Consider the following 56,602-nt stretch of genomic DNA (forward strand, 5'->3'; position numbering starts at 1 on the left):
TTTCAGCGGATACGCCCGTTTTCGCGTTACCGGCCGGCGGTGCCCGTCCAGCCGTGCTCGCTGAGCCACGCGGCACACAGCGACGGCCACGCCGAAGCCGGGGTGTCGGGATCGCCGAGCCCGATGCCGTGCTCTCCGCGCTCGAAGACATGAAGGTCGAACGGGATGCCCCGGGCCGCGAGTGCGCTCGCATAGGCGAGCGAATTGCTCACCGGCACGGCCGCGTCCTCTGCCGTGTGCCAGACGAACGTCGGCGGCGTTGATGCGTCCACGAGCAGCTCGGCGCTGAGGCTCGTGCGCTGCTCGGGTGTCGTGCGCGGCCCGAGGAGGTTCTCGATCGAGCCCAGGTGCGGGTTCTCGATAAACGAGATGACCGGGTAGGCGAGGATCGCGAGGTCCGGCCGGGTATCGGGTCGGGCGTCGGGACCGCCGGTCGTGAGGCCGGACGACACGAGGGCGGCCAGGTGTCCACCGGCGGAGAAACCCAGGACGCCGACGCGGGTGCGGTCGACAGCGAGGTCGAGCTCGCCGGAGCGCGTGGCATCCATCACCTCACGCACCCTGTCGATGGCGGACGGGTAGCGCGCCGGGGCGATCGGGTAGCGCACGACGAGTGCGTTGATGCCGATCCCGTTCAGCCAGCGCGCGATGGGTTCGCCCTCGTGATCGGCGTGCATCATGTAGCCACCGCCGGGGAGCACGAGCACGAGGGGTCCCGATGCTCCGGCTGCCGCCGGGTAGAAGGTGAGGTCTGGCGCCAGATCGACCGGAGTCGGCGGGGTGGCGGGAGTTACGGCGGAGGCATCAACGGCGGTGTTCACGGCGCCAGCGTAGCCCGTCGTTAACGGCACAGGGCCGGTTCCCCGCGGTGTGCGGTGAACCGGCCCTGATGGAGCGCCTGCTGTGGAGCTTCTGCGAAATGTGTTTCTGTTGCCGCCGAACGGATTACCCGTTAGGAAGCGGAGTGAGGGGTGAGGCTCAGCGTCCGCCACCGCGACGACCGGCGCCGCCGGCCTGGCTCATGCGGACGAGGCCGCCGACCTGGATCTTGCCGCCACCGGAGTTGCCCTGGCCGCCCTGTGCGGGACGACCCGATCCACCCTGTGCAGCGCGGCCGGAGCCACCCTGGCGGGCGGGACGTCCACCCTCGGTTGCGGGGCGAGCCGAACGCTCCTGGCGCGGCTGGCCATCGCGGCCACCCTGGCCGGAACCGTCGCGGTTGGCACGCTTGCGCTGAGCGTTGGCGCCCTGCGAGCGTCCACCCTGCGACTGTCCGCGCACCGGCGTCTCGACGCGGGGAAGCGGCTTGACGTAGGCAGCGACGTCACCGACGAGTGCGGCGACGGCGGGCGAGTTGGCGTTGACCTGCTGCGGGGTCACGGTGATCGCGGCCTTGCGCAGGAGCTGCGCGGTGTCCTTGCGCTGCTCGGGGAGCACGAGGGTGACGACGTCACCGGCGGCACCGGCACGCGCGGTACGACCCGAGCGGTGCAGGTATGCCTTGTGCTCGGCCGGCGGGTCAACGTGGATCACGAGCTCGATGTCATCGACGTGAACGCCGCGCGCCGCGACATCCGTTGCCACAAGCACCTTGACGTCGCCGGCGGAGAACGCCGCGAGGTTGCGGTCACGCTGCACCTGCGAGAGGTTTCCGTGCAGGTCGACGGCGGGGATTCCGCTGTCGGTCAGCTGGCGGGCCAGCTTCTTGGCGTGGTGCTTCGTGCGCATGAAGAGGATGCGACGTCCACTGCCGGACGCGAGCTTCTCGATGAGAACGCGCTTCGTCTCGGCGCCATCGACCTCGAACACGTGGTGGGTCATGGCGGCGACGGGCGAGTTGGCCTCGTCGACCGAGTGCAGCACCTCGTTGTGGAGGTACCGGCGAACGAGCTTGTCCACGCCGTTGTCGAGGGTCGCGCTGAACAGCATGCGCTGTCCGTCCTGCGGGGTCTTGTCCATGATGCGGGTGACGACCGGAAGGAATCCGAGGTCGGCCATGTGGTCGGCCTCGTCGAGGATCGAGATCTCAACGGAGTCGAGGTTCACGAAGCCCTGCTTCATGAGGTCCTCGAGGCGACCGGGGCAGGCGACGACGATGTCGACACCGGCCTTGAGGGCCGCGACCTGGCGCTGCTGGCTGACGCCACCGAAAATGGTGGTCGACTTGAGGCCGTAGACGTCGGCGAGCGGGGTAAGCGCGACAGTGATCTGCGTGGCGAGCTCGCGGGTCGGTGCGAGGATCAGCGCGAGGGGGCGACCCGGGCGACGGGCGCCGCCAGCGAGCTTGCCACCGAGGCGGGCGACCATCGGGATGGAGAACGCGAGGGTCTTGCCGGAGCCGGTCTTTCCGCGTCCGAGAACGTCACGGCCGCCGAGGGTGTCGGGCAGCGTGTCGATCTGGATGGGGAACGGGCTGTCGATTCCCTGGGCGGCGAGAGCCGCAACCATGGGAGCCGGAACACCGAGCGCGCTAAAGGAGGTTTCTGTTTCAGACAAAGGTGTTGCCTTTCGGGCATGGATGGCCCGGGCGCAGAAGTGCGTCGAGACCAGTCACAATGGCGAAGGTGGCGTAGGCCACATCCGTTCGCCGGAGAAAGATCTCGAGCCGATTTTCTTGAGCAACAGTGGATGTCACAACAAGACTCAGCGAGAAGAGAAGAGTCCTTCGTTTCGAGGTTTGGCCCGGAGGTTAGTCCTGGCTTTACTCGACTGGGGACATGCGTTCAACGACGCAGGGAGTCCGTCATGGACTCGCAAGTACCTCCAGCATAGCCGCTGATTGCGAATTCCGCTCAGAACGGACGCGGACTCACCCTCAGGCAGCGGTTCCATAGCGTTCGCCGACCGGGATTTCCACGGCAACGGTGTTGCCGGGCTGCGCCAGCGGGCACGCCCACTCAGGGTCGTAGGCGCACGACGGGTTGTACGCGAAGTTGAAGTCGAGAACGAGGGTGTTCGGGGTGCCGTCCTCGTTGAGGTTTGCTCCCTTGATGCTGTCGACGAGGTAGCGACCTCCGCCGTACGTGCCTCCGGGAACCCGCGACAGCGCGTCCTTTACGGGAATGAAGATGCCTCCGCCGTAGGTGGTCAGCCGCCACACGTCGAGCGAGCCGACCCCGGGCACCTCGGCAATACCGATGCGCTCGAACGGAACGATCCCGTCGGTGCCGGTCTCGAAGTCGAAGTGCGCGGGCTCTGCGGGCGTCAGCTCGACCTCGAAGCGCCAGGCCGGGTCATACGGCCGCGTGGGAAGCCCGGTGAAGTCGGCGATGTCCTCGGGCAGCAATGGGGTCGATGGATGACTCGCAAACAGCTCATCCCGCGTGCGTCGCCAGAGATCGTGGGCCGCGTACAGGTCCTTCTCCGCGCGGACGGCTTCGTACATGGCAAAAACGCGGCGGCGCCAGTCGGCGACCTCAAAAGCAGTCATGCGCTAACGGTAGTCCGATTGACCGTGGTGGCGCCGGGTGGGGCGTGTGCCGGCTCTACTGGGCGGCCGCAACCCAGGACGAGGTCATTCCCACCACGGCGCTGCCGTCGAGATCCGAGTACTTGGTTCCGACGAAGGCGGTGGCGCCCGCGGACGTCTGGATGCGGGGTGCGGGGGATTCGGCTCCGAGCAGCGTCACGATGGTGGCCGCGGCATCCGCGGATGACTGCGCTGCCGAGAAGGACTGGCGGGAGCGCGCGAGGTAGGCGCTGAGGGCGGGGCCGTAGGGTCCCGACGCGGCGACCATGGCCGGGGCATCCATTCCGATGTTGGCGACAAAGTCGCTGCCAACGGCACCGGGCTCGACGACGCTCACCCGCACGCCGACGGTCGCGGCCACCGGGGCGAGCGACTCCATGAACCCCTCGACGGCAAACTTTGCCGCGCAGTAGGCCTCGCTGAAGGGTTGGCCGACGGCGCCACCGACGCTCGTGACGGTGACGAGACGTCCGCCCGAGGCACGCAGGTGCGGCAGGGCGGCCTCGGTCAGCGCGACGACTCCGAAGAAGTTGACCTCCATCACCTCGCGCACGGCCGCCGTGCCCTCGATCTCGATGGTGCCGACGTGGCCGGCGCCCGCGTTATTGACCAGGGCGTCGATGCGGCCGTGGTCGCGGATGGTTGCGTCGATGCGGGTGGCGATGGACGTGCCATCCGTCACGTCCAACTGCTGGATATCGAGCGTGACGCCCGCGGCGGTGGCGGCGGCGCGCAGGGCATCGGCCTTCGTGAGGTTGCGCATTGTCGCGACGACGGTGTGGCCGGCGGCGGCGGCCTGCACGGCGATCTCGAGTCCGATTCCGGAGGAGGTGCCGGTGATGAGGGTTACGGGGGAAGTCATGTCCGTCAGGCTAGACCGGCCGCTGGGGTGCGTGCCTGCGAGGGCGTTCAGGAAGCCGTTACTTCGCGCGCCAGCCCGGCGCGAGGCGACGGATACCGAAGGCGCGCCACTGCCAGAAGCTCCAATAGAGGGGGAACAGCAGCAGGGTCATCCGCCCCGCCTCAAAAACGAGCTGATCGCGGTACAGCGTGCGTCCGCCGGGTGCGGGAGCGATGGCCATCGTGTGCTGCCAGCGGGTGATGAGCGCGAGCGGTCCGGTGAGTCCGCGCCCGGAGTCGCGCATCATGCGCACGTCGTCGGAGCGCTCGGGGTAGGCGATGTCGATGGTCTGCACGCCGATGGTGACGAGGCCGGCCGCCTGCACACGCACAGGGTGCACGCCCGCGGGCCACAGCTCGGGGAACCCGCCTGGCTCGAGGGAGGTGAAGACCGTGAGCGGTGCAGACACGGCCGTGAGAACAGCGGGACTGCGGATGGCTCGCCAGGCGTCATCCGGATCGCAGTCCAGCACCATCTTCAGCAGCACTCGCATGTGCCCAGTGTGGCACCGGCGGAAGCTCGGATACGGTGGTTGGGTGAGTTCTCCCAGCAACCAGCCCCAGTATCAGATCCGATTCGACTGGGGCCCGGCGGGTGCGGCGGCGATTGTGCCCGGCGCACACGTGCTCGTCTGGGTCGACGCCCTCACCACAGCGCTCGCCCCCGATCCGTTGCAGGTGCGGCACGACGGGGCTGTGCTCGCCGGGACCGTCGGCAATTGTCACGAGATCGCCGCGTGGGTGCTCGATCGCCAGGCCGAGCTGGGTGATCGGGTGACGGTCGCCGTGGTTGCGGCCGGCGCCGACGGCGGTGGGTTCGCGGTGGAAGACCTGCTGGCGGCCGGGGCCGTCATCGACGCGCTCGCCGAGGTCGGCATCGACTACATCTCGCCGGAAGCCGCGGCCGCGGTTGGTGCCTTCGTCGGGCTGCGCAACGCGACGAGCCACGTGTTGTCGGCATCGGTCACCGGACAGAAGATCATCGCGTTGCACGGCCGGGAGTTCGTGGACGAGGCTCGCGAGGCAAACTCCCAGCCGTCGTTGCACGTGCTGCGGGAATTCACCCCTCGCGCCTAACGTTTGACTGAAGAGAATGGTCGGCTCGTGCCGACCACCGCACCACCCGAAGCACGACCGCGTACGTATCCGTAGGAGGAACACATGAAGGCAGTACTCGGCGATGTTGTCATCGCAGAAGCACCCAAGGAAGATCTCATCTCCATCGAGGGCAACTGGTACTTCCCGCCGGCCAGCGTGAAGTCGGAGTTCCTCGTCGACAGCGCGACCCCCTACACCTGCCCGTGGAAGGGCGAGTGCCAGTACTTCAGCGTCAAGGATGGCGACGACGTGCTGCAGGACCGCGCCTGGAGCTACCCCACCCCGTATCCGACGGCCTTTGACCGCGTCGGCAAGGACTTCTCGAACTACGTGGCCTTCTGGAAAGAAGTAAAGGTCACCGACTAACCAGCGGCGCGGCTGCGGTGGGCGCGCACTTTTGCGCGGTTACCGCAGCGCTGCATGGAGCACCACCGCCGGTTGTTCGACCGGGACTCGTCGTAGAAGACAAGCCCACAGGTCGGATCGGCGCAGAGACGGATGCGCTCCGAGGCATCCGCACTGAAAATCTCGACCCAGTCGCGCGTCATCGCCGACATGGCCTGGCCCGTGCGTGCCGTCGAGCGGCCGGCCTGTCGGGATCCTCCGGGCAGGGCCGGCGGAATGTCCGGCGTCGCCGCGAACAGGTTGATCACGTCGACGTCGCCCGGCGCGGGATCCTCACCGCGGCTTGCCGCCAGCGCCATGCGCGCAAACGTGAGTCGCAGCGACTTGGCATCCGTGAGATCGCGGTCGCTCGGCTCGCCGGCAACTTCGGAAAAGCGTCCCGTCAACCAGGCACCCAGATCACCCGGGGTGTTGAGAGATTCCCATCGCGCATCGAATCCGCCGGTGTAGGCGAAGTCGAGGGCGACGGAGCCGGAGTCAAACCACCAGCGTCCTCCGTCCCGGGAGGCAAACCACTGGCCGGTTGGTATCGAAGGGCGCACGTAACCAATATAGTCGGTTACATGAACAACACGACAGGACCCACGAAGGACGCCGGCTGGGAAGTCGGAGTTCGTCGCACCGTAGGCGTTTCGCCCAACGTGATCTGGGCATTTCTCCTCGGTGACGGGCTGCCGATCTGGCTGGGCAACACGAAACTCCGCCTGGACAAGGGTGCCCGCTACGAGACCGACGACGACATCGCCGGCCACGTCATCAGCTACAGCCCCAACGCCCGTCTGCGCATGACCTGGCAGCCCGGCGAGTGGGAGCACGACTCTGTACTGCACGTCTACACGAAGGCGACTCCGGAGGGCACCGTCATCGGTTTCCAGCAGGAGCGTCTCAAAGGCCGCGAGGAGCGCAAGATCATGCTCGGCCACTGGAAAGACATTCTCGAGCAGCTCGACGCGGGCCTGCTGGCGCAGTCGGGGAAGTAGCACCGGCCCACGCCGCCGCGCGGTCGGACGAGAGTCTGGCTACGCGGCCTCGTCGACCCCGACCTCGTCGTCGTCGGTCGAGTCGCCGCTGACCATGCGCGTCCAGCGCTCGAGGAACGCGGCCCCGGCGTCATCGTGGATGAGATCCCCCGCGGTCAGCACCGCATACGGCTTCTCGGGAATTCCGTCGCGCGGGCGCACGTCGACGTGCGACACCGTGTGCCCGTGCTCGTGCAGCCAGTCGGCCATGGCGTAGTCGCTGCGCGAATCACCCACCGTGCGCCACTCGAGCGGCAGCGGTCGGGTTCCCTCCAGCAGGGCGAAGGCGCGCTCGGCTCCGAGGTCCTTGCCGAGCTTCACCGACTCGATGTCGGTGGAGATGATCGTGGGATCGATCCGCCACTGCACGCCGTCGTTTGCGTCCGGGAAGCGTGCGCCCTCGCGACTCACGCCCAGCCCCCGCGCAACAAAGGCGCGGATGGCGTCGGCATCAAAGTCCGGCTGGATCGCCAGGTAGTCGGCGGATGCCACGTCCGTGCGCTGCTCGACGGAGACCATCGCCCTCTTGGTGTGGTCGAAGAACACGAACCGCTCATACTTCGTCGCGACCAGCTGTTCGATCTCGCGGGCGTAGTCCTCGGGAACAGCCAGCGACGCGTCCACCGACACCTCACTGGCGCCATCACGGGTGATGGTGAACCACGACGCGCCCTTCTCGCAGACCGCGTAGAGGGTCACGCCCTCGTCGATGCCCGCGGCCAGCAGCGGCGGAACAACCTCACGCTGGATGAAGTCGTCGGACCTGCCGGTGTTGAACACGATCGGGATGCCCGCGTTTGCGAGTCGCGCGAGATCGGTCGCGATGCTGGGGATCGCGATGGACCGGCTGACCGGGCTCGCGATCGGGCCGTCGACGTCGAGCAACAGCCCGAGAATCGGCGCGCGGACGGGGGATGCTGCGGGTGCGGATGAAGTCACCGTCCCCATTATCCGTGAGCGATCGCCGGCTCCGGCACTCGCGCCCGAGGGTCCGGTAGTACCTATCCGGCGTTCAGTGCCCTGCGCCGGGCCGCCGCCGTGACCTCACGCTGCTGCCACGAGATGGCGTTGGCGATATCGAACCGGCGCGAACAGCGCCCACAGGCGAGCATGCGAGCCGGGCGTTTGTAGCGGTAGTGCACGTGGCCCGCCGGGCAGCGCCCGACCCACGGCGCCAGGTCGTCGGCAATCGGGCCGGAATGGAGGCGCTTGCCCTCGTACCCCAGCTCGGTCGCGACGGCCTTCCACTTCGGACCGTGACCGGCCTGATTGCCCGCCATCGCGTGCGCCACCTCGTGCAACAGCACCTGATGGATGTCGTCGTCGTCAAACAAGGCCGCGAGATACCGCGACACCGTGATGCGTTTGGCCGTGTAGTTGCACAGTCCGGCTCGCGTCTTCGCGTTGTCGAACCCGAAAGTCCAGCCCTCGGGAAGGTGCAACACGATGAGGGCCTGCGCCCAAAGTCTCACCCGTGTTAAATCTGCCACCAGATGAGGCTATCCGGCGCGTGCCTCCGGTAACGTCTGCGGCGTACGACGCGTGGAAAGTCACGCACGGGATCGCACTGTGGGGGAGTGGTCCTGTTCGACGGGGGAGAGGTTCTTGGGGGAGAAGACTCGGCGCGTTGCCGTTGCCGCTGCCGCGATCGCCGCGGCCGTGGTCGGCGCGATGGCGCTGGTGCCCGCGGGGAACCGGGAGGTCGCCCACGCGACATCGGTCGTGGTGGCGTCGACGCCTGCGGATGACCGCGCGGCCGTGGCATCCGCGTATCGAAGCCGCTACGAGCCCGCCCTGCGGGTGGATATCGGATGGACCGGGGCGACGAGCACCTGCACGGCGGGATCGATCGCTCCTACGGCCCAGCAGGCAACCCTCGACGCCATCAACTTCGTGCGCGCGCTGGCCGGGCTGCGGTCGGTCAGCTTCGACGCCGCACTGTCGGCGAAGGCGCAACAGGCGGCGCTCGTGTACTACGCCAACCGCAACCTCAGCCACGAGATCCCGGACGGATGGCTGTGCTCGACCGCGACCGCCCGGGAGGCGGGGGCCAATTCCAACGTTGCGTTCGGGGCCGGCGGTGCGAAAGCAATCGATATGTACATGGATGACCCGGGCACCAGCAATACGGTCGTGGGGCACAGGCGGTGGATCCTCAACCCGTCCGCGGTCACCATGGGCAGCGGGTCGACGTCCGCGTCCAACGCGCTGTGGGTAATCGGACAGCGGGCCAGGGTTGGCACCTTCGCCAATCCGGCGTGGGTCAGCTGGCCGACGGACGGATACTTCCCGTCGCAGCTGGAACCGGACGGCCGCTGGTCGCTCAGCGGAGACGCTGCCCGCACCTATGACTTCCGGTCGGCGAAGATCAGTGTGCGTGACTCCTCGGGCGCCGTGATGCCCGTCACCCGGTACGCCGCGGCCGACGGCTACGGCAACGACACGCTCGTATGGAAGGTGGACGGCATCGCTCCCGCCGCCGGCGGTCAGGTGCGCGCCTACTCGGTGTCGGTGACCGGGATCGTGAAGGCCGGCAAGACCCTGTCGCACAGCTATACGGTGTCGCTGTTCGACGCGATGGCGCTGCAGGTCACGCGGGTGGCCTCGCTCGCCGGCGCCGCACGGAGCCCCATCACCGCGGGGCGGGCGCTCGCCGCGGTGAACCCGGCGTTCTCGCCGTCGGCCGCGTCGTTCACCTACCGGTGGTACCGCGGCACCACGGCGATCCCCGGTGCCACCCGGGCGAACTACACGGTGACGGCGGCCGACCGGGGTTCGCGGATCCACGTCGCGGTCACCGCGTCCCGGGCCTCGTACACGCCGGTCGTGAGCGTGTCTGCTGCCACGGCGGTCGTGGTGCGTTAGCGGGCCAGGTGCAGCTGCAGCACCCTGTCGTCGCCGGGGCGGGGTGAGCGGCCCGTGTTGTTGGTGATGACCCAGATCGTGTCATCCGGCCCCTCAATCACGTCCCGGAGTCGCCCGAACTCTCCCGTGAGGGTCGCCGAGGTGGTGGCCGTTGTTGCTCCCGCGGACGGCACGATTCGCCAGAGGCGCTCGCCGCGGAGGGCAGCGAGAAAGAATGTGCCGCGCGTGTAGAGGAGTCCGCTCGGGCTCGCCTCATCGGTCGACCACTGGTGCACGGGGTTGCGGAACCTGCCGTCGTCGCTATGGCCCTCGACGATCGGCCAGCCGTAGTTGACGCCCTTGTCGATGCGGTTGAACTCGTCCCAGGTGTCCTGGCCGAATTCGGCCGCCCACAGCTGGCCGGTGTCGTCCCAGGCGATTCCCTGCGGGTTGCGGTGGCCGAGCGTATACACGGGGCTGTCGGCGACGGGGTTGTCCGCCGGGATCGTGCCGTCGGGGTTTACCCGCAGGATCTTGCCGCCGAGGTAGCCCATCTCCTGCGCCCGCTCGCGCTGGCCCGCGTCGCCGGCGGTGATGTAGAGGGCGCCGTCGGGACCGAACTTGATGCGCCCGCCGTTGTGGTTGCCGGCCTTGGGGATGCCCCGGATGATCACCTGCCGCGCCGCGGTGTCGATGCCGTACGAGCCGGGTGCGCCGGTGAGCGGCATCCGGATCACGCGGTTGTCGGTCGCCGTGGTCGTGTACGCGTAGAGGAAGGGAGTGGAGGTGCCGCCGGGCAGGCCGCCCTGTGCGCCCGGGTCGCCGAGAGCGAGCACGGCGAGGCCGAGCAGCCCGCCCTCGCCACCGGGCACGACGCCGGGGATCGTGCCGACCGTGCGCACCACGCCGGAGTCGGAGATCTCCTTCACCCTCGCTGTGTCACGCTCGCTCACGAGCGTGGATCTCGCGGCCACCCGCACGAGCGACCACGGCAGGTCGAGCCCCGTGGCGACCACCGTGGGTGTGCCGACGGCACGTACGGGACCGGCGGCATCCGTCGGAGCGGGGCCGGCCGTCGCCGTCGTCGGGGGGCGGGACGGTGGATGGCGCGGGCGCCGGTGACCCCGAGGCGGCGGGTGTCGTCGGCCGGGGCATCCGGTCATCCGTGGCGGTGCACCCCGCGAGAACCAGGCCGATCACGGCCGCCCCGGCCATCGCGGCGCGCACAGACTTCATGCTCCATGGTGCGGCCCGAAGCCAGGGCCCGGCAAGCTGTGGAGCCATTTCCCCCGCCACGGCATCGGGCGTCGTGAAGGCGAGGGCGCCTCCCGGGACCTAATCGCGGCCCGGGCGCACCTGAAAGATGTTCTTGGCCGGAGGCGGCGACTGGATGGCCGTCTGGTCGGTCACGATGGGTGCTCCCGCGATCCAGTCGCGCAGCTCCTGGCCGGCCACGACCTTGGAGGGGTGCGGGCCGCCGGCGAGCAGTCGCGGCATCCACTCGAGAGGCAGCGTCTGCTGCGACCCGATCATCACGACATTGCCGAAGCGGCGCCCCTTGAGAATCTGGGTCTCCGCGAGCGCAGCGACATCGCCGAGCACCGACAGCAGCGTGGCTGCCTGGCTGCGCGCGAACGTCAGCCCCGGGCCATCCGCCACATTGACGGCGATGATGCCGTTCGGCTTCAGCAGCGCGATCGCCTCGCGGTAAAACTCGATGCTCGTCACGTGCGCGGGCGTGCGGGCCCCGCTGAAGACATCGACGACAAGAAGGTCGACGGTTCCGTGCAGGCCGGATGGTAGCTTGCCGAGAACCTCGCGGGCGTCGCCGTGCCGCACCCGGATGGACGCCGACTTCGGCCACGGCAGCTCGGCGCGCACCAGGTCCACGAGGTCGGTCTCGAGCTCGATGACCTGCTGGCGGGAGCCGGGGCGGGTCGCCTCGATGTAGCGGGGGAGCGTGAGCGCGCCGGCACCGAGGTGCACGGCCGTCAGCGGCTCGCCGGGCATGCCGAGCTGGTCGATCACGTGCCCGATGCGCTGGATGTACTCGAAAAACAACTCGGACGGGTCATCGAGATTCACGTGCGACTGCGGCGTGCCGTCGACCACGAGCGTGTACGCGCCCGGAACCCAGCGATCCGGCTCGATTGTTGCCTGATATCCGCTGATTTTGAGAGTGATCGTGCGCTGGGTCATGCACTGACCATGCCATATCGAGGGCAATGAATGGTGATGGGCGGATGACCCGGGCGGCGGGTTTTGCGCAACTCCGGGTCATCCGAAATCCGCGGAATTCCGCCGAAGTGGGAGCCGATCATGAGCCAATACCGGTCTTATAGCCGAATTTCTGATTTCGGTCAAGAAATAAGTGGACACGGCGTGCCGCGTTGACATATAGTTGTTCTTTGCGCTCCCAGACAACCTTTGCCGTCATATTGTGGACAGCAGGCGCGCCCCGAGTATAGCGGCGGGGTAGATCTCATTCGAGACTCTGGTGGGCAAATCTCACAACACCGACAGTTATGGCCCGACGGGGCCCACGGAGGTTATTTCCTTGGCTGCTGCGCGCAACGCAACCACCAACACGTCCCCCAAGAATGGCCGCAACGCATCGCGGCTTTCTTTCGCAAAGATTACCGACACCCTGACGGTTCCCGATCTGCTCGCCTTGCAGACCGAGAGCTTTGACTGGCTCGTCGGTAACGACATCTGGAAACAGCGCGTTGAAGAAGGTACGGCCCAGGGCCGCACCGATCTGCCCACGCGGAGCGGACTCGACGAGATCTTTGAAGAGATCTCCCCGATCGAAGACCTCGGCGAAACGATGCAGCTGTCGTTCACGGGTCCGGAGCTCGAAGAGCCGAAGTACACGATCGACGAGTGCAAGGAGCGTGGCAAGACCTACGCCGCTCCCCTGTATGTGAACGCCGAGTTCATGAACCACCTCACGGGTGAGATCAAGACTCAGACGGTCTTCATGGGCGACTTCCCGCTGATGACCATCAAGGGAACGTTCATCATCAACGGCACCGAGCGTGTCGTTGTGTCTCAGCTCGTTCGTTCGCCCGGTGTCTACTTCGACCGCACGCCCGAGAAGCTGTCCGACAAGGACATCTACTCCGCTCGCATCATCCCGAGCCGTGGTGCATGGCTCGAGTTCGAGATCGACAAGCGCGACCAGGTCGGCGTTCGCATCGACCGCAAGCGCAAGCAGAGCGTCACCGTGTTCCTCAAGGCACTCGGACTGACCAGCGAGCAGATTCTCGAGGAGTTCGCCGGGTTCCCGTCGATCGCCCTCACCCTTGAGAAGGATTCCATCCTGACCAAGGAAGAGGCCCTCAAGGACATCTACCGCAAGCTCCGTCCGGGAGAGCAGGTTGCCGCCGAGGCTGCCCGCGCCCTGCTGGACAACTTCTACTTCAACTCCAAGCGTTACGACCTCGCGAAGGTTGGTCGTTACAAGATCAACCGCAAGCTCGGTATCGACGCCCCGTTGTCGAACTCCGTACTGACCCTCGAGGACATCCTCGCGACGATCAAGTACATGGTTGCCCTTCACGACACCTCGTCTGACTACGTGACCACGCTGGAAAGCGGAACCACGACCATCAAGGGTGTTCGCGATGGCAAGAAGGTTGACGTTCGTCTCGATGTCGACGACATCGACCACTTCGGCAACCGTCGTATCCGCGCCGTTGGTGAGCTCATCCAGAACCAGGTGCGCACCGGCCTGTCCCGCATGGAGCGCGTCGTTCGCGAGCGCATGACCACGCAGGACATCGAAGCGATCACCCCGCAGACCCTGATCAACGTGCGCCCCGTCGTTGCCGCGATCAAGGAGTTCTTCGGTACGTCGCAGCTCTCGCAGTTCATGGACCAGAACAACCCGCTCGCGGGTCTCACCCACAAGCGCCGCCTGTCGGCGCTTGGCCCCGGTGGTCTGTCCCGTGAGCGTGCAGGCGTCGAGGTTCGAGACGTTCACCCCTCGCACTACGGCCGCATGTGCCCGATCGAGACCCCGGAAGGCCCGAACATTGGTCTGATCGGTTCGCTCGCATCGTTCGCTCGCATCAACGCGTTCGGTTTCATCGAGACCCCGTACCGTCGCGTCGTCAACGGTGTTGTCACCAAGACGATCGACTACCTGACGGCAAGCGAAGAGGACGACTTCATCGTCGCCCAGGCAAACGCACCGCTCACGGCCGACCAGCGCTTCGCTGACCCTCGCGTGCTTGCACGTAAGAAGGGTGGCGAGGTTGACCTCATCCCCGTCGAGACCATCGGATACATGGATGTCTCGCCGCGCCAGATGGTGTCCGTTGCGACGTCGCTCATCCCGTTCCTCGAGCACGACGATGCAAACCGCGCCCTCATGGGTGCAAACATGCAGCGCCAGGCTGTCCCGCTGCTGCGCAGCGAGTCGCCTCTCGTGGGTACCGGTATGGAGGGCTACGCGGCTATCGACGCCGGCGACGTGCTCACCGCAGCGAAGGCTGGTGTTGTCGCGGAGGTTTCCGCCGACGTCATCACCATTCAGCTGGATGAGGGCGGCACGCAGGACTACTACCTGCGCAAGTTCGACCGCTCCAACCAGGGCACGAGCTACAACCACCGCGTCATCGTCTCCGCAGGCGAGCGCATCGAGGTTGGACAGGTCCTCGCGGACGGTCCGGCAACCGAGAACGGCGAGCTCGCGCTCGGCAAGAACCTGCTTATTGCGTTCATGCCGTGGGAGGGTTACAACTTCGAGGACGCCATGATCCTGAGCCAGAACCTGGTCAAGGACGACACTCTCTCGTCGATTCACATCGAGGAGTACGAGGTCGACGCGCGCGACACCAAGCTCGGCAAGGAAGAGATCACCCGCGACCTCCCGAACGTCAGCCCGGAACTTCTGGCTGACCTCGACGAGCGTGGAATCATCCGCATCGGTGCAGAGGTTCGCCCCGGCGACATCCTCGTCGGAAAGGTCACGCCGAAGGGCGAGACCGAGCTTTCCGCCGAAGAGCGCCTGCTGCGCGCCATCTTCAACGAGAAGAGCCGCGAGGTGCGCGACACCTCACTCAAGGTTCCTCACGGTGAGGCCGGCACGATCATTGCCGTCAAGGAGTTCAACACCGAGAACGACGACGAGCTTGGCTCGGGCGTCAACCAGCGTGTTGTTGTCTACATCGCCCAGAAGCGCAAGATCTCTGAGGGTGACAAGCTTGCTGGCCGTCACGGCAACAAGGGTGTTATCTCCAGGATCCTTCCGGTCGAGGACATGCCGTTCCTCGCGGACGGTACCCCCGTCGACGTCATCCTCAACCCGCTCGGTATCCCCGGTCGAATGAACTTCGGTCAGGTGCTGGAGACCCACCTCGGTTGGGTCGCCAAGCAGGGCTGGCAGGTTGAAGGCAAGCCGAAGTGGGCCGGTCGTCTTCCGGAGGCAGCGCACAGCGCCGCTCCCGGCACGAAGGTCGCCACCCCGGTGTTCGACGGTGCCCTCGAGGAGGAAATCGCCGGTCTTCTGGACTCTACGACAGTCACCCGCGATGGTGACCGCCTGATCGGTGCTTCCGGTAAGGCGCAGCTCTTCGACGGCCGCTCCGGCGAGCCGTTCCCCGAGCCGGTTTCGGTTGGTTACATGTACATCCTGAAGCTCCACCACCTTGTCGACGACAAGATCCACGCACGTTCCACTGGTCCGTACTCCATGATCACGCAGCAGCCGCTGGGTGGTAAGGCACAGTTCGGTGGCCAGCGCTTTGGTGAGATGGAGGTCTGGGCTCTCGAGGCCTACGGCGCCGCTTACGCACTGCAGGAGCTGCTCACGATCAAGTCCGACGACATCCTCGGTCGAGTCAAGGTTTATGAGGCGATCGTCAAGGGCGAGAACATCCAGGAGCCCGGTATTCCGGAAAGCTTCAAGGTTCTCATCAAGGAGATGCAGTCGCTGTGCCTGAACGTCGAGGTCCTCTCGGCCGACGGTTCAACGGTCAACCTGCGCGACACGGATGACGAGGTCTTCCGCGCTGCGGAGGAGCTGGGCATCAACATCTCCACTCGGTTCGAGTCCTCGTCAATTGACGAGATCTAACCCCACCTTCGACAAACTTTCGTTTCCAAAGAGAGAAGAAATCATTGCTCGACGTTCACGCGTTTGACGAAATTAAGATTGGTCTCGCAACCGCCGACGACATCCGTCGCTGGTCGCATGGTGAGGTCAAGAAGCCCGAAACGATCAACTACCGAACCCTGAAGCCCGAGAAGGACGGTCTGTTCGGCGAACAGATCTTCGGACCTTCCCGTGACTGGGAGTGCTCGTGTGGAAAGTACAAGCGAGTCCGCTTCAAGGGCATCGTGTGCGAGCGCTGCGGCGTGGAGGTCACCAAGTCCTCCGTCCGTCGTGAGCGCATGGGGCACATCGAGCTCGCGGCTCCCGTAACCCACATCTGGTACTTCAAGGGCGTACCGAGCCGTCTCGGCTACCTGCTGGACATGGCACCGAAGGACCTCGAAAAGGTCATCTACTTCGCTGCGTACATGATCATCTCGGTAGACGTTGATGCTCGTCACGAAGACATGCCCGGCCTTGAGAACGAGCTCCGTCTCGAAATCAAGACCCTTGAGGGACAGCGCGATTCCAAGATCGCCGACCGCCTCCAGAAGCTCGAGGAAGACCTTGCTGCCCTTGAGGCAGAGGGCGCCAAGAGCGACCAGAAGCGTCGTGCGAAGGATGGCGCGGAGAAGGAAATGGGCCAGGCCCGTAAGTCCTTCGACGAGCAGATCGCCCAGCTTGAGCGTGTGTGGGATGACTTCCGCAGCCTCAAGGTCGGCGACCTCAAGCCTGAGGATGCTGTCTTCCACGACCTCCAGGACCGCTTCGGCACCTACTTCGAGGCCTACATGGGCGCGGAGTCGATCCAGAAGCGCCTGCAGGCATTCGACCTGGCAGCGGAGAGCGAACTGCTGCACGACCAGATCGCGAACGGCAAGGGTCAGAAGAAGATCCGCGCCATCAAGCGTCTGCGTGTTGTGAACTCGTTCCTCCAGACCGGCAACTCGCCGGCCGCCATGGTGCTCGAGGTTGTTCCGGTTATCCCGCCCGAGCTGCGCCCGATGGTTCAGCTCGACGGTGGCCGCTTCGCGACCTCCGACCTCAACGACCTCTACCGTCGTGTGATCAACCGCAACAACCGCCTGCGTCGTCTGCTTGACCTCGGTGCTCCCGAGATCATCGTGAACAACGAGAAGCGCATGCTGCAGGAGGCCGTTGACGCACTGTTCGACAACGGTCGTCGTGGTCGCCCCGTCACGGGTACTGGCAACCGCGCCCTGAAGTCCCTGAGCGACATGCTCAAGGGAAAGCAGGGTCGTTTCCGCCAGAACCTGCTCGGAAAGCGCGTCGACTACTCCGGTCGTTCGGTCATCATTGTTGGTCCGCAGCTGAAGCTGCACCAGTGTGGTCTGCCCAAGCAGATGGCTCTGGAGCTCTTCAAGCCGTTCGTGATCAAGCGCCTCATCGACCTCAGCCACGCTCAGAACATCAAGAGCGCCAAGCGTATGGTCGAGCGTTCGCGTCCGCAGGTGTGGGACGTGCTCGAGGAGATCATCCGCGAGCGCCCCGTTCTGCTGAACCGTGCACCTACCCTTCACCGTCTGGGTATCCAGGCGTTCGAGCCTCAGCTCGTTGAAGGTAAGGCCATTCAGCTGCACCCGCTCGTGTGTGCTGCGTTCAACGCCGACTTCGACGGTGACCAGATGGCAGTCCACCTGCCGCTGTCCGTCGAGGCGCAGGCCGAGGCCCGCATCCTGATGCTCGCGTCGAACAACATCCTGAAGCCGTCGGACGGCCGTCCGGTCACCCTGCCTACGCAGGACATGATCATCGGTCTGCACCACCTGACGACGCTGAAGCCTGGCGCCACCGGCGAGGGCCGTGCGTTCTCCTCGATCGCGGAAGCAATTCTCGCGTTCGACCAGAAGTCGCTCGACCTCAACGCCAAGACGCGTATCCGTCTCGAGAACCTGCACTTCGCCGAGGGCGACGCACCCGAGGGCTTCGAACAGGGCAACAAGGTCCTGCTCGAAACCACCCTTGGTCGCGCGCTTTTCAACGAGGCGCTTCCCGTTGACTACCCGTACGTCGAGGAGCTTGCCGACAAGGGCCAGCTCTCCGCGATCGTCAACGACCTCGCTGAGCGGTACCCGAAGGTTGAGGTTGCTGCAACTCTCGACCGGATCAAGGACGCCGGTTTCCACTGGGCATCGCGTTCCGGTGTCACCGTTGCTCTCTCCGACATCCTGACCCCGCCGAACAAGCGCGAGATCATCATGGGTTACGAGAAGCAGGCCACCAAGGTTCAGGACCAGTTCGACAAGGGTCTGACCACCGAGGCCGAGCGTCGCCAGGAGCTCATCGAGATCTGGAACAAGGCGACAGCCGAAGTTGCCAAGGCAATGGAAGACAACCTGCCGGTAGATAACAACATCTTCCGCATGGTGTCCTCCGGTGCCCGTGGTAACTGGATGCAGATCCGTCAGATCGCCGGTATGCGTGGTCTGGTGTCGAACCCGAAGGGTGAGATCATTCCTCGCCCGATCGTCAACAGCTACCGCGAGGGCCTGTCTGTGGCGGAGTACTTCATCTCCACTCACGGTGCTCGTAAGGGACTTGCTGACACGGCTCTTCGTACGGCTGACTCCGGTTACCTCACGCGTCGTCTCGTTGACGTCTCGCAGGATGTCATCATCCGCGAAGACGACTGCGGTACGAGCAAGGGCCTCGACATGCCGATCGCCAACCAGGATGCCGCTGGCGTCTGGGTTCGCGACAGCAACGTCGAGAACTCGGTCTACGCCCGCAGCCTCGCGGCTGACGCGGTCAACGACAAGGGTGAGGTCATCGCCGTTGCCGGTTCCGACGTCGGAGACGTTCTGCTCGACACGCTGCTCGCAGCGGGTGTGCACAACATCAAGGTGCGTTCGGTTCTCACGTGTGAGTCCGCTGTCGGTGTGTGTGCCGTCTGCTACGGTCGCTCGCTCGCCACTGGTCTGCTCGTGGACATCGGAGAGGCCGTCGGCATCATCGCCGCACAGTCGATCGGTGAGCCCGGTACCCAGCTGACGATGCGTACCTTCCACACGGGTGGTATCGCTTCCGCTGACGACATCACGCAGGGTCTGCCCCGCGTCACCGAGCTGTTCGAGGCTCGTACCCCCAAGGGTGCGTCCCCGATCGCCGAGGCCGCAGGACGCATCACCATCGAGGACACGGACCGCAGCCGCAAGCTGATCCTGACCCCCGACAATGGTGACGAGCCCATCGCGTACCCGGTGCTCAAGCGTGCAACCCTCCTCATCGAGGATGGCCAGCACGTCGAGCTCGGCACGCAGCTGCACATCGGTAACCTCGACCCGAAGGAAGTTCTTCGCGTCAAGGGTGTCCGTGCCGTTCAGCTGCACCTCGTCGATGGCGTCCAGGGCGTTTACCGCTCGCAGGGTGTTCCGATTCACGACAAGCACATCGAGGTCATTGTTCGCCAGATGCTGCGGAAGGTAACCGTGGTTGACCACGGTGACACCGACCTGCTGCCTGGTGAGGTTGTCGACCGTCTTCGCTACAACGAGGTCAACCGTGCAACGCTGACCGAGGGCAAGAAGACGGCATCGGCTCGCCAGGAGGTCATGGGTATCACCAAGGCATCCCTCGCGACCGAGTCGTGGCTGTCGGCCGCGTCCTTCCAGGAGACCACCCGCGTTCTGACGCAGGCGGCCATGGAGGGCAAGTCCGACCCGCTGATGGGCCTGAAGGAAAACGTCATCATCGGAAAGCTCATCCCGGCTGGTACCGGACTCCCGCGTTACCGCGACGTTTCTGTCGAGGCAACCGAAGAGGCCAAGGCCGAGCGTTACCCGAACCGCATCTTCACGGATGAGTCGGTCTTCAACGAGGCCGATCTGAGCTTCGTCGATTTCGACAGCTTCAGTTCGGATGACTTCACGCCCGGTACCTACAACTAAGCAGGCACCGCAACTAGGCAACTAGTAACCAAACGAACGGCCCGTCACCTATCGGTGGCGGGCCGTTCGTCGTTGGTGCCACATCGATGGGTATGGTTGACCTGATTCGGGCTCACAACCCGCACGTCGGATTGTACGAAGGAGCCCGCAATGCGCTTGAAGGTCACTCTCGCCCGATCCACCGGCCAGAACGACGACATCGTCGTCACGACCGACGCTGCGGCCAGCATCTCGGACGTCGCCGCCACCATCGCCCGGGTCGATCCCCGCTCCCAGCTCTCCTCCGGCGTCGACGACCGCGCGCTGACGCTGCGCGCCGTTGCTCCCGGTGACGACAAGTGGATGCTTCTGCCGCCGGACGCCCCCATCGGCGAGGACTGGGTGGGCTCCGGCGCGAGCGTCGCCCTGGCGGACGCCAGCATGTACTACCAGCCTGACGAGAACGGACAGAATCCCACGGTTGCCGTGGTGAACGTGCTGTCCGGCCCCGACGAGGGAAAGCAATTCCCCCTGCGGCGCGGCACGACGGTCATCGGACGCAGTCCCGACTGCGACATCGCCCTCACCGACCGCCTCGTCTCCAAGCGTCACGTGCGGCTCGAGGTGTCCGACGGTGTCGACGTCATCGACCTGGGCTCCGCGAACGGCGTGCTCGTCGACGGTGGCCTCGTGGGCCGCATGCGCATCGAACGCGCCGAGACCGTGACCATCGGAGACACCCAGCTGCGCATCTCGGTGGCCGAGGCGGCGGCCGGAACCGGCAGCGCCGAGACGACGGGCCCGGTTTCCTTCAACCGGTCACCGCGGGTCGAGAGCCGCTACGCCGGCGAGACGTTCGCAGCCCCGGAGGTGCCGACAGAGACGGAAAACAACCCGTTCCCCTGGCTCGCCCTTGTCGCACCGGTAATGCTCGGCCTCGCGATGTATATCTTCACCCACCGACCACTGTCCCTCCTCTTCGTTGCCATGTCCCCGATGATGCTCGCCGGCACCTTCATGATGAACAAGTCAAAGGACAAGCGTCAGCTCACCAAGGCGGTCGGACGCTTCGACGTGCGACTCAAGGCCCTCGACGAGCAGATGCAGGCCGAGCGCGAGATCGAGCAGCAGACCCGCATCAGTGAATCGCCGTCGACCGCCGAGGCGCTCGACGCCGCGATGCGCCGCGGGCCACTGATGTGGACCCGCCGCCCCGAGCACTGGTCGTTCCTCAACGTGCGTCTCGGTGTCGGAACCATGCGCTCCCGCAGCACGATCGACGCGGCGAAGCGCGGCGAGATCCTCCCGGAATTCCAGGAACGTCTCGACGTCGTCGTCAAGACACACTCCACGGTGCCCGGCGTGCCCCTCATTGACAACCTGTTCGACTCCGGCGCGCTGGGGGTGGCAGGCAGCCCCGAGGCATCCATTGGCGCTGTCAACTCCCTCCTCGTGCAACTCACGGCGCTGCACTCGCCCGCCGAGCTGGCTGTCGCCTCGCTGGTCACGCCGCAGTGGTCGAGCAAGCTCGAGTGGCTCAAGTGGCTGCCGCACACCTCGTCCCCGCAGAGTCCGATCGCCGGGGGACACCTCGCCGACAGCGCCTCGAGCGCGAGCGTCGTGCTCGCCGCCCTCGAGGAGGTCGTCGCGGGCCGCCTCAAGGCGAAGAAGGCAGCAGGTCGCCGTGGTGCGATGGAGCAGGAGCGCGCGGCGCAAGAGCGAGGCGGCGAAGTAGGACGACGTTCGACGACGGATGGCACGGAGTCGCCGATCCCCGCGATCGTTGTAGTCATCTCGGGCGATGTGTCTGTCGACCGCGCCCGACTCGTGCAGCTCGCCGAGATCGGTGCCGACGCCGGGATCTACCCGATCTGGATCGCGGCCGACGTGACGACCCTGCCCGCCGCCTGCCGCACCTACATCGAGCTGGGGGACACCCCGGGCGTCGCCAGCGTCTCGTTCGTGCGCCTCGGCGAGACGATCACGGACGTGGCGACCGAACTCGTCGACTCTGCCACCGCGCTGCAGTACGCCAAGCGCATGGCGCCGGTCGTCGACGCCGGCGCGCTGGTCGCCGACTCGAGTGACCTGCCGCGCAGCGTCTCCATGGTGACGCTTCTCGGCCACGACCTGATCGAAACGAGCGACGCGGTCATCGACCGGTGGCGACAGAACGCCTCCATCCACGACCGCACGCCGGGGGCACCCCTGCGCACCCGCCGTGCCGGGCGCCTGCGCGCGATCGTGGGTTCCGGCGGTGTCGACGCGATGCACCTCGACCTGCGCACCCAGGGCCCACACGCCCTCGTCGGTGGAACCACCGGTGCCGGTAAGAGTGAGTTCCTGCAGGCGTGGGTGCTCGGTATGGCGGCGGAGTACAGCCCCGACCGCGTCACCTTCCTGTTCGTCGACTACAAGGGCGGCTCGGCCTTCGCCGATTGCGTCTCCCTTCCGCACTGCGTCGGCCTCGTCACCGACCTGAGCTCGCACCTCGTGCGCCGGGCCCTCACGAGCCTGCGCGCCGAACTGCACTACCGCGAGCACCTGCTCAACCGCAAAAAGGCCAAGGACCTCATCGAGCTGGAGAAGCGCGGCGACCCGGAAAGCCCGCCCGCGCTCGTGCTCGTGATCGACGAGTTCGCCGCCCTCGTCAGCGACGTACCGACCTTCGTCGACGGCGTGGTCGACATCGCCCAGCGTGGACGTTCGCTCGGGATTCACCTGATCATGGCCACGCAGCGCCCCGCGGGTGTCATCAAGGACAACCTGCGCGCCAACACCAACCTGCGGGTTGCCCTGCGCATGGCGGACGAGTCCGACAGCAACGACGTCATCGGCACCAAGGACGCGGCGCACTTCGATCCGAGCATCCCCGGTCGCGGCATCGCCAAGACCGGCCCCGGCCGCCTGCAGCAGTTCCAGTCCGGCTATGCCGGTGGGTGGACCTCCCGTGTTCCCGAGCGCGCGGAGATCGACATCGCCGAACTCCGTTTCGGTGGTGAGAGTACGTGGGAGAAGCCCCGTGGCGATCACGCAGATGAGGAGCGCGACCTCGGCCCGACGGATCAGCAGCTGCTCGTGTCATCCATTGTGCGCGCCGCAACGGCCGCCGACATTCCCGCGCCGCGCCGGCCGTGGCTCGATGAGCTCGCGACCCTGCAGGACCTTGGCTCGATCGTGTCGCACAACGATGCCGAGCTGGTGCTGGGACTTGCGGATGTCCCGACCCAGCAGCGCCAGCAGCCGGTCAGTTTTCAGCCAGACGTTGACGGTCACATCGCCATCTACGGCACCGGCGGATCGGGCAAGTCCCTCGCCCTGCGCACCCTCGCCATCTCGGCTGCGGACACCCACCTGGGTGGACCGGTTGCCGTCTACGGACTCGACTTCGGCGCGGGCAGCCTGCGCATGCTCGAAGCCCTTCCGCACGTCGGGTCGATCATCAGCAGCGATGACAGCGAGCGCATCGTGCGGCTGTTCCGCCAGCTGAAGGCGGAACTCGAAGACCGCGGACGACGTTTCGCCGAGGCGAGCGCCGCGTCAGTGACCGAGTACCGCGCGCTCACGGGGCGGGCCGACACGCAGCGAATCCTGCTCCTCATCGACGGTTTCCCCTCGTTCCGTGACGACTGGGAAGTCGCCAGCGGCAGGGCAATCTGGTACGACGTCTTCAAGGACATCCTGTCCGACGGGCGTCAGCTCGGCATGCACGTGGCCTTTACCGCGGACCGTTCAGGCGCGGTGCCGTCGTCCATCAGCTCGAGCGTGCAGCGCCGGATCGTCCTGCGTCTCGCGGACGACAGCGCGTACAGCATGCTCGATGTCCCCAGCGACATCCTCAGCTCCAAGTCCGCCCCCGGCCGCGCCATTGTTGACGACCTCGAGACCCAGATCGGGGTACTGGGAGCTACGGCATCGGTGTCCGACCAGGCGCTGGCCGTGCAGGCCCTCGCCAAGCGACTAACTTCGGCGCATTCGCTGCACGCGGTCGTTCCCGTGCCTGCCATCGGGGCGCTGCCCAAGGAGTACCTCGCGTCCGACCTGCCTGACCGGGTGCACGTGGCCGAGAGCGCCGACGGATGGCCGACGCTTGGTCTCGGCGACGAGACGCTCCAGCCAATCGGCTTCGATCCGGTGGGCACTCTCATGCTCTCCGGGCCGCCGGCCAGCGGTCGCAGCACAGCCCTGCGGACGCTGTCGCAGTCTGTCCATCGGTTCGACCCCCAGGCGCGCCTGTACTACATCGGCAATGCCCGATCGGGGCTGGCCGGAGAGGCGTTGTGGACGTCGGCGGCGACCACCGTCGAGCAGGCCGTCGAGCTCGCGAAGCAGCTGTCTGCTGCGGTCGCGGATCCCACCACGCAGGGTCGCATCGTCATCGTGATCGAGAATCTTGTTGACTTCCTCCAGACGCCCGCCGACGCCGCGATCGTCGATCTCGTCAAGCAGGTCAAGCGCAGCGTCCACCTGCTGATCGGTGAGGGCGAGACCGCCTCCTGGAGTGCGTCATGGCCGTTGTTCGCCGAGATCAAGAACGCCCGCCGCGGTCTGCTTCTGCAGCCGGACCCGATTGAGGGGGACATCCTTCTCAAGACACCGCTTCCGCGCGCGAGCCGATCCGAGTTCCCGCCCGGTCGTGGCATGTTCGTTGCCCGCGGCAAGGTCGTCCGTGTGCAGCTACCGCTGCTGGAGATGTAGCCGTCTTTCGGGGGCAAAACGTAGCTGTTTCCTCCAAAGTAACAATTTGTGTTTGACCCCTGAGGTGGTCACACGATACGGTGATGGGAAATCTTCGCCTTTCTGGCGTCCTATTTGGGGGTTATCTCATGGCTAATCTGAACGTCACATACACCGAAATGACCGATGCAGCAGGCCGCCTGATCACGGGCAAGGAAGACCTGATTTCGAAGCTGACCGAGCTTCAGACGCTGATCAACGGCCTCGTCGAGTCGGGCTTCGTCACCGATTCCGCGTCGGGTGCCTTCCAGACGTCGTACGACTCCTTCACGCAGGGCGTCACCCAGGCAGTTACCGGCCTCGACGGCATGAGCGGATTCCTCACGAGCGCGTCTGACGCCCTCGCGAACGTCGACACCGAGCTGGGCAACGCCATCCGCGGCTAGTAACCCGCTCCACTTCTTCACCAGCATCACCCCATTCCGCCACGGCTCGCCGCGGCGGAATGGTCGTATCTGGGGGTGCAGTAGCCTGCTCGCGGAAGAATCCACGAATTCCGATCGGTGATCGGTCACAGAACGGGGGAGCGGCCGGGTCATCCGGCTGCCTGACGACATGGACAATGCTGCTGCGATCCTGCTCCCAATGATGCTCGTCTCGTCGCTGAGCGGGCTGGTCGTGTACGCGGCTACCGGCCTTGGGCTGTCGAAGGTCTTCGAGAAGCTCGGTGAGCCCGCCTGGAAGGGCTGGGTGCCGATCTACAACCTCGTCACCGTTATGCGCCTCGGCGGCGTTTCTCCGCTCTGGGTGATCGCGCTGTTCATTCCCGTCGTCAGCATCGCCGGTGCAGTTTTCTTCTACGTCGCCGTGCACGCGATCAACCGCCGGTTCGGCAAGGGCATCGGGTTCACGGTGCTGGCCATCTTCCTGCTGCCGGTGTGGGCCTGCCTGCTGGGCTTTGATCGCGCCGCCGTCGCCACAACGCCGGCTCTGCAGTCCGAGCCGGCCCCGGAGGCGACCGAAGCGCCCGAGGTCGCCCCCACGGGCGGGTTTGTCTCCGCACCCGTGTCCGCGAACTTCGCGGCGGGCACGCCGCCGATTCCGCCGGCGCCGTTTGTCGTGAGTGCTCCGTCATCCCTGACCCCGCCCCCGCCGCCACCCGTGTTCGGTTCGGCGCCGGACAGCGCCGCAACGACGCCCCCGCCGTCCACTAGCATCCCCGCCGCGGGTTCGCCGTCCGGCACCCCCGCGCCCACGCGCATCGGTCCGCCGCCGCTGATCGGGGCTCCCCCTGGATTCCCTCCGAGTGCGCCTGCCATCCCTGCCGCGACCCCCGCCGCGCCCGCTCCGGCTGCCGCAGCCCCGGCTGTGCCCGTCCCTGCCGCCCCGGCCACTCCCGCCCCGGTCGTCCCGGTTCCGTCCGTGGATGTCCCGGCACCCGCAGAGGCGCCCGCCGCGACAGTGGTGACCGCGGCGACCCCTGTGGTTACCACCTGGCTGCTCGAGACCAATGATGGGCAACTCGTCACCCTCGATCGTGAGGTCGTGCTGCTCGGGCGCAACCCGACCGCCGATCCGGGTCATCCCGAAGCACAGCTTGTGGCGCTGGATGACTCGGGAAAGACGGTATCGAAGACCCACGCGCGCCTCGAACTGATCGACGGGACGTGGCGACTGACCGACCTCAATTCGACCAATGGCGTGCTGCTGGTCTCGGACGACGGAGAGCAGACCGACCTCGCGGCCGGTGCCACCGCGGCCGTCGGCGAGCGGTTCCTGCTGGGCGAACTGCCCACCCGCCTGTACCGGCAGCGCTAGCCCAACACCACGCGGCCGTCCACCGCAACCGGGCAATCTCTTCGCGCCCGATTGCTAGAGTTTCCCCATACTGAGCCGGACCCGCAGGGGCCGTGAGGAGTTGCACAGTGAGCGACAACAATCCCGCAGAGCCGATCCGTACGGGATCGACCAGCGACGAGTCCATTAACCGCCGCACCGATGACGAGGGCGTCACCGATCGCGATGCACCCATCTTCGTCGAGCCGGTTGCCGTCGAGCCCCTCGTGGAGCCGACGGTGCAGCAGCCGGTCGTGGTCGACCCGATCACGGGTGCGGGCCGCAACAGCGCTCCGCACGTCGACGCGGATCACAGCGACTCGGGCAGCGACAACGTTCTGGACACCGCCCGGGCGACCGCGGCGCACAGCAGCGAACCCACGATCGTGGAACCAACGGACGAACCGCCGGTGTCCACCGCCACCGCCGAGACCCCGATTGTCACGTCGGCGCGCGCGACCCCGGCCGAGCCCATCGCCGCGACCGACAACCCGTCGGCCGTCGATACCCGGTCGCAGTACATCGTGACCACTCCCGCCGCCGAGCTGGACGAGCCCGGATCCCCGGCACCGGCGCCCACGGCCACGTGGCAGCCTGCAGAGCACCCCACCCCGTCGCCGGCCTCGCGCGTGGTGTACGTCGAGGCGCCGACCGCTCCGGCCAAGAAGAGCAACCGCGGATTCGGCGTCGGAGTCGCGTTGCTGTCGACCCTCATCTACACGGTGCTGTTCGCTCTCCTCATCGTGGGGATCTTCTACCTCACCTACGGCACGGTGGCCTTCAGCTTCCTCACCGTACGTGCGTTCATTGTTCCGATCATCGCCTTCGTGGTCGCGTTCGTTCTACTCGTGTTGCTGCTGAACCGGGCAAACCGGTGGGCGTACCTCGTCGGAAGCCTCGTCGTGGGACTGTTCGTGTACTTCGTCACCATTGGCGTGCTCCTGTTGCTCGCCAACATCGTGGCCGCCACTCCCGCGCACGCGCAGGCCGAGTTCGCCCAGGCGCTCATCAACCCTGTCGTGATCGCTTCCGCCCTGCTCGCCCGTGAGGTCACGCTGTGGGCGGGACTCATCATCAGCGCACGTGGCCGCCGCATCAAGGACCAGAACGCCGAGGCGCGCGCTACCTTCGACCGCGAGAGCTCGGTGGCGAGAGCCGATGGACGCGCGGACACCGCAGCCCCCGTCGCCTAACGGCAGGGTCTTCCTGGCCGTCCTCACGACGGTCACCTACCTCGCGCTGGTCGTCGCCCTGTTCGGGTTCGTCAGCCTCATCCTCGACGAAGACGTCATTCGCGAGCGCGACGCCGGTCCCCTTCTCGGGCCGACGATGGTCGCGGCGGCGTGCATGTCGACGTTTGTAGTGCTGGTGCGGATGCACCGCAGGGCGTCACCCTTTCGTGCGGCACTCGCGGCCGGGGCATCCGCTTACATCGTTCTGTTGCTCGTCGGATCGCTCGGGTATGCGACCTCCCGCGGCGAAGGAGTCTGGGTTCTGCTGTTTGCGGCCCGGTATGCCGGAAGCCCGTTCCTGATCGGCGCGGCGGTGCTAGCCACTGCGGCCGTGGTCGGCTTCTGGGCGATGACTCCGCAGGTGCCACCGGGCGGCGTAGCGGGCGGTCACAGTGTTGACCGGGGTCCCGACAGAGAGTAGTATTTTCCGGGTGTGCGCTTTGTCGTGCGCTTGTGTCGTGCCGTATGAATCACGCCAAGCTCCACGCCTGCCAAACACGAGCTGGGTTTGTTCTTTCCGAGCAGCCCCCACGGCATACCAACCAGGTGCAATAGCGCCGGTGTAACTCTCACGAGAACGCATCGATCGTCACTGCTTCGCGGCTGGTCCAAGTGAACTCGCGGTTCCCAGATTAATGGGTCCCCGCGAATGCTAAGCAACAAGTAGCAGCTGTCACCGTGCAGTAAATTCAAGGAGTTATGTAGTGCCTACCATCCAGCAGTTGGTCCGTAAGGGCCGCTCGCCGAAGGTCGTCAAGACCAAGGCGCCTGCCCTCAAGGGCAACCCGCAGCAGCGCGGTGTGTGCACCCGTGTTTACACGACCACCCCGAAGAAGCCGAACTCGGCTCTTCGCAAGGTTGCTCGCGTCAAGCTTTCCAACGGCACCGAGGTCACCGCGTACATCCCCGGCGAAGGTCACAACCTTCAGGAGCACTCGATGGTGCTCGTCCGTGGTGGACGTGTAAAGGACCTCCCCGGTGTCCGTTACAAGATCGTGCGCGGCGCGCTCGACACCCAGGCAGTCAAAAATCGTAAGCAGGCTCGCAGCCGCTACGGAGCGAAAATGGACAAGAAGTAATGCCACGTAAAGGCCCAGCACCGAAGCGTCCCGTTATCGCGGACCCGGTCTACGGAGCACCCATTGTCAGCCAGCTCGTAAACAAGATCCTTCTTGATGGCAAGAAGGGCCTTGCCGAGCGCATCGTCTACGGCGCCCTCGCGGGTGTCTCCGCCAAGAACGGCGCGGACGCTGTTGTCACCCTGAAGAAGGCGCTCGACAACGTGCGCCCGACGCTTGAGGTCAAGTCCCGCCGCGTTGGTGGCTCCACGTACCAGGTCCCGGTCGAGGTCAAGCCTCACCGGGCAAACACCCTCGCCCTGCGTTGGTTGACCAGCTACGCCAAGGGTCGCCGCGAAAAGACGATGACCGAGCGTCTCACCAACGAGATCCTCGACGCATCGAACGGTCTTGGCGCTGCAGTCAAGCGTCGCGAGGACACTCACAAGATGGCCGAGTCGAACAAGGCCTTCGCGCACTACCGCTGGTAACTAGCGTCCTTCGTTGTTGGGGTGGCGCATAGCCACTGCCGTGCGTCACCCCATCATCACCATTTTCTTCAACACTTTCGGAGGATTTCCGTGGCACAAGACGTGCTCACCGACCTGAACAAGGTCCGCAACATCGGCATCATGGCTCACATCGATGCTGGCAAGACCACGACGACTGAGCGCATCCTGTTCTACACGGGTATCACTCACAAGATCGGTGAAGTTCACGATGGCGCAGCCACCATGGACTGGATGGCGCAGGAGCAGGAGCGCGGCATCACGATCACGTCTGCTGCAACGACCTGTTTCTGGAACAACCACCAGATCAACATCATCGACACCCCCGGTCACGTTGACTTCACGGTCGAGGTGGAGCGTTCGCTCCGCGTCCTCGACGGTGCAGTCGCAGTGTTCGACGGCAAGGAGGGCGTTGAGCCCCAGTCCGAGACCGTCTGGCGCCAGGCCGACAAGTACGACGTTCCCCGCATCTGCTTCGTCAACAAGATGGACAAGCTCGGCGCGGACTTCTACTTCACCGTAGACACCATCGTGAAGCGCCTCGGCGCCAAGCCGCTGGTCATCCAGCTCCCGATCGGTTACGAGAACTCCTTCGAGGGTGTTGTCGACCTGGTCGAGATGCGCGCGCTGACCTGGCGTGGTGACTCCAAGGGTGACGTTGAGCTCGGAGCCAAGTACGAGATCGAAGAGATCCCCGCGGACCTCGTCGAGAAGGCAAACGAGTACCGTGCAGTCCTCATCGAGGTAATCGCTGAGACCGATGACACGCTGCTCGAGCGCTTCATGGAAGGCGATGTCGACTTCTCGGTTGCCGAGATCAAGGCCGCCATCCGTAAGCTCACGGTTTCCAGCCAGATCTACCCGGTGCTCTGTGGCTCCGCGTTCAAGAACCGCGGCGTTCAGCCGATGCTTGACGCCGTCATCGACTACCTGCCGAGTCCGCTCGACGTCCCCGCAACCGAGGGCCGCGACGTGCGCGACGAGGAAAAGGTCATCGAGCGTCACCCGGATGCAACCGAGCCGTTCGCGGCTCTCGCATTCAAGGTCGCCGTTCACCCCTTCTTCGGTCGTCTGACCTACGTCCGCGTTTACTCGGGCCAGGTCGACTCCGGTGCTCAGGTCATCAACGCGACCAAGGGCAAGAAGGAGCGCATCGGAAAGATCTTCCAGATGCACGCGAACAAGGAGAACCCGGTCGCTGCAATGAGCGCCGGTCACATCTACGCGGTCATCGGCCTCAAGGACACGACCACCGGCGACACGCTGTCCGACCCGCAGAACCAGGTTGTTCTCGAGTCGATGACGTTCCCGGAGCCCGTGATCGAGGTCGCCATCGAGCCGAAGACCAAGCAGGACCAGGAAAAGCTGGGCCTCGCTATTCAGAAGCTTGCTGAAGAAGACCCGACCTTCCGCACCGAGCACAACCAGGACACCGGCCAGACCACCATCAAGGGAATGGGCGAGCTTCACCTCGACATCCTGGTGGACCGCATGAAGCGCGAGTTCGGCGTTGAGGCGAACGTCGGTAAGCCGCAGGTTGCGTACCGCGAGACGATTCGTCGCACCGTCGAGAAGCACGATTTCACCCACAAGAAGCAGACCGGTGGTTCCGGCCAGTTCGCAAAGGTGCAGATCTCGCTCGAGCCCATGGAGGTGACCGCGGAGAAGACCTACGAGTTCGAAAACAAGGTCACCGGTGGTCGCGTTCCCCGCGAGTACATTCCTTCGGTTGACGCTGGAATCCAGGACGCCCTGCACGTTGGTGTCCTCGCCGGTTACCCGATGGTCGGCATCAAGGCAGCACTGCTTGATGGTGCCGCTCACGACGTCGACTCCTCGGAGATGGCGTTCAAGATTGCCGGCTCGATGGCTTTCAAGGAAGCCGCGCGCAAGGCGAACCCCGTTCTGCTCGAGCCGCTGATGGCCGTCGAGGTACGTACCCCTGAGGAATACATGGGCGACGTCATCGGTGACCTGAACTCGCGTCGCGGTCAGATCCAGAGCATGGAGGATGCGACCGGCGTCAAGGTCATTCGCGCCAACGTGCCCCTGTCGGAGATGTTCGGTTACGTGGGTGACCTGAGGTCCAAGACCTCCGGTCGCGCCGTGTACTCGATGACCTTCGAGTCGTACGCTGAGGTCCCGAAGGCTGTTGCCGACGAGATCATCCAGAAGAACAAGGGCGAATAGCGCCCTGACCACGAAGGCTCACCGAGCCCGAGTAACATAACAACACACCAATTTCGTGAAGCGTCCGGCCGGCACACCTGCGGCCGGACGCAACACACCAGAGTCCTGAGGAGGACCCACAGTGGCCAAGGCCAAGTTCGAGCGGACTAAGCCGCACGTAAACATCGGAACGATCGGTCACGTTGACCACGGAAAGACCACGCTCACCGCAGCGATCTCCAAGGTTCTTGCCGACACGTTCCCGTCCGCTACCAACGTTCAGCGCGACTTCGCGTCGATCGACTCCGCTCCCGAAGAGCGCCAGCGCGGCATCACGATCAACATCTCGCATGTTGAGTACGAGACCGAGAAGCGCCACTACGCACACGTAGACGCCCCCGGCCACGCTGACTACATCAAGAACATGATCACCGGTGCTGCTCAGATGGACGGCGCGATTCTCGTTGTCGCCGCAACTGACGGCCCGATGGCTCAGACCCGTGAGCACGTTCTGCTCGCCAAGCAGGTCGGCGTGCCGTACCTGCTCGTCGCGCTGAACAAGTCCGACATGGTTGACGACGAAGAGATCCTTGAGCTCGTTGAGCTCGAGGTTCGCGAGCTGCTCTCCAGCCAGGGCTTCGACGGCGACAACGCTCCCGTCGTTCGCGTCTCCGGCCTCAAGGCCCTCGAGGGTGACCCCGAGTGGACCAAGAGCATTCTTGAGCTCATGGACGCCGTTGACTCGTCCGTGCCGGACCCGGTGCGCGACAAGGACAAGCCGTTCCTGATGCCGATCGAGGACGTCTTCACGATCACCGGTCGTGGAACCGTCGTCACGGGCCGCGCCGAGCGTGGAACCCTCGCGATCAACTCCGAGGTCGAGATCGTCGGCATCCGCCCGACGCAGAAGACCATCGTCACGGGTATCGAGATGTTCCACAAGCAGCTCGACGAGGCATGGGCCGGCGAGAACTGTGGTCTGCTGCTTCGTGGCACGAAGCGTGAAGACGTTGAGCGTGGCCAGGTTGTTGTCAAGCCGGGCTCCGTTACGCCTCACACGAACTTCGAGGGAACCGCGTACATCCTTTCCAAGGAAGAGGGCGGCCGTCACAACCCGTTCTACGCGAACTACCGCCCGCAGTTCTACTTCCGCACCACGGACGTCACCGGCGTCATCACGCTGCCCGAGGGCACCGAGATGGTAATGCCCGGCGACACCACCGGCATGACCGTTGAGCTGATTCAGCCCATCGCCATGGAAGAGGGCCTCGGCTACGCGATCCGTGAGGGTGGCCGCACCGTCGGCGCCGGCACGGTGACCAAGGTTCTGAAGTAACTCTCGTAATTCTGTAACACCACAACAGGGTCGGTCCTTCGGGACCGGCCCTGTTCTGCGTTAACCAGCGCACCGCATCAACCGAGCCCGCATCGGTCCCGGAGCGGCCCCATACGCACCGAGACGCCTCTTGGCAACCCTTGTCGACGGATGTGGGATGACCCGGGCGCAGGTGTTTTCATAGTCCCTATGCCACGCCTCCGCCGAAGTGATTCATCCGCCGCGGGCCTGCGCCGCGTCCGCGCAGGACGCGGTTTCTCCTACAAGGACGTGACGGGCCACGCGATCTCCGATCCCGAGCTGCGCGACCGCATCGCGGCGATCGGCATCCCGCCGGCGTGGACCGACGTATGGATCTCCCCGTACGCGAACGGCCACATCCAGGCGACAGGGATGGATGCCGCGGGGCGGCGTCAATACATCTACCACCCGACCTGGCGCGAGCAGAAGGACCGCATTAAATTCGACAGGGCGCTGTCCCTCGCCGAATCCCTGCCGACCGCGCGCCGCCAGGTCACCATGGACCTCCGGTCTCCCGAACCGACACGGCAACGTGCCCTCGCGGCAGGTTTCCGCATGCTGGACACGGGCAGCCTCCGTGTGGGCTCCGAGCGTTACGCGGAGGCCAACGGCAGCTTCGGCCTCACGACGCTCCTGTGCGCGCACGCCACCGTGTCGGGAGACACCGTGCAGCTGCGGTTCCCGGCCAAGAGCGGCCACGCCTGGGACAGCGACATCACCGATCCCGACCTCGCCAGCGTGATCCGCGGGTTGAAGCGGCGCGGACCCACGGCACGACTTCTCTCGTACAAAGACGGCGGCACGTGGCATCCACTCGACGCCGTCGGCATCAACGAGTACGTGCGGGAACGTACGGGAGGGGAGTTCACGGCGAAGGACTTCCGCACCCTCCACGGAACGCTCGCCGCCGCGCGGAGCCTGGCCGTGCGTGGGCCCGAGAAGAGCACAACGGCGCGGCAGAAGGCCGTTGCGCAGGCGATGCGGGATGCCGCGGAGGTGCTGGGTAACACGCCGGCGATCGCGCGCTCCAGTTATGTCGACCCACGGGTGGTGGACCACTACACCCACGGGCGCACGATCGACCCGGCCCGGCTTGCGTCGGCCGAGAGCGAGCTGCGCGCGATGCTGTTCGAGTAGCCGCGGGCGCAGAGCTCATTGCGAGCGCAGGCGGGCCGCGCGATACGATTTCAGCTGGTGCCGTCGGGCATTCCCAGCTGGCTCGATGAGAAGGACGTACCCGTGCACCGTGGATTTACCACCGGACTGCTGCTGCTGACCGCATCCACCGGAGCCATCGACGCCGTCAGTTACCTGTCGCTCGACAAGGTGTTCACCGGCAACATGACCGGCAACGTGCTCTTCCTGGGATTCGCGCTCATGGGAGTGGCCGGTATTCCCTTCCTCAACAACGCGATCGCGCTGCTCGGCTTCGTGATCGGGTCCATTCTCAGCGGCCGCATCGTGCCGCGTGGCGGCGCGAAGGGCTTCCCGCGGGCGTCCGCCTGGCTGCTCGTCGCCGGCGGAGCGCTCGCGATCGTGCTCGCCGTGGTGTGGACCGTCGTCGGCGACCTCCCTCACCCCGTTCTGCTCACCATCACCTTCCTGCTTGCCGCGGTGATGGGTGCCCAGGTGGGGGCAGTGAAACCCATCGGCAACAGCGATCTGTCCACGGTGGTCGTCACGAACACTCTCGCCAATCTGTCCCGTGACAGCAGGCTGGGCGGCGGCAAGGGACAGGCCTGGATTCAGCGGGTTCTGGCGGTCGTCGCGATGGGTGTCGGAGCCGCGATTGGGGCGGGCGCCATCCACCTCTGGAGTGGCGCCGCGGCGCTGTTTGTGGCCATCGGAATCTACGCCGTGGGCACCGTTACGCTCGTGGCCAGCGGGCGTGCCGCGCGGGTCTAGCAAATCCGACACGCCCGGGTTGCAGCAATGCCGGGAGTGTGGCAAACTCGTCTAGTTCAACATTTCGCCGCATTGCGCGCGAATCACCACCAGGCAGTGCATAGACCGGGTTCGTTTCTTCAGAAACGGCGACACCGTTGATCTAGGCCGCGGGTGGAAGAACACGAATTACCTCCCGAGCAACGTTCAGGTGAGTTCTGTGCCGTAAAGGCAGATGACGCTCCTGCGCGCGGGGTGGGAGCAGTACCAGTACTTGACAGAAAAACAGTGGTGCGACAGCAGTAGTGCTGAGCAAACCAAAACATCCAATAGTTGCCGGTGCCACCAGGTATCGCGCAGGCCACGATGTTCTAAAGAGAGAGAGTCAGACATGGCGGGACAAAAGATCCGCATTCGACTTAAGTCGTACGACCACGAGGTCATCGACAGCTCGGCGCGCAAGATCGTCGACACCGTCACCCGTGCGGGTGCAACCGTAGTTGGCCCCGTGCCGCTGCCGACCGAGAAGAACGTGATCGCAGTGATCCGTTCTCCCCACAAGTACAAGGACAGCCGCGAGCACTTTGAAAAGCGCACGCACAAGCGTCTCATCGACATCATTGACCCGACGCCCAAGGCCGTCGACTCGCTCATGCGTCTCGACCTCCCGGCTGACGTCAACATCGAGATCAAGCTCTAGGCCAAGGAGGAAACCATGACTAACACAAAGACAGTCAAGGGCCTGCTGGGCAAGAAGCTCGGTATGACCCAGGTGTGGGACGAGAACAACAAGCTCGTTCCCGTCACCGTTGTTGAGATCACGCCCAACGTCGTGACCCAGCTCCGCACGCCCGAGGTTGACGGCTACACGGCCGTTCAGATCGCTTACGGCCAGATTGACCCCCGCAAGGTGAACAAGCCTGCTGCCGGTCACTTCGACAAGGCTGGCGTCACTCCTCGCCGTCACATCACCGAGGTCCGCACCGCGGATGCCGCTGACTACGCACTTGGCCAGGAGCTGACGGTTGACACCTTCGCCGCCGGCCAGTTCGTCGACGTCGTCGGCACCAGCAAGGGCAAGGGATTCGCCGGTGTTATGAAGCGTCACAACTTCAAGGGTGTTTCTTCCTCTCACGGTTCGCACCGTAACCACCGCAAGCCCGGCTCGATCGGTGCTTCCTCGACCCCCAGCCGTGTCTTCAAGGGCATGCGCATGGCCGGTCGTATGGGTGGCGACCGCGTTACCGTCCTGAACCTCAAGGTTCACTCGGTCGACCTCGAGAAGGGTCTGCTGCTCGTCAAGGGCGCCGTCCCCGGTGCTCGCGGCCGTATCGTTTTCGTTCGCAACGCAGTGAAGGGAGCGTAGTTCAATGGCTACCTCACTTGATGTCCTCGACGTCCAGGGCAAGAAGGCTGGAAGCGTTGAGCTTCCCGCCGAGCTCTTCGACGTTCAGACCAACGTTCCGCTGATTCACCAGGTCGTTGTCGCGCAGCTCGCTGCCGCACGCCAGGGAACGCACAAGACCAAGACCCGCGCCGAAGTTTCCGGTGCCGGCCGCAAGCCGTTCAAGCAGAAGGGAACCGGTCGCGCTCGTCAGGGCTCGATCCGCGCCCCCCAGATGACCGGTGGTGGAATTGTCCACGGACCGACGCCGCGTAACTACTCGCAGCGCACCCCCAAGAAGATGATCGCCGCAGCTCTGCTCGGATCGCTCTCTGACCGCGCCCGCGGTGACCGCCTTCACGTCATCGAGTCCCTCGCCCTCGGCGAGAACCCGTCGACGAAGTCGGTTATCGAGCTGCTCTCGAAGATCGCGACCAGCAAGCACGTCCTGATCGTTCTGGAGCGTGACGACGAGCTTTCGCGTCGCAGCGTCCGCAACATCTCGACCGTGCACGTACTGCCGCCGGACCAGCTCAACGCCTATGACGTTCTGGTCAGCGACGACATCATCTTCACCAAGGCCGCATTCGAGGCGTTCGTCGCTTCGAAGTCCAAGAAGGAAGAGGTCAGCGCATGACCGCCACGCAGAAGGACCCGCGCGACATCATCATCGCGCCCGTCGTCTCCGAGAAGAGCTACAGCCTGATCGATGACGGAAAGTACACCTTCGTTGTTGACCCCCGTGCCAACAAGACGGAGATCAAGCTGGCCGTCGAGAAGATCTTCAATGTGAAGGTCGACTCGGTCAACACCCTCAACCGCACCGGCAAGGCGACCCGTACCAAGTTCGGTATCGGAAAGCGCAAGAACACCAAGCGTGCGATCGTCACCCTCAAGTCCGGTTCCATCGACATCTTCACAGCTGTCGGCTAAGGAACATAAGGGATAAATCATGGCTATTCGTAAGTACAAGCCCACGACCCCCGGTCGTCGCGGATCCTCGGTTGCAGATTTTGCCGAGATCACCCGTTCGACCCCCGAGAAGTCGCTGCTTCGTCCACTGCCCAAGACCGGTGGTCGTAACAACGCCGGTCGCATCACGACGCGTCACATCGGTGGTGGCCACAAGCGCCAGTACCGCGTGATCGACTTCAAGCGCAACGACAAGGACGGCATCAACGCCCGCGTCGCTGAGATTGAGTACGACCCGAACCGCACGGCGCGCATCGCGCTGCTGCACTTCCTGGATGGCACGAAGCGCTACATCATCGCTCCGAACAAGCTCAGCCAGGGCGACATCATCGAGTCGGGTCCTTCCGCTGACATCAAGCCGGGTAACAACCTTCCGCTGAAGAACATCCCGGTCGGAACCGTTATCCACGCGATCGAGCTGAAGCCGGGCGGGGGAGCCAAGATGGCTCGTTCAGCCGGTGCATCCGTTCGTCTCGTTGCCAAGGACGGCCCCTACGCGCAGCTTCGTCTGCCGTCGGGTGAAATCCGCAACGTTGACGCTCGCTGCCGCGCGACGATCGGCGAGGTCGGCAACGCCGAGCAGTCGAACATCAACTGGGGAAAGGCCGGCCGCATGCGCTGGAAGGGCGTTCGCCCGACCGTCCGTGGTGTCGCGATGAACCCGGTTGACCACCCCCACGGTGGTGGTGAGGGCAAGACCTCCGGTGGACGTCACCCGGTCAGCCCCTGGGGCCAGAAGGAAGGCCGCACGCGCAAGCGCAAGCTTGAAAGCGACAAGCTCATTGTTCGCCGACGCAACGTCGGCAAGAAGCGCAAGTAGGAGTTGTAGAAGATGCCACGCAGTCTTAAGAAGGGCCCCTTCGTCGATGAGCACCTGCTTCGCAAGGTAGTTGTCGCCAATGAGGCCTCAAGCAAGAACGTAATCAAGACCTGGTCACGCCGCTCCATGATCATCCCGATCATGCTCGGTCACACCATTGCGGTGCACGACGGCCGCAAGCACATCCCGGTGTTCATCACCGAATCCATGGTGGGCCACAAGCTCGGCGAGTTCTCGCCCACCCGCACCTTCCGCGGCCATGAGAAGGACGACAAGAAGGGTCGCCGCCGCTAACGCGGTGGCGTAAGGAGGAGAGAAATGGTTGAGTCGATCGCTCGCGTGAAGCACATCCGCGTCACCGCCACCAAGGCTCGTCGCGTCGTTAACCTGATCCGCGGCAAGCAGGCAATGGAAGCACTGGCAATCTTGAAGTTCGCCCCCCAGGGTGCGAGCGAGCCGGTGTACAAGCTGGTTGCGTCCGCTATCGCCAATGCGCGAGTCAAGGCAGACGCTGCAAACACTTACCTGGACGAGCAGGACCTGTTCGTTTCGTCGGCTTTCGTTGACGAGGGCACGACCCTGAAGCGGTTCCAGCCGCGTGCACAGGGCCGCGCATTCCAGATCCTGAAGCGCACCAGCCACATCACGATCGTTCTGGCCACGCCAGATGACGCCGACGTGGTCAAGGCGACCAAGAAGGCAGGAAAGAAGTAATGGGCCAGAAAGTAAACCCCTACGGTTTCCGTCTGGGAATCACCACCGACCACGTGTCGCGTTGGTTCTCTGACAGCACGAAGGTCGGACAGCGTTACAGCGACTACGTCGCCGAGGACATCAAGATCCGCAACCTGCTCAAGACGAGCCTCGACCGTGCCGGTGTGGCACGCATCGAGATCGAGCGCACCCGCGACCGCGTTCGCGTCGACATTCATACCGCCCGTCCGGGCATTGTGATCGGTCGCCGTGGCGCCGAGGCCGAGCGTATTCGCTCCGACCTCGAGAAGCTGTCGGGCAAGCAGATCCAGCTGAACATCCTCGAGGTCAAGAACCCCGAGGCCGAGGCACAGCTCGTTGCACAGGGAATTGCGGAGCAGCTCAGCGCTCGCGTCGCGTTCCGTCGTGCAATGCGCAAGGGCATGCAGGGTGCACAGCGCACCCCCACCGTCAAGGGTGTACGTATCCAGGTCTCCGGTCGTCTGGGTGGCGCAGAAATGAGCCGCTCCGAGTTCTACCGTGAGGGTCGCGTTCCGCTGCACACCCTGCGCGCGAACATCGACTATGGCTTCTACGAGGCCAAGACCACCTTCGGCCGTATCGGCGTGAAGGTCTGGATCTACAAGGGCGACATCACGAACAAGGAACTTGCTCGCGAGCAGGCCAACCAGAAGTCAACGCGCCCCGAGCGTCGTGACGGTGGTGGCCGCGATAACCGCGACGGCGACCGTGCCCGTCGCGCCCCGCGTGCTGACGCTGCGCCCGTCGCAGCAGGAGTTGAGGCGTAACCATGTTGATTCCCCGCAGAGTTAAGCACCGCAAGCAGCACCACCCCGGCCGTAGCGGCCATGCAACCGGTGGTACCAAGGTCTCGTTCGGCGAGTACGGTATCCAGGCCATGACGCCCGCCTACGTTACGAACCGCCAGATTGAGGCTGCTCGTATTGCCATGACACGTCACATCAAGCGTGGTGGAAAGGTGTGGATCAACATCTACCCCGACCGCCCGCTCACCAAGAAGCCTGCCGAAACCCGCATGGGTTCCGGTAAGGGTTCGCCCGAGTGGTGGATCGCCAACGTCAAGCCAGGTCGCGTGCTCTTCGAGCTCGCCGGCGTCAGCGAGACCGTTGCACGCGAGGCCATGACTCGTGCCATTCACAAGCTGCCCTTGAAGGCACGCATCATCAAGCGCGAGGAGGGCGACGCATAATGGCGATCGGATCCAAGGAGCTCGCACCAACTGAGCTCGACACTTTCGAAGACGAGCGACTCGTCGACGAGCTGAAGAAGGCCAAGGAAGAGCTGTTCAACCTGCGCTTCCAGTCGGCAACCGGCCAGCTCGAGAGCCACGGACGACTGCGCGCTGTCAAGCGCGACATCGCCCGTATCTACACGGTTATCCGTGAGCGCGAGCTGGGCATTCGTGCCACGCCCGCAGCTGTAGAGGTAGCGGCTCCCGTCAAGGCAAAGAAGACCAAGAAGGCGGACGCCGCAGCTGTTGCTGAGACCGAGCCCACTGAAACTGCCGAGGAGGCCAAGTAATGGCTGAGGTCAAGGACACGTCAGTGTCACACGACGTCAAGGACGCTACAGCTCGCGGTTACCGCAAGACGCGTCGCGGCTACGTCACCAGCGACAAGATGGAGAAGACCATCGTCGTTGAGGTCGAAGACCGCGTAAAGCACCCGTTGTACGGCAAGGTCATCCGCCGTACCTCCAAGGTCAAGGTCCACGATGAGGCCAACTCGGCCGGCATCGGCGACCTCGTTGTTATCAGCGAGACCCGCCCCCTGTCCGCTACGAAGCGCTGGCGCCTCGTCGAGGTCCTCGAGAAGGCCAAGTAAGCCTCGCGCTTGCTTGACGCAGGAGATAAAAAATGATTCAGCAGGAATCCCGACTCAAGATCGCCGATAACACCGGCGCCAAGGAGATTCTTACCATTCGCGTTCTCGGTGGCTCAGGCCGTCGTTACGCGGGTCTTGGTGACGTCATCGTCGCCACCGTGAAAGATGCGATCCCTGGCGGAAACGTCAAGAAGGGTGACGTCGTCAAGGCAGTCATCGTTCGCACCAAGAAGGAGACCCGTCGCGCGGATGGCTCGTACATCAAGTTCGACGAAAACGCCGCAGTGATCCTCAAGGCTGACGGAGACCCTCGCGGTACCCGCATCTTTGGGCCGGTTGGTCGTGAGCTTCGCGATAAGAAGTTCATGAAGATCATCTCGCTGGCACCGGAGGTCATTTAATCATGGCGAACATCAAGAAGGGTGACCTGGTTCAGGTCATCACCGGCGCAACCCAGGCTCGCGGCGGAGACCGCGGCAAGCAGGGTCGCGTCATCGAGGTACTCAGTGAGCGCAACCGCGTGATCGTGGAGGGTGTCAACTTTGTCACCAAGCACGTTCGCGTCGGCCAGAGCGACCGCGGTACCAAGACCGGCGGCATTGAGCAGCACGAGGCACCGATCCACGTGTCCAACGTCGCGCTGCTCGACCCCGAAACCAAGAAGCCGACCCGCGTCGGTTTCCGCGAGGAGGTAGTGGAGAAGGACGGCGTCAAGAAGACCGTTCGTATCCGTTACGCCAAGAAGTCAGGTAAGGACCTGTAATGACTGACACGACGACTGCTGCGCCGGCAGGCAAGACCCTGCCGCGCCTCAAGCAGAAGTACCAGGACGAGATCTCAGCTCAGCTCAAGGCTGACTTCGGTTTCACGAACGTGCACCAGGTGCCCGGACTCGTGAAGATCGTTGTCAACACGGGTGTCGGTGAGGCAGCCCGCGATGGCAAGATCATCGACGGCGCCGTCAAGGACCTCACGGCCATCACCGGCCAGAAGCCGCTTGTCACGAACGCTCGCAAGTCGATCGCTCAGTTCAAGCTGCGCGAGGGCCAGCCCATTGGTGCACACGTCACGCTTCGTGGCGACCGCGCGTGGGAGTTCCTCGACCGTCTGCTCTCGCTCGCGCTTCCCCGTATCCGCGACTTCCGTGGCCTGTCGGACAAGCAGTTCGATGGCCGCGGCAACTACACCTTCGGTCTCACGGAGCAGTCCATGTTCCACGAGATCGACCAGGACCGCATTGACCGTGTTCGCGGTTTCGACATCACTGTCGTCACCACGGCGAAGAACGACGACGAGGGACGCGCGCTGCTCAAGGCGCTCGGCTTCCCGTTCCGTAACGCCACGAACACACCTTCCTAACCCTGCTCCACCTATCGGCTAGGTCGGCCTCCGTGTACCGGATGTCGAAACCAGACGAGAAAAGGAAACATCCGCAATGACAATGACAGATCCGGTCGCAGACCTGCTGACCAGACTGCGCAACGCTAACTCGGCGTACCACGAAACTGTGTCGCTTCCGAGCAGCAAGCTCAAGACCCACATCGCCGAGATCCTCAAGTCCGAGGGTTTCATCTCGGCCTGGAAGATCGAGGACGCCCGCGTCGGACAGACGCTGACGATCGACCTCAAGTACGGCCCGAACCGTGAGCGCTCCATCGTGGGCATCAAGCGCGTTTCGAAGCCTGGTCTCCGCGTATACGCAAAGTCCACGGAGATCCCCAAGGTCTTCGGTGGCCTCGGTGTCGCCATCCTGTCCACTTCCTCCGGTCTGCTCACGGACCGCCAGGCGAGCAAGAAGGGCGTAGGTGGGGAAGTCCTCGCCTACGTGTGGTAATCCGTCATGTCACGTATCGGACGCCTTCCCATCTCGATTCCCGCTGGAGTCGATGTCACGGTTGATGGCTCGCTCATCACCGTCAAGGGCCCGAAGGGCGAGCTTTCGCTCGTCGTCGCCAGCCCCATCGAGGTCAAGAACGAGGACGGCCAGCTGCTGGTCACTCGTCCCGACGACGAGCGCGAATCGCGTTCGCTGCACGGCTTGACCCGCACGCTGATCGCAAACCAGATCGTCGGCGTCACCGAGGGCTACAAAAAGGGCCTTGAGGTCGTCGGTACCGGTTACCGCGTCGCCGCAAAGGGTGAGTCGGTCGAGTTCGCACTCGGCTTCTCCCACTCGATCACGGTCACGCCGCCGGCTGGCATCAGCTTTACCGTCGAGGGCAACAACAAGTTGACCGTCAGCGGTATCGACAAGCAAGCCGTCGGCGAGGTCGCGGCCAACATTCGTAAGTTGCGCAAGCCGGAGCCCTATAAGGGCAAGGGCGTGCGTTACGCAGGCGAGGTAGTCCGCCGCAAGGCCGGAAAGAGTGGTAAGTAATCATGGGTCTCGGAACTAGAGGCAAGAGCAAGTCGGCCGCAAAGGGTCGCAGGCACACTCGCCTTCGCAAGAAGGTTGTTGGCACCGAGGCGCGTCCGCGTCTCGTCGTCACCCGCTCGGCCCGCCACGTCTTCGTTCAGGTCGTTGATGACAGCAAGGGTTTCACCCTCGCATCCGCATCAACGCTTGAGGCTGACATGCGCACCTTCGATGGCGACAAGACCGCCAAGTCACGCAAGGTTGGCGAACTCGTCGCCGAGCGCGCACTGGCTGCCGGCGTCGAAGCCGTTGTATTTGACCGTGGTGGTAGCAAGTACGCGGGTCGCGTAGCTGCAATCGCCGAGGGAGCTCGAGAGGGTGGATTGAACCTGTGAGCGACGCAACTAACAAGGAGCAGAACGTGGCTGCTGAGGCACCCGTGGCCGTCACCGCTGAGGCCGTTGCTACGGCCGCAGTCGTCGACGCGCCTGCTACCGACGTCACCAACGAGCCTCGTGAGGCTCGCCGTGGCGGACGTGAGCGCAACCCCAACCGTGAGCGCGGATCCCGCGACACCGAGAAGAGCCAGTTCCTGGAGCGCGTTGTCACCATCAACCGCGTGTCGAAGGTCGTCAAGGGTGGTCGTCGCTTTAGCTTCACCGCTCTCGTCGTCGTCGGCGATGGAAACGGACTCGTCGGTGTCGGTTACGGCAAGGCCCGCGAAGTTCCCACGGCCATCTCGAAGGGTGTCGAGGAAGCGAAGAAGAACTTCTTCCGCGTTCCTCGCGTAGCTGCAACGATCCCTCACCCCGTCCAGGGTGAGGCCGCTGCTGGCGTCGTGCTGCTTCGTCCGGCCGCTGCAGGTACCGGTGTTATCGCCGGTGGTCCTGTCCGCGCCGTACTCGAGTGTGCTGGCATCCACGACGTTCTGAGCAAGTCGCTCGGTTCGTCGAACACGATCAACATCGTGCACGCCACGGTCGCTGCGCTCAAGCAGCTTGAGGAGCCTCGCGCGGTTGCCGCACGTCGCGGCCTCGAGCTCGAAGATGTCGCGCCGCTCCGCCTGGTCCGTGCCGATGCAGAGGCTCGCGGCGCTGCCGCGACCGCAAAGGCAGGTGTCTGATGGCCGCGCGCCTGAAAATTACACAGATCAAGTCAAAAATTAGTGAGAAGCAGAACCAGCGCGACACGCTGCGCAGCCTCGGACTTCACCGCATCAGCGATGTCGTTGTCCGCGAGGACAACGCGCAGAACCGCGGCTACGTGAAGACTGTCGCTCACCTGGTAAAGGTCGAGGAGATTGACTAATGGCTGACGAAAAGGAAGCTCCCAAGAAGGCAGCGCCCGCAAAGGCTGCTGCTGCCAAGGCTCCGGCCGCTAAGGCTCCGGCCAAGGCTGCTGCTGCCAAGGCGCCCGCAAAGGCCGCTGCTACCAAGGCTCCTGCAGCCAAGGCGGCAGCTGCCCCCAAGGCAGACAAGGCTCCGGCCGCTGCCAAGGCAAGCACGACGACTTCGGCCGCCGCTGCGAAGAAGGCCGCTCCGTCGGCCGACGTCGCACGCGCCCAGGTTCTCAAGGTCCACCACCTTCGCCCGGCACCTGGTGCCAAGAAGGCCCGCACCCGCGTCGGACGCGGTGAAGGCTCCAAGGGTAAGACGGCTGGCCGTGGAACCAAGGGTACGAAGGCTCGTTACTCCGTGCGTCCCGGCTTCGAGGCCGGAAACATCGGTTTCGTCATGCGAGCTCCGAAGCTGCGTGGGTTCAAGAACCCGTTCCGCGTCGAGTACCAGGTCGTCAACCTCGAGAAGCTCGCTGAGCTGTACCCCAACGGTGGAGATGTCACGATCAGTGACCTCGTCGCCAAGGGTGCCGTGCGTGACAACGAGAAGGTCAAGGTTCTTGGCTCCGGTGACATCGCGGTAAAGCTGAACGTCACGGTTGATAAGGTCTCCGGCTCCGCTGAGCAGAAGATCGTCGCCGCTGGTGGCTCGGTAAAGTAACAAGGCGCGATAGCGTTATGACGCGGAAAGCATAAGCTTGCCGCGGACGCGGGGTGATTGCCCCGCGTTGCCGCCACGGCGGCACAAACTTACGGTCGGGTGGGGTCCTAGCGGGCCCCACTCGAGCGAAGTTAATCTAGAAAGCAGGAGGCCTTGTGTTTAGAGCTGTCGCGCGAATTTTTCGCACGCCTGATCTTCGTCGAAAGATCGGGTTCACGCTCGGCATAATCGCGTTGTTCCGCCTCGGGTCGTTCGTCCCGGCGCCGTTCGTCGATTTTGGTAACGTCCAGGATTGCCTCGCGAATAACCAGAGCGCCTCGGGCCTCTACGAGCTGGTCAACCTCTTCAGCGGTGGAGCACTGCTGAAGCTGTCCATCTTCGCGTTGGGCATCATGCCGTACATCACGGCCTCGATCATCGTGCAGCTGCTGCGCGTGGTCATCCCACACTTCGACACCCTCTACAAGGAGGGACAGTCCGGCCAGGCAAAGCTGACGCAGTACACGCGTTATCTCACCATCGCGCTGGGCGTGCTGCAGTCAACAACTCTCATCACGGTGGCCCGCAGCGGCGCACTGTTCGGTACAAACACCGGCGTTCCGGCATGTACCGCTCTCATCACCGATGACTCCTGGTACGCGATCATGCTGATGGTCATCACCATGACCGCCGGTACCGGCCTGATCATGTGGATGGGCGAGCTCGTCACCGAGCGCGGCATCGGCAACGGAATGTCGCTGCTGATCTTCACGTCGATCGCCGCGCAGTTCCCCGGTTCGCTCTTTGCCATCGAGCAGTCCAAGGGCATCGAGACCCTCATCCTGGTCCTGGCGGTGGGCATCGTCATCATGGGTGCCGTCGTCTTTGTCGAGCAATCGCAGAGACGCATTCCCGTGCAGTACGCCAAACGTATGGTCGGCCGGCGAACGTATGGTGGCAACAACACCTACATCCCGATCAAGGTGAACATGGCCGGCGTTGTGCCCGTCATCTTCGCGTCATCCCTTCTGTACCTGCCCGCCCTCATCGCGCAGTTCAACCAGCCGACCGGTACGCAGGCGCCCGCCGCGTGGGTCACCTGGATCACGAACAACCTCGTGTCCGGTGACAACCCGCTGTACATGCTGTTCTACTTCGTTCTCATCGTCGGATTCACCTACTTCTACGTCGCGATCACCTTCAATCCGGAGGAAGTCGCCGACAACATGAAGAAGTACGGAGGGTTCATCCCCGGCATCCGTGCGGGTCGCCCGACGGCGGAGTACCTCGACTACGTGCTGACGCGCGTGACGCTTCCCGGATCGCTGTACCTCGGCCTGATCGCGCTTATCCCGCTGATCGCTCTCGGTCTCGTTGGCGCCAACTCGAACTTCCCGTTCGGTGGCGCGAGCATCCTGATCATCGTCGGTGTCGGACTGGAGACGGTCAAGCAGATCGACTCGCAGCTGCAGCAACGGCACTACGAGGGACTTCTGCGTTGAGCCGGTTCCTCCTGATCGGTCCCCCCGGCGCCGGCAAGGGCACGCAAGCCGTGCTTCTGTCGCAGATGCTCTCGATCCCCGCGATTTCCACGGGCGATATCTTTCGCAGCAACGTCAAGAACGAAACCGAACTCGGCAGGCTGGCGAAGGCGTTCATGGACGCCGGCGACAACGTTCCCGACAGCCTGACCAACGAGCTAGTTCGAGCGCGTCTGGTCGAGGATGACTCGGTCGCGGGATTCCTGCTCGACGGGTACCCGCGCACCGTAGACCAGGTTCGTGAGCTCGACGAATTCCTTGCAAGCCGTGACGAAGCTCTCGATCTCGTCATCGAACTGGTTGCCGACCCCGAGGTCGTGATTGCTCGCCTCAGCAAGCGCGCGACCGAGCAGGGCCGCTCTGACGACACCGAAGCCGTGGTGCGTCACCGCCTCGAGGTCTATGCCGAGCAGACGGAACCGCTCATCGACATTTACAGCTCCCGTGGGGTGCTGGTGAAGGTCGACGCGATCGGCACGGTCGAAGAAGTGACGGCCCGCATTGCGGATGCACTCGCCGCCCGTGGCATCAGCGTTCCCGAGCCCGACTCGGCAGCGGGCTAGTGGCGTCAGGGATTTACAAGTCTCCTGATGAACTGCGCGCACTCGTAGTTCCCGGCCGGATCACCTCCGATGCGCTTCTGGCCGTCCGCGATGCGATTCGCCCGGGCATCACGACGTTGGAGCTGGACTCGATCGCCGAATCCGTGATTCGCGGGGCCGGAGGCATCCCTAACTTCACGCTCGAGCCCGGGTATCACCACACGCTCTGCGTATCGATCAATGACGCCGTCGTGCATGGCGTTCCGAACGATCGCGTGATCGAGCCCGGCGACATCGTCTCGGTCGATTGCGGTGCGGAGTTCCAGGGCTGGAACGGCGACGCAGCCTTCACCGTCGTGGTTCCCGACCCGTCGCGCTCCGAACTCGTCGAACAGCGTCAGAGATTGTCGGATGTCACGGAGGAATCCCTCTGGGCGGGCATTGCAAGTCTCGCCACCGTGAAGTTCGTCAACGACATCGGCGCTGCGGTCGAAGACACCATCGATTCCGGAGCTGCCGCGGGCAGTCCCTACGGAATCATCGAAGATTTCACCGGCCACGGCATCGGCCGTTCGATGCACGAGGAGCCTCCGGTGTTCAACTACCGGGTTCGCGGCCACGGTGCGCGCGTCAAGCCGGGACTCGTTCTCGCGATCGAGCCCATGGTGACAAGCGGGACGATAGAAACGCATGTGCTGGCGGATGACTGGACCATCGTCACCGACGATGGATCCGACGCCGCGCACTGGGAGCACTCGACCGCTGTACATTCCGGCGGGATCTGGGTCCTCACCGCGCCGGACGGCGGAGCTTCGCGGCTTGCGCGCTACGGCGTCGTGCCCGTTCCGGTTCCGTGACGCCCGCCGATTACCGCTGTATGAGCACGACTTCCGTGAATCGCGGCGCGCCGGATTCTCCGGGCGCCGAGACGGAGTATAAGTCCAACTTGGCAAAACGGGTGGTTATCACCTAAGCTTGATCTTTGGTGTTTCAGGCCTGCTTTCTGCATGCCCATCGGCACCACAATCCAACGCACGACCATCAATTACTACTTTTAGCGACGAAGAGGCTATGGCCAAAAAAGACGGTGTCATCGAGATCGAAGGCGCAGTAGTCGAAGCTCTGCCCAACGCAATGTTCCGCGTTGAGCTGACCAACGGCCACCGTGTTCTTGCCCACATTTCGGGCAAGATGCGCCAGCACTACATCCGCATCCTCCCCGAGGACCGCGTCATCGTGGAGCTGAGCCCTTACGACCTGACCCGCGGTCGGATCGTTTACCGCTACAAGTAACGGTTGCTGGACAAGTAACGGCCCACGGCACTCCGAGGGTACGAAGACAGCGAACACAAGGAAACACAATGAAGGTCAACCCCAGCGTTAAGCCCATCTGCGAGCACTGCCGCGTCATCCGTCGTCACGGAAACGTCATGGTCATCTGCAAGTCGAACCCGCGCCACAAGCAGCGCCAGGGCTAAGCAGTAGTTTTACCCCTCATCACCACATAGCAGCACCAGATCCCGACGCCAGGACGTACGTCCTGGTTGCGGGGGACACCATCGGTCGGAGGCCGGTGTACAGGAGCTGTTACAGACCTCCACTTACTCCATAGGAGAAGCCACCATGGCACGTCTAGCAGGCGTCGACATCCCGCGCGATAAGCGCGTTGAGGTCGCACTGACTTACATCTACGGTGTTGGCCGTACGAGCGCCCTCAAAACGCTCGCCGACACTGACATCAGCGGAGAAATCCGTGTGAAGGATCTGACCGACGACCAGCTCGTCGCCCTTCGCGATTACATCGAAACGAACTTCAAGGTAGAGGGTGACCTCCGCCGTGAGGTCGCCGCCGACATTCGCCGCAAGGTTGAGATCGGTAGCTACCAGGGAATCCGTCACCGCCGCGGTCTGCCCGTTCACGGACAGCGCACCAAGACCAACGCTCGCACCCGCAAGGGCCCGAAGCGCACCGTCGCCGGCAAGAAGAAGGCCCGATAGCGAGCACTGCTCGTATCGCCATACACGTTTTAGGAGAACACCATGGCAGCACCAAAATCGGCCGCTCGTAAGCCGCGTCGTAAAGAGAAGAAGAACGTTGCAGTGGGCCAGGCCCACATCAAGTCCACGTTCAACAACACCATCGTTACCATCACCGACCCGAGTGGTGCCGTACTGAGCTGGGCTTCGTCCGGAACGGTCGGCTTCAAGGGCTCGCGTAAGTCGACGCCGTTCGCGGCTCAGCTTTCCGCCGAGTCCGCTGCTCGCCAGGCTCAGGAGCATGGCGTCAAGAAGGTTGACGTTTTCGTCAAGGGACCCGGCTCAGGCCGCGAGACCGCGATCCGTTCGCTCCAGGCCGCTGGCCTCGAGGTCGGCGTGATCAGTGACGTTACCCCGCAGGCGCACAACGGTTGCCGCCCGCCGAAGCGTCGCCGCGTCTAACTACATTCTTCGTCGTTGGTCCGGCGGTGCACGCCTCGCGTGCGCTGCCGGGCCACCGGCGCGTTTGTCGTTTGACTCCCGCACTTTTACAACTCAAAACACAAACGACGGGTTCGCCACCCGCCGAGCCCAAGTGTCATATAGCGGACACTTTGCCGAAAGGAATAACCAGTGCTCATTGCACAGCGCCCCACTCTTGCAGAAGAGAACATCTCCGAGTTTCGCTCGCGGTTCGTCATTGAGCCCCTCGAGCCCGGCTTCGGCTACACGCTCGGCAACTCGCTTCGTCGCACCCTGCTCTCCTCGATCCCCGGAGCCGCTGTAACCAGCATCCGTATCGACGGCGTACTGCACGAGTTCAGCACGGTCCCCGGTGTTAAGGAAGACGTCACCGAGGTCATCCTGAACATCAAGGGCCTGGTTGTCTCGAGCGAGCACGACGAGCCCATCACCGCGTACCTGCGCAAGCAGGGCGCTGGCCAGGTCACGGCTGCTGACATCTCGGCTCCCGCCGGTGTCGAGATCCACAACCCGGAACTGCTCATCGCGACGCTGAACGACAAGGCGAAGTTCGAGCTGGAACTGACCATCGAGCGTGGCCGCGGCTACGTGTCGGCGACTCAGAACCGCAGCGAGTTCAGCGAAGCCGGCCAGATCCCGGTCGACTCGATCTACTCGCCCGTTCTCAAGGTCACCTACCGCGTCGAGGCAACTCGTGCCGGTGAGCGCACCGACTTCGACCGCCTCGTGGTCGACGTGGAGACGAAGTCGGCAATCACCCCGCGTGACGCCATCGCTTCTGCCGGTCGCACGCTGACCGAGCTGTTCGGACTCGCCCGCGAGCTGAACACCGCCGCAGAGGGCATCGAGATTGGCCCGGCTCCGGTCGACGCCGTTCTGTCCAGCGAGCTCAGCATGCCGATCGAGGACCTCGACCTGTCTGTGCGCAGCTACAACTGCCTCAAGCGCGAGGGAATCAACACCGTGAGCGAACTCGTCGCACTGTCGGAGACGCAGCTCATGAACATTCGTAACTTTGGCCAGAAGTCGGTTGACGAGGTCAAGGACAAGCTCGTCGAGATGGGACTGTCCCTCAAGGACACCGTGCCCGGCTTCGACGGCGCTCACTTCTACGGCGGATACGACGACGAAGAGACGACCACCAACTAGGTTCGTCCCTCTCGACGTTCCCACGACTTCTTTCACACCTGGAGATTAACTAATGGCTGCACCTACCAAGGGACCCCGCCTCGGCGGAGGGCCGGCGCATGAGCGCCTCATGCTCGCGAACCTCGCGGCTGCCCTGTTCACCCACAAGTCCATCAAGACGACCGAGACGCGCGCCAAGCGCCTGCGTCCCGTCGCCGAGCGTCTGATCACGTTCGCAAAGCGTGGCGACCTGCACGCTCGTCGTCGCGTTCTCGCGACGATCGGCGACAAGACCGTTGTGCACGAGCTCTTCACGGAGATCGCGCCCCTGGTCGAGCTGCGCGAGGGTGGCTACACCCGCATCACGAAGCTGGGCTTCCGCAAGGGAGACAACGCGTCGATGGTCCAGATGGAGCTCGTTCTCGAGCCCGTCAACCCGAAGCCGAAGAGCGCCAAGAAGGCCGCTGCCGCTGCAGCGACCGACGCTCCCGAGGAGACCCCGGTCGAGGAGACCGTAGTCGCCGAGGACGAGACGGTTGACGCTCCCGTCGAGGAGACCGAGGCTCCGGCCGAGGATGCTCCCGCCGAGGACGCCAAGTAACATCAGCTTTTCTTCATCAGGCCCCGCCGGTTCGGCGGGGCCTGATGTGTTTAAGGCGGGGTCGGAGGGAGAAGTTAGAATCGTGGGCGTGGAAAATGCAGCAGCACCGGAGAAAGACGACGCCCTGACGCGCCTGCGCCTGGACATCGCCTACGACGGCGGCTCGTTCAACGGCTGGAGCAAGCAGCCGGATCTGCGGACGGTGCAGGGTGCCATCGAAGACGCGCTCGCGATCGTCTTCCGCCGTCACCAGCCCATCCCTACCCTCACCGTCGCCGGGCGCACGGACGCCGGCGTGCATGCCCTTGGCCAGGTGGCGCACCTCGACCTCACCGACGCCCAGCTGCACAGCCTTGACCGGCCCCGCCGTGGCAAGCTCGCCGGGCGCGTGTACGACGGACCCGCCTCCCTCGGCAGGCGCATCAACGGCATCGCGGGCCTGGACAGCGACGTGTACGTCTCGCGTTCCTACATCGCTCCGGACGGATTCGACGCGCGCTTCTCAGCGACCTGGCGGCGGTACGAGTACCGGATCGCGGACACGGCGGCACCGCGCAATCCACTCGAACGCCACCGCACGCTCTGGTACCCCGCGCTTCTCGACGTTGACGTGATGAATGAGACGGCGGCATCCCTCATCGGTCTCTACGACTGGGTGGCCTACTGCAAGCCCCGCGAGGGTGCGACAACCGTGCGCAGCCTGCAGGAGTTCACCTGGCACCGCGAAGACGACGGCGTGCTCGTCGCACGCGTGAAGGCCGACGCCTTCTGCCACAGCATGGTGCGCTCGCTCGTGGGTGCGTGCGTGGCGGCGGGCCAGGGCAATCTCGCGCCGGGCCGTCCCGCAGAGATTCGTGACGAGGCGGCACGCACTGCCGAGTACAAGGTCATGCCCGCCAAGGGGCTCGTGCTCGTTGAAGTGGGATATCCGGATGACGCGGAGTTGGGTGCCCAGGCGGAGCTGACGCGCCGCCGCCGCACGGCTCTTGTCGCCAGCGGGCCGGGAATGGATGCACCGGCGCTGTAGCGTCGTCGGCGCGACATCCGCTCTCCCGCCCACCGGCTCGTTTGACCAAAGCGCGCCTGACCGGCTAATGTAGACCCTTGGTGCCTGCGCCTTTATGCAGAGCATCCGAAGTTGAGCCCTCCACCGGCATCCTTCCGCGCATATCTTGCACGGAATCTTCCACGGAGCGGGATTCACGAACGCCTCATTTCGAATAGAAAGCAGTACAGCTGTGACTCGTACGTTCTCGCCCACCCCCGCTGATGTTCAGCGCGACTGGGTCATCATCGACGCAACCGACATCGTGCTCGGCCGTCTCGCTAGCCACGCGGCTACCCTCCTTCGTGGAAAGCACAAGCCGACGTTTGCGCCCCACATGGACATGGGTGACTTCGTCATCATCATCAACGCAGAGAAGATCGCCCTGACGGGATCGAAGCTCACCGAGAAGAACCTCTACCGTCACTCCGGTTACCCGGGAGGCATCAGCGCCACGACGTACTCCGAGATGCTCGAGCGTTTCCCCACGCGTGCCGTGGAGAAGGCAGTTCGCGGAATGCTCCCGAAGAACTCGATCGGTCGCGCTCAGCTCACCAAGCTCAAGGTCTACGCGGGCCCCGAGCACCCTCACGCTGCGCAGCAGCCCAAGCCGTACACCCTCGGCCAGGTCGCGCAGTAGCGCCCCCCCGCCAGACCTAAGACTTAAGGATTCACGACAGTGGCGAAGATCGCAGACATCATCGAAGAGGCTCCCGAGAGCTTCACTACCGAGACCCCGACCACCGAGGCGCCTAAGGCTCCCCGTCCGGTTCTCACCGTTCCCGGCGCAGCCGTCGGACGTCGCAAGCAGGCTATTGCCCGCGTGCGTCTCATCCCCGGCGCTGGCACCATCACGGTCAACGGCCGTACGCTCGAGGACTACTTCCCGAACAAGCTGCACCAGCAGCTCATCAACGACCCGTTCAAGATCCTCGATCTTCTCGGCAGCTACGACGTCATCGCGAAGATCTCCGGCGGTGGCCCCTCCGGCCAGGCCGGCGCACTGCGCCTCGGCATCTCGCGTTCGCTGAACCAGATCGACGAAGAGAACAACCGTGCGGCCCTGAAGAAGGCCGGCTTCCTGAGCCGTGACGCTCGCGTCAAGGAGCGCAAGAAGGCCGGACTCAAGAAGGCACGTAAGGCTCCTCAGTTCTCGAAGCGCTAGACCGCACCCCGTAACCGGCAGCAGATATGCCACGGTTATTTGGTACGGATGGTGTCCGTGGGCTCGCCAACAGCGAGCTCACGGTTGAACTATCCCTCGGCCTTGCCCAGGCGGCAGCAGTCGTCCTGGGTAAGGGCCGTGTGGCCGACGGTCGACGCGCCTCTGGCCGTCGTCCCGTTGCAGTGGTCGCGCGCGACCCCCGGGTGTCGGGCGAGTTCATCGCGGCATCCGTTGCCGCGGGGCTCGCAAGCTCCGGCGTCGACGTTTACGACGCGGGAGTCATCCCCACCCCGGCCGCGGCGTTTCTCGTTGCCGACCTCGGTGCCGACTTTGGCGTGATGATTTCCGCCTCGCACAACCCGGCGCCCGACAACGGCATCAAGTTCTTTGCCACTGGTGGCACCAAGCTCCCGGACGAGGTCGAAGACCGCATTGAAGCGGCTCTGCTCGCCCCCAAACTTTCCCCGACCGGCGGCGACGTTGGACGGATCCGTCGATTCGCCGATGCGGAAGACCGCTACGTCGTGCACCTGTTGTCGACGCTTCCCAACCGTCTCGACGGCATCCACGTCGTGCTCGACTGCGCGCACGGCGCTGCCGCGGGCGTATCCCCGCAGGTCTTCACCGACGCCGGTGCCCGTGTCACGGTGATCGGCGCCGATCCCGACGGCATGAACATCAACGATGGCGTGGGTTCCACCCACCTGGACAACCTCGCCCGCGCGGTTATCGAGCACGGGGCCGACCTCGGCATCGCCCACGACGGTGACGCCGACCGCGCCCTCGCCGTGGATGCCAATGGCACCATCGTCGACGGCGACCAGATCATGGCAATCCTCGCGATCGCCATGGCCGATCGCGGAGCCCTCGTGAACCGCACGCTCGTCGCCACGGTGATGAGCAACCTCGGACTGCGTCGCGCCATGGCCGAGAATGACATCGCGATGCTCGAAACCCGCGTCGGCGACCGCTACGTTCTCGAGGCACTCAACGAGCACGCGCTCTCCCTTGGCGGTGAGCAGTCCGGTCACGTGATCATGACGCGCTTCGCCACCACCGGTGACGGCATCCTCACCGGCCTGCACCTCGTCGCCGAGATGGCCCGCACCGGCAAGACCCTCGCCGAGCTCGCCTCCGTCATGACGGTCTACCCGCAGACCCTCGTCAACGTGCGCGGCGTCGATCACCACGCGCTGTCGGCCAACACCGTCATCGCGGACGCCGTCGCCGCCGCAACCGCAGGCCTCGGCGATTCCGGACGGGTGCTGCTGCGTCCATCGGGCACCGAGCCGATGGTGCGCGTGATGGTCGAGGCCGAAGATCAGCTCGCCGCGGACACCATCGCCGAAGAGCTGGCCGCGGTCGTTCGTGAGCAACTCGCGCTCTAGAGGCATCCACTCGTCCCTGTATTAAAGGGGCGGATGACCCGTGCCGCCGCTAGATCTTGCGGAGGAGCACGCTGCTGACCTGGTGATTCGAGTCCTTGCGCAGCACGAGTGAGGCACGTGCCCGCGTGGGCAGGATGTTCTGCACGAGGTTCGGCTCATTGATCGCCGCCCAGATTCCCTCGGCGCGCGTGGTCGCCTGCTCCTCGGTGAGCGAGGCGAAACGGTGAAAGTACGACTGCGGGTTGGTGAATGCCCCGCGCTGCAGCGACAGGAAGCGGTCGACGTACCACTTGGCGATGTCGCCGGTCCTGGCATCCACATAGATCGTGAAGTCGAAGAGGTCGCTGACGGCCAGGCGTCCCGGCGTCGGAGGCTGCAGAACGTTGAGGCCCTCGACGATGAGCACGTCGGGGCGACGCACCACCACCTCGGCGTTCGGAACGATGTCGTAGTTCAGGTGCGAGTAAAAGGGAGCGCGCACCTCCGTGGCACCGCTCTTGATCTTGCTCACGAAGCGCAGCAGCGCTCGGCGGTCGTAGCTCTCGGGGAAGCCCTTGCGGTCCATGATGCCGCGGCGCTCGAGCTCGGCGTTCGGATACAGAAACCCGTCGGTGGGCACCAGCTCGACCCGGGGAGTGTCTTCCCAGCGGGCAAGCAGTTCGCGCAGCAGCCGGGCGACGGTGGATTTGCCCACGGCGACGGATCCGGCGATGCCGATCACGAACGGGGTGCTCGGGGTGCGATCCCCGAGAAACGTGCTCGTCGACCTGTGCAGGTCGCGGGCGCCGGCCACGTAGAGGTTGAGCAACCGGCTCAGCGGCAGGTACACGTCGGTGACCTCGCGCATGTCGAGCAGATCGCCGAGTCCGCGCAGTTGCACCAGCTCCAGCTCCGTGAGCGGCAGGTGCGTTGTGGGCGCAAGGGCGGCCCAGTCGTCCCTATCGATCTCGACATAGGGGGAGAGGTGGTTGAGATCAGGCATTGCAGACAACGCTAGCGCTTTGCGAGCGGATGCCCCGGCGGAGCGCGCCCTCGCGGCGGGAGACCAGCTCGTCAAAGTAAGATCGGCTGCATGTGTGGAATCGTTGGCTACGTCGGTCCAAATAGCAGCCTCGATGTTTTGCTTGCGGGGTTGAGTCGGCTCGAATACCGCGGCTACGACTCCGCCGGCGTTGCGGTCATCGACGACGCGGGACATATCGGCACCCGCAAGCGCGCCGGCAAGCTCAAGGAGCTGCTGGGCGAACTCGAGGAGACCCCTCTCAATGACGGCAAGACCGGCATCGGGCACACCCGCTGGGCCACCCACGGCGGCCCGAACGACAGCAACGCCCACCCGCACCTCGGGGACAACGGCAAACTGGCGCTGATCCACAACGGCATCATCGAAAACTTCTCCGAACTCAAGCAGGAGATGCTCGACGCGGGCGAGAGCTTCACCAGCGAGACCGACACCGAGGTCGCCGCCATCATGGTGGGCCGCGAGTATCGCGCGACCGGTGACCTCACCGAGAGCATGCGCCGCGTCGTCGCCCGTCTCGAGGGCGCATTCACCCTGCTCATCGTGCACGAGGACAGCCCCGGCGTCGTCGTCGGTGCCCGCCGCAATTCCCCGCTCGTCATCGGGCTTGGTGACGGCGAGAACTTCCTCGGCTCCGACGTCGCCGCCTTCGTGGGATTCACCCGTCGCGCCATGGAAATCGGCCAGGACCAGATCGTCACCATCCGGCCCGACTCGGTGCTCGTCACCGACTTCGACGGCGCCGCCGTGCAGAACACCGAGTATGAGGTCGCGTGGGATGCCTCGGCCGCCGAAAAGGGTGGCTGGGCGAGCTTCATGGCCAAGGAGATCAGCGAGGAGCCGGAGGCCGTCGCCAACACGCTTCGTGGTCGCATCCACGACGGCGCGGTCACGCTGCCGGAACTCGCCGTTCTCGATGACGTTGTGCTCGCCGGGATCAACCGTGTCATCGTCATCGCCTGTGGAACCGCCGCCTATGCGGGTGCCGTGGGCAAGTACGCGATCGAGAAGTGGGCGCGCGTTCCGGTCGAGGTGGAGCTCAGCCACGAGTTCCGCTACCGCGACCCGATCCTCGACGAGCGCACGCTCGTTGTCTCGATCAGCCAGTCGGGCGAGACCATGGACACCCTGATGGCCGTCAAGTACGCAAAGGCGTCCGGCGCCCGGGTGCTCTCGATCTGCAACACCCAGGGCTCCACGA

63 protein-coding genes (1 of these 63 cut by a window edge) are annotated in these 56,602 nt (G+C 64.6%); 52 read left to right on the plus strand and 11 right to left on the minus strand.

Annotated elements, in window-relative coordinates:
- Positions 1–26 precede the first annotated feature (26 nt).
- The 5 genes from HB677_RS11495 to HB677_RS11515 all read right to left on the minus strand — a co-directional run bounded on the left by HB677_RS11495 (position 27) and on the right by HB677_RS11515 (position 4,863).
- Positions 27–821 carry an alpha/beta hydrolase gene (locus HB677_RS11495; protein ID WP_307852575.1) on the minus strand — a complete coding sequence of 265 codons (795 nt, stop codon included), beginning with the start codon at positions 819–821 and terminating at the stop codon, positions 27–29.
- 157 nt (positions 822–978) lie between these two features.
- Positions 979–2,448, minus strand: coding sequence for a DEAD/DEAH box helicase (locus tag HB677_RS11500; RefSeq protein WP_213816000.1), 1,470 nt, complete (start codon positions 2,446–2,448; stop codon positions 979–981).
- Positions 2,449–2,815: 367 nt separating this feature from the next.
- Positions 2,816–3,430, minus strand: a complete 615-nt coding sequence (locus HB677_RS11505) for a DUF1684 domain-containing protein (protein WP_213815858.1) — start codon at positions 3,428–3,430, stop codon at positions 2,816–2,818.
- Between the two features lie 55 nt (positions 3,431–3,485).
- A complete protein-coding gene (locus HB677_RS11510) occupies positions 3,486–4,331 on the minus strand; it encodes an SDR family NAD(P)-dependent oxidoreductase (protein WP_213815859.1) in 846 nt (281 codons plus the stop codon).
- 58 nt (positions 4,332–4,389) lie between these two features.
- The gene (locus tag HB677_RS11515) at positions 4,390–4,863 is read right to left on the minus strand and encodes a hypothetical protein (protein ID WP_213815860.1); all 474 of its coding nucleotides are present in this window, start codon (positions 4,861–4,863) and stop codon (positions 4,390–4,392) included.
- A gap of 43 nt (positions 4,864–4,906) precedes the next feature.
- Here HB677_RS11515 and HB677_RS11520 point away from each other — a divergent pair, with 43 nt between their 5' ends.
- Together HB677_RS11520 and HB677_RS11525 are read left to right on the plus strand one after the other, a co-directional pair.
- Positions 4,907–5,446: a 2-phosphosulfolactate phosphatase gene (locus HB677_RS11520; protein WP_213815861.1), complete on the plus strand. Its 540-nt coding sequence runs from the start codon at positions 4,907–4,909 to the stop codon at positions 5,444–5,446.
- Between the two features lie 84 nt (positions 5,447–5,530).
- Positions 5,531–5,833: a DUF427 domain-containing protein gene (locus tag HB677_RS11525; protein ID WP_213815862.1), complete on the plus strand. Its 303-nt coding sequence runs from the start codon at positions 5,531–5,533 to the stop codon at positions 5,831–5,833.
- Here the strand turns inward: HB677_RS11525 and HB677_RS18850 are convergent.
- Positions 5,830–6,414: a CGNR zinc finger domain-containing protein gene (locus HB677_RS18850; protein WP_213815863.1), complete on the minus strand. Its 585-nt coding sequence runs from the start codon at positions 6,412–6,414 to the stop codon at positions 5,830–5,832. The two genes, HB677_RS11525 and HB677_RS18850, sit on opposite strands and share 4 nt — an antisense overlap.
- A 21-nt stretch (positions 6,415–6,435) precedes the next feature.
- On the opposite strand from HB677_RS18850, the gene HB677_RS11535 reads away from it, so the two are divergent.
- Entirely contained in the window at positions 6,436–6,852 is a 417-nt protein-coding gene (locus tag HB677_RS11535; protein WP_213815864.1) for an SRPBCC domain-containing protein, read from the plus strand.
- A gap of 39 nt (positions 6,853–6,891) precedes the next feature.
- Here the strand turns inward: HB677_RS11535 and HB677_RS11540 are convergent, their stop codons facing one another.
- Positions 6,892–7,839, minus strand: coding sequence for a hypothetical protein (locus tag HB677_RS11540; RefSeq protein WP_213815865.1), 948 nt, complete (start codon positions 7,837–7,839; stop codon positions 6,892–6,894).
- Positions 7,840–7,892: 53 nt separating this feature from the next.
- On the minus strand, positions 7,893–8,381 hold the full coding sequence (locus tag HB677_RS11545) for a SprT-like domain-containing protein (protein ID WP_213815866.1): 489 nt from the start codon (positions 8,379–8,381) through the stop codon (positions 7,893–7,895).
- Between the two features lie 115 nt (positions 8,382–8,496).
- Between HB677_RS11545 and HB677_RS11550 the strand changes: the two genes are divergently transcribed.
- Entirely contained in the window at positions 8,497–9,756 is a 1,260-nt protein-coding gene (locus HB677_RS11550) for a CAP domain-containing protein (RefSeq protein ID WP_213815867.1), read from the plus strand.
- Here HB677_RS11550 and HB677_RS11555 read toward each other — a convergent pair.
- Positions 9,753–10,751, minus strand: a complete 999-nt coding sequence (locus HB677_RS11555) for a PQQ-dependent sugar dehydrogenase (RefSeq protein WP_307852577.1) — start codon at positions 10,749–10,751, stop codon at positions 9,753–9,755. The two genes, HB677_RS11550 and HB677_RS11555, sit on opposite strands and share 4 nt — an antisense overlap.
- Here HB677_RS11555 and HB677_RS18855 point away from each other — a divergent pair.
- Complete coding sequence (locus tag HB677_RS18855; RefSeq protein ID WP_307852585.1) at positions 10,672–10,857, plus strand: hypothetical protein; 186 nt, start codon at positions 10,672–10,674, stop codon at positions 10,855–10,857. The two genes, HB677_RS11555 and HB677_RS18855, sit on opposite strands and share 80 nt — an antisense overlap.
- A gap of 213 nt (positions 10,858–11,070) precedes the next feature.
- Here HB677_RS18855 and HB677_RS11560 read toward each other — a convergent pair whose 3' ends face one another.
- Positions 11,071–11,934 carry a spermidine synthase gene (locus tag HB677_RS11560; protein ID WP_213815869.1) on the minus strand — a complete coding sequence of 288 codons (864 nt, stop codon included), beginning with the start codon at positions 11,932–11,934 and terminating at the stop codon, positions 11,071–11,073.
- Between the two features lie 358 nt (positions 11,935–12,292).
- On the opposite strand from HB677_RS11560, the gene rpoB reads away from it, so the two are divergent.
- The 46 genes from rpoB to glmM all read left to right on the plus strand — a co-directional run bounded on the left by rpoB (position 12,293) and on the right by glmM (position 54,380).
- Positions 12,293–15,817: a DNA-directed RNA polymerase subunit beta gene (gene rpoB, locus HB677_RS11565; RefSeq protein WP_213815870.1), complete on the plus strand. Its 3,525-nt coding sequence runs from the start codon at positions 12,293–12,295 to the stop codon at positions 15,815–15,817.
- A 44-nt stretch (positions 15,818–15,861) separates the two neighbouring features.
- Positions 15,862–19,743 carry a DNA-directed RNA polymerase subunit beta' gene (locus HB677_RS11570; RefSeq protein WP_213815871.1) on the plus strand — a complete coding sequence of 1,294 codons (3,882 nt, stop codon included), beginning with the start codon at positions 15,862–15,864 and terminating at the stop codon, positions 19,741–19,743.
- Positions 19,744–19,893: 150 nt separating this feature from the next.
- Positions 19,894–24,420, plus strand: coding sequence for an FtsK/SpoIIIE domain-containing protein (locus HB677_RS11575; protein WP_213815872.1), 4,527 nt, complete (start codon positions 19,894–19,896; stop codon positions 24,418–24,420).
- Positions 24,421–24,548: 128 nt separating this feature from the next.
- On the plus strand, positions 24,549–24,845 hold the full coding sequence (locus tag HB677_RS11580; RefSeq protein ID WP_213815873.1) for a WXG100 family type VII secretion target: 297 nt from the start codon (positions 24,549–24,551) through the stop codon (positions 24,843–24,845).
- A 169-nt stretch (positions 24,846–25,014) separates the two neighbouring features.
- Complete coding sequence (locus HB677_RS11585) at positions 25,015–26,217, plus strand: DUF5684 domain-containing protein (protein ID WP_213815874.1); 1,203 nt, start codon at positions 25,015–25,017, stop codon at positions 26,215–26,217.
- 107 nt (positions 26,218–26,324) lie between these two features.
- Entirely contained in the window at positions 26,325–27,428 is a 1,104-nt protein-coding gene (locus tag HB677_RS11590; protein ID WP_213815875.1) for a hypothetical protein, read from the plus strand.
- Positions 27,394–27,888 (plus strand): DUF6121 family protein, encoded by a 495-nt coding sequence (locus tag HB677_RS11595; RefSeq protein ID WP_213815876.1) that lies wholly within the window; start codon positions 27,394–27,396, stop codon positions 27,886–27,888. The genes HB677_RS11590 and HB677_RS11595 overlap by 35 nt, the downstream gene beginning before the upstream one ends.
- A 283-nt stretch (positions 27,889–28,171) precedes the next feature.
- Complete coding sequence (gene rpsL, locus HB677_RS11600) at positions 28,172–28,546, plus strand: 30S ribosomal protein S12 (protein ID WP_213815877.1); 375 nt, start codon at positions 28,172–28,174, stop codon at positions 28,544–28,546.
- Positions 28,546–29,016 carry a 30S ribosomal protein S7 gene (gene rpsG, locus HB677_RS11605; RefSeq protein WP_213815878.1) on the plus strand — a complete coding sequence of 157 codons (471 nt, stop codon included), beginning with the start codon at positions 28,546–28,548 and terminating at the stop codon, positions 29,014–29,016. The genes rpsL and rpsG overlap by 1 nt, the downstream gene beginning before the upstream one ends.
- A 90-nt stretch (positions 29,017–29,106) precedes the next feature.
- Positions 29,107–31,224: an elongation factor G gene (gene fusA, locus HB677_RS11610; RefSeq protein WP_307852578.1), complete on the plus strand. Its 2,118-nt coding sequence runs from the start codon at positions 29,107–29,109 to the stop codon at positions 31,222–31,224.
- Between the two features lie 121 nt (positions 31,225–31,345).
- Complete coding sequence (gene tuf / locus HB677_RS11615; RefSeq protein WP_213815879.1) at positions 31,346–32,539, plus strand: elongation factor Tu; 1,194 nt, start codon at positions 31,346–31,348, stop codon at positions 32,537–32,539.
- A gap of 189 nt (positions 32,540–32,728) precedes the next feature.
- Entirely contained in the window at positions 32,729–33,697 is a 969-nt protein-coding gene (locus HB677_RS11620; RefSeq protein ID WP_213815880.1) for a DNA topoisomerase IB, read from the plus strand.
- Positions 33,698–33,754: 57 nt separating this feature from the next.
- Complete coding sequence (locus HB677_RS11625) at positions 33,755–34,465, plus strand: YoaK family protein (protein ID WP_213815881.1); 711 nt, start codon at positions 33,755–33,757, stop codon at positions 34,463–34,465.
- A 370-nt stretch (positions 34,466–34,835) separates the two neighbouring features.
- Positions 34,836–35,144 carry a 30S ribosomal protein S10 gene (rpsJ, locus tag HB677_RS11630; protein ID WP_009773132.1) on the plus strand — a complete coding sequence of 103 codons (309 nt, stop codon included), beginning with the start codon at positions 34,836–34,838 and terminating at the stop codon, positions 35,142–35,144.
- 15 nt (positions 35,145–35,159) lie between these two features.
- Positions 35,160–35,810, plus strand: a complete 651-nt coding sequence (rplC, locus tag HB677_RS11635) for a 50S ribosomal protein L3 (protein ID WP_213815882.1) — start codon at positions 35,160–35,162, stop codon at positions 35,808–35,810.
- Positions 35,811–35,814: 4 nt separating this feature from the next.
- Complete coding sequence (gene rplD, locus HB677_RS11640) at positions 35,815–36,465, plus strand: 50S ribosomal protein L4 (protein WP_213815883.1); 651 nt, start codon at positions 35,815–35,817, stop codon at positions 36,463–36,465.
- A complete protein-coding gene (rplW, locus tag HB677_RS11645; RefSeq protein ID WP_213815884.1) occupies positions 36,462–36,761 on the plus strand; it encodes a 50S ribosomal protein L23 in 300 nt (99 codons plus the stop codon). Before rplD ends, rplW begins: the two co-directional genes overlap by 4 nt.
- Before the next feature lie 19 nt (positions 36,762–36,780).
- Positions 36,781–37,620, plus strand: coding sequence for a 50S ribosomal protein L2 (gene rplB, locus HB677_RS11650; RefSeq protein WP_213815885.1), 840 nt, complete (start codon positions 36,781–36,783; stop codon positions 37,618–37,620).
- A 12-nt stretch (positions 37,621–37,632) separates the two neighbouring features.
- Complete coding sequence (gene rpsS / locus HB677_RS11655; protein WP_213815886.1) at positions 37,633–37,914, plus strand: 30S ribosomal protein S19; 282 nt, start codon at positions 37,633–37,635, stop codon at positions 37,912–37,914.
- Between the two features lie 24 nt (positions 37,915–37,938).
- Complete coding sequence (gene rplV, locus HB677_RS11660) at positions 37,939–38,334, plus strand: 50S ribosomal protein L22 (protein ID WP_213815887.1); 396 nt, start codon at positions 37,939–37,941, stop codon at positions 38,332–38,334.
- The gene (gene rpsC, locus HB677_RS11665) at positions 38,334–39,122 is read left to right on the plus strand and encodes a 30S ribosomal protein S3 (RefSeq protein WP_213815888.1); all 789 of its coding nucleotides are present in this window, start codon (positions 38,334–38,336) and stop codon (positions 39,120–39,122) included. The genes rplV and rpsC overlap by 1 nt, the downstream gene beginning before the upstream one ends.
- 2 nt (positions 39,123–39,124) lie before the next feature.
- The gene (rplP, locus tag HB677_RS11670) at positions 39,125–39,544 is read left to right on the plus strand and encodes a 50S ribosomal protein L16 (protein WP_213815889.1); all 420 of its coding nucleotides are present in this window, start codon (positions 39,125–39,127) and stop codon (positions 39,542–39,544) included.
- Positions 39,544–39,876, plus strand: a complete 333-nt coding sequence (rpmC, locus tag HB677_RS18675; protein WP_213815890.1) for a 50S ribosomal protein L29 — start codon at positions 39,544–39,546, stop codon at positions 39,874–39,876. The genes rplP and rpmC overlap by 1 nt, the downstream gene beginning before the upstream one ends.
- Positions 39,876–40,178 carry a 30S ribosomal protein S17 gene (gene rpsQ / locus HB677_RS11680; RefSeq protein WP_213815891.1) on the plus strand — a complete coding sequence of 101 codons (303 nt, stop codon included), beginning with the start codon at positions 39,876–39,878 and terminating at the stop codon, positions 40,176–40,178. Before rpmC ends, rpsQ begins: the two co-directional genes overlap by 1 nt.
- A 32-nt stretch (positions 40,179–40,210) precedes the next feature.
- Positions 40,211–40,579, plus strand: coding sequence for a 50S ribosomal protein L14 (rplN, locus tag HB677_RS11685; RefSeq protein WP_106213246.1), 369 nt, complete (start codon positions 40,211–40,213; stop codon positions 40,577–40,579).
- Positions 40,580–40,581: 2 nt separating this feature from the next.
- A complete protein-coding gene (gene rplX / locus HB677_RS11690) occupies positions 40,582–40,941 on the plus strand; it encodes a 50S ribosomal protein L24 (RefSeq protein ID WP_213815892.1) in 360 nt (119 codons plus the stop codon).
- Positions 40,941–41,537 (plus strand): 50S ribosomal protein L5, encoded by a 597-nt coding sequence (gene rplE / locus HB677_RS11695; RefSeq protein WP_213815893.1) that lies wholly within the window; start codon positions 40,941–40,943, stop codon positions 41,535–41,537. Before rplX ends, rplE begins: the two co-directional genes overlap by 1 nt.
- 76 nt (positions 41,538–41,613) lie before the next feature.
- The gene (gene rpsH, locus HB677_RS11700) at positions 41,614–42,012 is read left to right on the plus strand and encodes a 30S ribosomal protein S8 (protein WP_213815894.1); all 399 of its coding nucleotides are present in this window, start codon (positions 41,614–41,616) and stop codon (positions 42,010–42,012) included.
- 6 nt (positions 42,013–42,018) lie between these two features.
- Positions 42,019–42,555, plus strand: coding sequence for a 50S ribosomal protein L6 (gene rplF / locus HB677_RS11705; RefSeq protein WP_213815895.1), 537 nt, complete (start codon positions 42,019–42,021; stop codon positions 42,553–42,555).
- Between the two features lie 2 nt (positions 42,556–42,557).
- Positions 42,558–42,929 (plus strand): 50S ribosomal protein L18, encoded by a 372-nt coding sequence (rplR, locus tag HB677_RS11710; RefSeq protein WP_213815896.1) that lies wholly within the window; start codon positions 42,558–42,560, stop codon positions 42,927–42,929.
- Entirely contained in the window at positions 42,926–43,657 is a 732-nt protein-coding gene (gene rpsE / locus HB677_RS11715; protein ID WP_307852579.1) for a 30S ribosomal protein S5, read from the plus strand. Before rplR ends, rpsE begins: the two co-directional genes overlap by 4 nt.
- Positions 43,657–43,842 (plus strand): 50S ribosomal protein L30, encoded by a 186-nt coding sequence (gene rpmD, locus HB677_RS11720; RefSeq protein WP_213815897.1) that lies wholly within the window; start codon positions 43,657–43,659, stop codon positions 43,840–43,842. The genes rpsE and rpmD overlap by 1 nt, the downstream gene beginning before the upstream one ends.
- Positions 43,842–44,531, plus strand: coding sequence for a 50S ribosomal protein L15 (gene rplO, locus HB677_RS11725; protein ID WP_213815898.1), 690 nt, complete (start codon positions 43,842–43,844; stop codon positions 44,529–44,531). Before rpmD ends, rplO begins: the two co-directional genes overlap by 1 nt.
- Positions 44,532–44,686: 155 nt before the next feature.
- Positions 44,687–46,012, plus strand: coding sequence for a preprotein translocase subunit SecY (gene secY, locus HB677_RS11730; protein WP_213815899.1), 1,326 nt, complete (start codon positions 44,687–44,689; stop codon positions 46,010–46,012).
- A complete protein-coding gene (locus tag HB677_RS11735; RefSeq protein WP_213815900.1) occupies positions 46,009–46,614 on the plus strand; it encodes an adenylate kinase in 606 nt (201 codons plus the stop codon). Before secY ends, HB677_RS11735 begins: the two co-directional genes overlap by 4 nt.
- A complete protein-coding gene (gene map, locus HB677_RS11740; RefSeq protein ID WP_213815901.1) occupies positions 46,614–47,450 on the plus strand; it encodes a type I methionyl aminopeptidase in 837 nt (278 codons plus the stop codon). Before HB677_RS11735 ends, map begins: the two co-directional genes overlap by 1 nt.
- A 214-nt stretch (positions 47,451–47,664) precedes the next feature.
- Positions 47,665–47,886: a translation initiation factor IF-1 gene (gene infA, locus HB677_RS11745; protein ID WP_055811571.1), complete on the plus strand. Its 222-nt coding sequence runs from the start codon at positions 47,665–47,667 to the stop codon at positions 47,884–47,886.
- 68 nt (positions 47,887–47,954) lie between these two features.
- Complete coding sequence (rpmJ, locus tag HB677_RS11750; RefSeq protein ID WP_200556584.1) at positions 47,955–48,071, plus strand: 50S ribosomal protein L36; 117 nt, start codon at positions 47,955–47,957, stop codon at positions 48,069–48,071.
- Between the two features lie 145 nt (positions 48,072–48,216).
- On the plus strand, positions 48,217–48,591 hold the full coding sequence (rpsM, locus tag HB677_RS11755) for a 30S ribosomal protein S13 (RefSeq protein ID WP_213815902.1): 375 nt from the start codon (positions 48,217–48,219) through the stop codon (positions 48,589–48,591).
- A gap of 42 nt (positions 48,592–48,633) precedes the next feature.
- The gene (gene rpsK, locus HB677_RS11760; RefSeq protein ID WP_213815903.1) at positions 48,634–49,032 is read left to right on the plus strand and encodes a 30S ribosomal protein S11; all 399 of its coding nucleotides are present in this window, start codon (positions 48,634–48,636) and stop codon (positions 49,030–49,032) included.
- 171 nt (positions 49,033–49,203) lie between these two features.
- Positions 49,204–50,202 carry a DNA-directed RNA polymerase subunit alpha gene (locus HB677_RS11765; RefSeq protein ID WP_213815904.1) on the plus strand — a complete coding sequence of 333 codons (999 nt, stop codon included), beginning with the start codon at positions 49,204–49,206 and terminating at the stop codon, positions 50,200–50,202.
- Between the two features lie 52 nt (positions 50,203–50,254).
- On the plus strand, positions 50,255–50,782 hold the full coding sequence (gene rplQ / locus HB677_RS11770) for a 50S ribosomal protein L17 (RefSeq protein ID WP_213815905.1): 528 nt from the start codon (positions 50,255–50,257) through the stop codon (positions 50,780–50,782).
- 88 nt (positions 50,783–50,870) lie between these two features.
- Positions 50,871–51,809, plus strand: a complete 939-nt coding sequence (locus HB677_RS11775) for a tRNA pseudouridine synthase A (protein WP_307852580.1) — start codon at positions 50,871–50,873, stop codon at positions 51,807–51,809.
- A 211-nt stretch (positions 51,810–52,020) separates the two neighbouring features.
- The gene (gene rplM, locus HB677_RS11780; protein ID WP_213815907.1) at positions 52,021–52,467 is read left to right on the plus strand and encodes a 50S ribosomal protein L13; all 447 of its coding nucleotides are present in this window, start codon (positions 52,021–52,023) and stop codon (positions 52,465–52,467) included.
- Positions 52,468–52,506: 39 nt separating this feature from the next.
- Positions 52,507–52,992 carry a 30S ribosomal protein S9 gene (rpsI, locus tag HB677_RS11785; protein WP_213815908.1) on the plus strand — a complete coding sequence of 162 codons (486 nt, stop codon included), beginning with the start codon at positions 52,507–52,509 and terminating at the stop codon, positions 52,990–52,992.
- A 26-nt stretch (positions 52,993–53,018) separates the two neighbouring features.
- Entirely contained in the window at positions 53,019–54,380 is a 1,362-nt protein-coding gene (gene glmM, locus HB677_RS11790; protein WP_213815909.1) for a phosphoglucosamine mutase, read from the plus strand.
- 49 nt (positions 54,381–54,429) lie between these two features.
- Here glmM and coaA read toward each other — a convergent pair whose 3' ends face one another.
- The gene (coaA, locus tag HB677_RS11795; protein WP_213815910.1) at positions 54,430–55,362 is read right to left on the minus strand and encodes a type I pantothenate kinase; all 933 of its coding nucleotides are present in this window, start codon (positions 55,360–55,362) and stop codon (positions 54,430–54,432) included.
- Positions 55,363–55,452: 90 nt separating this feature from the next.
- Here coaA and glmS point away from each other — a divergent pair, with 90 nt between their 5' ends.
- On the plus strand, positions 55,453–56,602 hold the 5' portion of the coding sequence (glmS, locus tag HB677_RS11800) for a glutamine--fructose-6-phosphate transaminase (isomerizing) (RefSeq protein ID WP_213815911.1). It continues 701 nt past the right edge of the window; the window shows 1,150 of its 1,851 coding nt (coding positions 1–1,150); the start codon lies at positions 55,453–55,455; its stop codon lies off the right edge, out of view.

It is taken from the genome of Glaciihabitans sp. dw_435 (genome assembly GCF_018449675.1).
GTDB lineage: Bacteria > Actinomycetota > Actinomycetes > Actinomycetales > Microbacteriaceae > Glaciihabitans.

Excerpts from the sequence above, each read along its gene's own strand:
- rplO (WP_213815898.1), top strand. The coding sequence starts at position 43,842 with ATGGCTGACGAAAAGGAAGCTCCCAAGAAGGCAGCGCCCGCAAAGGCT.
- rplN (WP_106213246.1), top strand. The coding sequence starts at position 40,211 with ATGATTCAGCAGGAATCCCGACTCAAGATCGCCGATAACACCGGCGCC.
- HB677_RS11500 (WP_213816000.1), bottom strand. The coding sequence starts at position 2,448 with ATGGTTGCGGCTCTCGCCGCCCAGGGAATCGACAGCCCGTTCCCCATC.
- HB677_RS11595 (WP_213815876.1), top strand. The coding sequence starts at position 27,394 with ATGGACGCGCGGACACCGCAGCCCCCGTCGCCTAACGGCAGGGTCTTC.
- HB677_RS11580 (WP_213815873.1), top strand. The coding sequence starts at position 24,549 with ATGGCTAATCTGAACGTCACATACACCGAAATGACCGATGCAGCAGGC.
- rpsQ (WP_213815891.1), top strand. The coding sequence starts at position 39,876 with ATGGCTGAGGTCAAGGACACGTCAGTGTCACACGACGTCAAGGACGCT.
- rplB (WP_213815885.1), top strand. The coding sequence starts at position 36,781 with ATGGCTATTCGTAAGTACAAGCCCACGACCCCCGGTCGTCGCGGATCC.
- rplX (WP_213815892.1), top strand. The coding sequence starts at position 40,582 with ATGGCGAACATCAAGAAGGGTGACCTGGTTCAGGTCATCACCGGCGCA.
- rpmC (WP_213815890.1), top strand. The coding sequence starts at position 39,544 with ATGGCGATCGGATCCAAGGAGCTCGCACCAACTGAGCTCGACACTTTC.
- rplC (WP_213815882.1), top strand. The coding sequence starts at position 35,160 with ATGACTAACACAAAGACAGTCAAGGGCCTGCTGGGCAAGAAGCTCGGT.
- rpmD (WP_213815897.1), top strand. The coding sequence starts at position 43,657 with ATGGCCGCGCGCCTGAAAATTACACAGATCAAGTCAAAAATTAGTGAG.
- rpsJ (WP_009773132.1), top strand. The coding sequence starts at position 34,836 with ATGGCGGGACAAAAGATCCGCATTCGACTTAAGTCGTACGACCACGAG.
- rplQ (WP_213815905.1), top strand. The coding sequence starts at position 50,255 with ATGGCTGCACCTACCAAGGGACCCCGCCTCGGCGGAGGGCCGGCGCAT.
- HB677_RS11525 (WP_213815862.1), top strand. The coding sequence starts at position 5,531 with ATGAAGGCAGTACTCGGCGATGTTGTCATCGCAGAAGCACCCAAGGAA.
- HB677_RS11560 (WP_213815869.1), bottom strand. The coding sequence starts at position 11,934 with ATGACCCAGCGCACGATCACTCTCAAAATCAGCGGATATCAGGCAACA.
- rpsM (WP_213815902.1), top strand. The coding sequence starts at position 48,217 with ATGGCACGTCTAGCAGGCGTCGACATCCCGCGCGATAAGCGCGTTGAG.
- rplD (WP_213815883.1), top strand. The coding sequence starts at position 35,815 with ATGGCTACCTCACTTGATGTCCTCGACGTCCAGGGCAAGAAGGCTGGA.
- rplV (WP_213815887.1), top strand. The coding sequence starts at position 37,939 with ATGGTTGAGTCGATCGCTCGCGTGAAGCACATCCGCGTCACCGCCACC.
- HB677_RS11510 (WP_213815859.1), bottom strand. The coding sequence starts at position 4,331 with ATGACTTCCCCCGTAACCCTCATCACCGGCACCTCCTCCGGAATCGGA.
- rplE (WP_213815893.1), top strand. The coding sequence starts at position 40,941 with ATGACTGACACGACGACTGCTGCGCCGGCAGGCAAGACCCTGCCGCGC.
- rpmJ (WP_200556584.1), top strand. The coding sequence starts at position 47,955 with ATGAAGGTCAACCCCAGCGTTAAGCCCATCTGCGAGCACTGCCGCGTC.
- rpsH (WP_213815894.1), top strand. The coding sequence starts at position 41,614 with ATGACAATGACAGATCCGGTCGCAGACCTGCTGACCAGACTGCGCAAC.
- HB677_RS11535 (WP_213815864.1), top strand. The coding sequence starts at position 6,436 with ATGAACAACACGACAGGACCCACGAAGGACGCCGGCTGGGAAGTCGGA.
- rpsG (WP_213815878.1), top strand. The coding sequence starts at position 28,546 with ATGCCACGTAAAGGCCCAGCACCGAAGCGTCCCGTTATCGCGGACCCG.
- HB677_RS11575 (WP_213815872.1), top strand. The coding sequence starts at position 19,894 with ATGCGCTTGAAGGTCACTCTCGCCCGATCCACCGGCCAGAACGACGAC.
- HB677_RS11505 (WP_213815858.1), bottom strand. The coding sequence starts at position 3,430 with ATGACTGCTTTTGAGGTCGCCGACTGGCGCCGCCGCGTTTTTGCCATG.
- HB677_RS11620 (WP_213815880.1), top strand. The coding sequence starts at position 32,729 with ATGCCACGCCTCCGCCGAAGTGATTCATCCGCCGCGGGCCTGCGCCGC.
- rplW (WP_213815884.1), top strand. The coding sequence starts at position 36,462 with ATGACCGCCACGCAGAAGGACCCGCGCGACATCATCATCGCGCCCGTC.
- rplR (WP_213815896.1), top strand. The coding sequence starts at position 42,558 with ATGGGTCTCGGAACTAGAGGCAAGAGCAAGTCGGCCGCAAAGGGTCGC.
- rpsC (WP_213815888.1), top strand. The coding sequence starts at position 38,334 with ATGGGCCAGAAAGTAAACCCCTACGGTTTCCGTCTGGGAATCACCACC.
- HB677_RS11585 (WP_213815874.1), top strand. The coding sequence starts at position 25,015 with ATGGACAATGCTGCTGCGATCCTGCTCCCAATGATGCTCGTCTCGTCG.
- rpsS (WP_213815886.1), top strand. The coding sequence starts at position 37,633 with ATGCCACGCAGTCTTAAGAAGGGCCCCTTCGTCGATGAGCACCTGCTT.
- coaA (WP_213815910.1), bottom strand. The coding sequence starts at position 55,362 with ATGCCTGATCTCAACCACCTCTCCCCCTATGTCGAGATCGATAGGGAC.
- rplF (WP_213815895.1), top strand. The coding sequence starts at position 42,019 with ATGTCACGTATCGGACGCCTTCCCATCTCGATTCCCGCTGGAGTCGAT.
- rpsK (WP_213815903.1), top strand. The coding sequence starts at position 48,634 with ATGGCAGCACCAAAATCGGCCGCTCGTAAGCCGCGTCGTAAAGAGAAG.
- infA (WP_055811571.1), top strand. The coding sequence starts at position 47,665 with ATGGCCAAAAAAGACGGTGTCATCGAGATCGAAGGCGCAGTAGTCGAA.
- glmM (WP_213815909.1), top strand. The coding sequence starts at position 53,019 with ATGCCACGGTTATTTGGTACGGATGGTGTCCGTGGGCTCGCCAACAGC.
- rplP (WP_213815889.1), top strand. The coding sequence starts at position 39,125 with ATGTTGATTCCCCGCAGAGTTAAGCACCGCAAGCAGCACCACCCCGGC.
- HB677_RS11540 (WP_213815865.1), bottom strand. The coding sequence starts at position 7,839 with ATGGGGACGGTGACTTCATCCGCACCCGCAGCATCCCCCGTCCGCGCG.
- HB677_RS11515 (WP_213815860.1), bottom strand. The coding sequence starts at position 4,863 with ATGCGAGTGCTGCTGAAGATGGTGCTGGACTGCGATCCGGATGACGCC.